50 protein-coding genes and 10 tRNA genes (1 of these 60 only partly in view) are annotated in these 55,872 nt (G+C 71.4%); 40 read left to right on the top strand and 20 right to left on the bottom strand.

Annotated features, from left to right (window positions below; translation table 11 throughout):
• Nucleotides 1-58, bottom strand: partial view of a class I SAM-dependent methyltransferase gene (locus F9C41_RS21510; RefSeq protein ID WP_155388634.1) — the 5' portion only. It extends 704 nt beyond the left edge of the window; 58 of the gene's 762 nt are visible here — the first part of the coding sequence; the start codon lies at nucleotides 56-58; the stop codon falls past the left edge of the window.
• Between the two features lie 45 nt (nucleotides 59-103).
• Nucleotides 104-1,609, bottom strand: a complete 1,506-nt coding sequence (locus tag F9C41_RS21505) for an FAD-binding oxidoreductase (RefSeq protein ID WP_155388633.1) — start codon at nucleotides 1,607-1,609, stop codon at nucleotides 104-106.
• A 530-nt stretch (nucleotides 1,610-2,139) separates the two neighbouring features.
• Here F9C41_RS21505 and F9C41_RS21500 point away from each other — a divergent pair.
• From F9C41_RS21500 to F9C41_RS21450, 11 genes are all read left to right on the top strand, one after another.
• A tRNA-Glu gene (locus F9C41_RS21500) sits at nucleotides 2,140-2,210 on the top strand.
• 17 nt (nucleotides 2,211-2,227) lie between these two features.
• Nucleotides 2,228-2,301: transfer RNA gene (locus tag F9C41_RS21495), tRNA-Gly, on the top strand.
• 32 nt (nucleotides 2,302-2,333) lie between these two features.
• On the top strand, nucleotides 2,334-2,777 hold the full coding sequence (locus F9C41_RS21490; protein WP_155388632.1) for an HNH endonuclease: 444 nt from the start codon (nucleotides 2,334-2,336) through the stop codon (nucleotides 2,775-2,777).
• Nucleotides 2,778-2,841: 64 nt separating this feature from the next.
• Nucleotides 2,842-2,912: transfer RNA gene (locus tag F9C41_RS21485), tRNA-Gln, on the top strand.
• A gap of 10 nt (nucleotides 2,913-2,922) precedes the next feature.
• Nucleotides 2,923-2,995: transfer RNA gene (locus F9C41_RS21480), tRNA-Ala, on the top strand.
• 11 nt (nucleotides 2,996-3,006) lie between these two features.
• Nucleotides 3,007-3,080 (top strand) — tRNA-Arg (locus F9C41_RS21475).
• 11 nt (nucleotides 3,081-3,091) lie between these two features.
• A tRNA-Pro gene (locus F9C41_RS21470) sits at nucleotides 3,092-3,168 on the top strand.
• A 10-nt stretch (nucleotides 3,169-3,178) separates the two neighbouring features.
• Nucleotides 3,179-3,252, top strand: a tRNA-Glu gene (locus F9C41_RS21465).
• An 18-nt stretch (nucleotides 3,253-3,270) separates the two neighbouring features.
• Nucleotides 3,271-3,351: transfer RNA gene (locus tag F9C41_RS21460), tRNA-Tyr, on the top strand.
• Nucleotides 3,352-3,359: 8 nt separating this feature from the next.
• Nucleotides 3,360-3,433: transfer RNA gene (locus F9C41_RS21455), tRNA-Cys, on the top strand.
• Between the two features lie 51 nt (nucleotides 3,434-3,484).
• Nucleotides 3,485-4,420, top strand: a complete 936-nt coding sequence (locus tag F9C41_RS21450; RefSeq protein WP_155388631.1) for a threonine/serine dehydratase — start codon at nucleotides 3,485-3,487, stop codon at nucleotides 4,418-4,420.
• A gap of 13 nt (nucleotides 4,421-4,433) precedes the next feature.
• Here F9C41_RS21450 and F9C41_RS21445 read toward each other — a convergent pair whose 3' ends face one another.
• Nucleotides 4,434-5,291 (bottom strand): PIG-L deacetylase family protein, encoded by an 858-nt coding sequence (locus F9C41_RS21445; protein WP_155388630.1) that lies wholly within the window; start codon nucleotides 5,289-5,291, stop codon nucleotides 4,434-4,436.
• Between the two features lie 117 nt (nucleotides 5,292-5,408).
• Nucleotides 5,409-6,695: an MFS transporter gene (locus tag F9C41_RS21440; protein ID WP_196279881.1), complete on the bottom strand. Its 1,287-nt coding sequence runs from the start codon at nucleotides 6,693-6,695 to the stop codon at nucleotides 5,409-5,411.
• A 178-nt stretch (nucleotides 6,696-6,873) separates the two neighbouring features.
• On the opposite strand from F9C41_RS21440, the gene F9C41_RS40760 reads away from it, so the two are divergent.
• The 3 genes from F9C41_RS40760 to F9C41_RS21425 all read left to right on the top strand — a co-directional run bounded on the left by F9C41_RS40760 (nucleotide 6,874) and on the right by F9C41_RS21425 (nucleotide 9,741).
• A complete protein-coding gene (locus tag F9C41_RS40760) occupies nucleotides 6,874-7,398 on the top strand; it encodes a SigE family RNA polymerase sigma factor (RefSeq protein WP_196279898.1) in 525 nt (174 codons plus the stop codon).
• A complete protein-coding gene (locus F9C41_RS21430; RefSeq protein ID WP_155388627.1) occupies nucleotides 7,395-8,543 on the top strand; it encodes a TolB family protein in 1,149 nt (382 codons plus the stop codon). Before F9C41_RS40760 ends, F9C41_RS21430 begins: the two co-directional genes overlap by 4 nt.
• Before the next feature lie 223 nt (nucleotides 8,544-8,766).
• Nucleotides 8,767-9,741 (top strand): hypothetical protein, encoded by a 975-nt coding sequence (locus tag F9C41_RS21425; RefSeq protein WP_155388626.1) that lies wholly within the window; start codon nucleotides 8,767-8,769, stop codon nucleotides 9,739-9,741.
• A 164-nt stretch (nucleotides 9,742-9,905) separates the two neighbouring features.
• Here the strand turns inward: F9C41_RS21425 and F9C41_RS21420 are convergent, their stop codons facing one another.
• On the bottom strand, nucleotides 9,906-10,592 hold the full coding sequence (locus F9C41_RS21420; protein ID WP_155388625.1) for a DsbA family oxidoreductase: 687 nt from the start codon (nucleotides 10,590-10,592) through the stop codon (nucleotides 9,906-9,908).
• A 104-nt stretch (nucleotides 10,593-10,696) separates the two neighbouring features.
• Between F9C41_RS21420 and F9C41_RS21415 the strand changes: the two genes are divergently transcribed.
• Nucleotides 10,697-11,467 (top strand): SGNH/GDSL hydrolase family protein, encoded by a 771-nt coding sequence (locus tag F9C41_RS21415; RefSeq protein ID WP_155388624.1) that lies wholly within the window; start codon nucleotides 10,697-10,699, stop codon nucleotides 11,465-11,467.
• 86 nt (nucleotides 11,468-11,553) lie between these two features.
• Nucleotides 11,554-13,437 carry a hypothetical protein gene (locus F9C41_RS21410; RefSeq protein ID WP_230689842.1) on the top strand — a complete coding sequence of 628 codons (1,884 nt, stop codon included), beginning with the start codon at nucleotides 11,554-11,556 and terminating at the stop codon, nucleotides 13,435-13,437.
• A 51-nt stretch (nucleotides 13,438-13,488) separates the two neighbouring features.
• Here F9C41_RS21410 and F9C41_RS21405 read toward each other — a convergent pair whose 3' ends face one another.
• Complete coding sequence (locus tag F9C41_RS21405) at nucleotides 13,489-14,271, bottom strand: maleylpyruvate isomerase family mycothiol-dependent enzyme (protein WP_196279880.1); 783 nt, start codon at nucleotides 14,269-14,271, stop codon at nucleotides 13,489-13,491.
• A 172-nt stretch (nucleotides 14,272-14,443) separates the two neighbouring features.
• On the opposite strand from F9C41_RS21405, the gene F9C41_RS21400 reads away from it, so the two are divergent.
• From F9C41_RS21400 to F9C41_RS21380, 5 genes are all read left to right on the top strand, one after another.
• Nucleotides 14,444-14,965: a SigE family RNA polymerase sigma factor gene (locus F9C41_RS21400; RefSeq protein ID WP_155388803.1), complete on the top strand. Its 522-nt coding sequence runs from the start codon at nucleotides 14,444-14,446 to the stop codon at nucleotides 14,963-14,965.
• 1 nt (nucleotide 14,966) lies between these two features.
• Nucleotides 14,967-15,734: a hypothetical protein gene (locus F9C41_RS21395; protein ID WP_155388621.1), complete on the top strand. Its 768-nt coding sequence runs from the start codon at nucleotides 14,967-14,969 to the stop codon at nucleotides 15,732-15,734.
• A 295-nt stretch (nucleotides 15,735-16,029) separates the two neighbouring features.
• Entirely contained in the window at nucleotides 16,030-18,903 is a 2,874-nt protein-coding gene (locus F9C41_RS21390; protein WP_155388620.1) for a hypothetical protein, read from the top strand.
• A 35-nt stretch (nucleotides 18,904-18,938) separates the two neighbouring features.
• Entirely contained in the window at nucleotides 18,939-19,550 is a 612-nt protein-coding gene (locus tag F9C41_RS21385; protein ID WP_155388619.1) for a TetR/AcrR family transcriptional regulator, read from the top strand.
• Between the two features lie 173 nt (nucleotides 19,551-19,723).
• A complete protein-coding gene (locus tag F9C41_RS21380) occupies nucleotides 19,724-21,061 on the top strand; it encodes an acetyl-CoA carboxylase biotin carboxylase subunit (protein ID WP_155388618.1) in 1,338 nt (445 codons plus the stop codon).
• A gap of 57 nt (nucleotides 21,062-21,118) precedes the next feature.
• On the opposite strand, the gene F9C41_RS21375 is transcribed toward F9C41_RS21380, so the two are convergent.
• Nucleotides 21,119-24,352 carry a S8 family serine peptidase gene (locus tag F9C41_RS21375; RefSeq protein ID WP_155388617.1) on the bottom strand — a complete coding sequence of 1,078 codons (3,234 nt, stop codon included), beginning with the start codon at nucleotides 24,350-24,352 and terminating at the stop codon, nucleotides 21,119-21,121.
• A 190-nt stretch (nucleotides 24,353-24,542) separates the two neighbouring features.
• Between F9C41_RS21375 and F9C41_RS21370 the strand changes: the two genes are divergently transcribed.
• From F9C41_RS21370 to F9C41_RS21355, 4 genes are all read left to right on the top strand, one after another.
• Nucleotides 24,543-25,445, top strand: a complete 903-nt coding sequence (locus F9C41_RS21370; RefSeq protein ID WP_196279893.1) for a hydroxymethylglutaryl-CoA lyase — start codon at nucleotides 24,543-24,545, stop codon at nucleotides 25,443-25,445.
• A 408-nt stretch (nucleotides 25,446-25,853) separates the two neighbouring features.
• Entirely contained in the window at nucleotides 25,854-26,750 is an 897-nt protein-coding gene (locus F9C41_RS21365; protein ID WP_196279879.1) for a chaplin, read from the top strand.
• Between the two features lie 255 nt (nucleotides 26,751-27,005).
• Complete coding sequence (locus F9C41_RS21360; protein ID WP_155388614.1) at nucleotides 27,006-28,526, top strand: acyl-CoA carboxylase subunit beta; 1,521 nt, start codon at nucleotides 27,006-27,008, stop codon at nucleotides 28,524-28,526.
• Nucleotides 28,527-28,537: 11 nt separating this feature from the next.
• A complete protein-coding gene (locus tag F9C41_RS21355; RefSeq protein WP_155388613.1) occupies nucleotides 28,538-29,683 on the top strand; it encodes an acyl-CoA dehydrogenase family protein in 1,146 nt (381 codons plus the stop codon).
• A 99-nt stretch (nucleotides 29,684-29,782) separates the two neighbouring features.
• On the opposite strand, the gene F9C41_RS21350 is transcribed toward F9C41_RS21355, so the two are convergent.
• The 3 genes from F9C41_RS21350 to F9C41_RS21340 all read right to left on the bottom strand — a co-directional run bounded on the left by F9C41_RS21350 (nucleotide 29,783) and on the right by F9C41_RS21340 (nucleotide 32,148).
• A complete protein-coding gene (locus F9C41_RS21350; protein WP_155388612.1) occupies nucleotides 29,783-30,586 on the bottom strand; it encodes a hypothetical protein in 804 nt (267 codons plus the stop codon).
• Between the two features lie 190 nt (nucleotides 30,587-30,776).
• Nucleotides 30,777-31,661 (bottom strand): hypothetical protein, encoded by an 885-nt coding sequence (locus tag F9C41_RS21345; protein ID WP_155388611.1) that lies wholly within the window; start codon nucleotides 31,659-31,661, stop codon nucleotides 30,777-30,779.
• Entirely contained in the window at nucleotides 31,654-32,148 is a 495-nt protein-coding gene (locus F9C41_RS21340; protein ID WP_155388610.1) for an RNA polymerase sigma factor, read from the bottom strand. Before F9C41_RS21340 ends, F9C41_RS21345 begins: the two co-directional genes overlap by 8 nt.
• A gap of 151 nt (nucleotides 32,149-32,299) precedes the next feature.
• On the opposite strand from F9C41_RS21340, the gene F9C41_RS21335 reads away from it, so the two are divergent.
• Nucleotides 32,300-34,753 (top strand): ATP-binding protein, encoded by a 2,454-nt coding sequence (locus F9C41_RS21335; RefSeq protein WP_155388609.1) that lies wholly within the window; start codon nucleotides 32,300-32,302, stop codon nucleotides 34,751-34,753.
• Nucleotides 34,754-35,020: 267 nt separating this feature from the next.
• Here the strand turns inward: F9C41_RS21335 and F9C41_RS21330 are convergent, their stop codons facing one another.
• Nucleotides 35,021-35,458 (bottom strand): MarR family winged helix-turn-helix transcriptional regulator, encoded by a 438-nt coding sequence (locus F9C41_RS21330; RefSeq protein ID WP_230689841.1) that lies wholly within the window; start codon nucleotides 35,456-35,458, stop codon nucleotides 35,021-35,023.
• Nucleotides 35,459-35,648: 190 nt separating this feature from the next.
• Here F9C41_RS21330 and F9C41_RS21325 point away from each other — a divergent pair, with 190 nt between their 5' ends.
• Complete coding sequence (locus F9C41_RS21325) at nucleotides 35,649-37,124, top strand: glutamate--cysteine ligase family protein (protein WP_155388607.1); 1,476 nt, start codon at nucleotides 35,649-35,651, stop codon at nucleotides 37,122-37,124.
• A gap of 52 nt (nucleotides 37,125-37,176) precedes the next feature.
• Nucleotides 37,177-38,418, top strand: a complete 1,242-nt coding sequence (locus F9C41_RS21320; RefSeq protein ID WP_230689840.1) for a CapA family protein — start codon at nucleotides 37,177-37,179, stop codon at nucleotides 38,416-38,418.
• A 16-nt stretch (nucleotides 38,419-38,434) separates the two neighbouring features.
• Here the strand turns inward: F9C41_RS21320 and F9C41_RS21315 are convergent, their stop codons facing one another.
• Entirely contained in the window at nucleotides 38,435-39,697 is a 1,263-nt protein-coding gene (locus tag F9C41_RS21315; protein WP_155388606.1) for a hypothetical protein, read from the bottom strand.
• Between the two features lie 97 nt (nucleotides 39,698-39,794).
• On the opposite strand from F9C41_RS21315, the gene F9C41_RS21310 reads away from it, so the two are divergent.
• Together F9C41_RS21310 and F9C41_RS21305 are read left to right on the top strand one after the other, a co-directional pair.
• The gene (locus F9C41_RS21310; protein WP_155388605.1) at nucleotides 39,795-40,481 is read left to right on the top strand and encodes a PASTA domain-containing protein; all 687 of its coding nucleotides are present in this window, start codon (nucleotides 39,795-39,797) and stop codon (nucleotides 40,479-40,481) included.
• Between the two features lie 75 nt (nucleotides 40,482-40,556).
• On the top strand, nucleotides 40,557-41,507 hold the full coding sequence (locus tag F9C41_RS21305) for a PASTA domain-containing protein (protein ID WP_155388604.1): 951 nt from the start codon (nucleotides 40,557-40,559) through the stop codon (nucleotides 41,505-41,507).
• A gap of 60 nt (nucleotides 41,508-41,567) precedes the next feature.
• Here F9C41_RS21305 and F9C41_RS21300 read toward each other — a convergent pair whose 3' ends face one another.
• Nucleotides 41,568-41,891, bottom strand: coding sequence for a hypothetical protein (locus F9C41_RS21300; protein ID WP_155388603.1), 324 nt, complete (start codon nucleotides 41,889-41,891; stop codon nucleotides 41,568-41,570).
• Between the two features lie 171 nt (nucleotides 41,892-42,062).
• Complete coding sequence (locus tag F9C41_RS21295) at nucleotides 42,063-42,380, bottom strand: hypothetical protein (RefSeq protein ID WP_155388602.1); 318 nt, start codon at nucleotides 42,378-42,380, stop codon at nucleotides 42,063-42,065.
• Nucleotides 42,381-42,764: 384 nt separating this feature from the next.
• Here F9C41_RS21295 and F9C41_RS21290 point away from each other — a divergent pair, with 384 nt between their 5' ends.
• Together F9C41_RS21290 and F9C41_RS21285 are read left to right on the top strand one after the other, a co-directional pair.
• Entirely contained in the window at nucleotides 42,765-43,649 is an 885-nt protein-coding gene (locus F9C41_RS21290; RefSeq protein WP_155388601.1) for a helix-turn-helix domain-containing protein, read from the top strand.
• Nucleotides 43,619-43,837, top strand: a complete 219-nt coding sequence (locus F9C41_RS21285; protein ID WP_120321590.1) for a DUF397 domain-containing protein — start codon at nucleotides 43,619-43,621, stop codon at nucleotides 43,835-43,837. The genes F9C41_RS21290 and F9C41_RS21285 overlap by 31 nt, the downstream gene beginning before the upstream one ends.
• A gap of 100 nt (nucleotides 43,838-43,937) precedes the next feature.
• Here F9C41_RS21285 and F9C41_RS21280 read toward each other — a convergent pair whose 3' ends face one another.
• Nucleotides 43,938-44,711, bottom strand: a complete 774-nt coding sequence (locus tag F9C41_RS21280) for a hypothetical protein (protein WP_155388600.1) — start codon at nucleotides 44,709-44,711, stop codon at nucleotides 43,938-43,940.
• 166 nt (nucleotides 44,712-44,877) lie between these two features.
• On the opposite strand from F9C41_RS21280, the gene F9C41_RS21275 reads away from it, so the two are divergent.
• Complete coding sequence (locus F9C41_RS21275; RefSeq protein WP_196279878.1) at nucleotides 44,878-45,216, top strand: hypothetical protein; 339 nt, start codon at nucleotides 44,878-44,880, stop codon at nucleotides 45,214-45,216.
• 102 nt (nucleotides 45,217-45,318) lie between these two features.
• Here F9C41_RS21275 and F9C41_RS21270 read toward each other — a convergent pair whose 3' ends face one another.
• From F9C41_RS21270 to F9C41_RS21255, 4 genes are all read right to left on the bottom strand, one after another.
• A complete protein-coding gene (locus F9C41_RS21270) occupies nucleotides 45,319-46,137 on the bottom strand; it encodes a WecB/TagA/CpsF family glycosyltransferase (protein ID WP_196279877.1) in 819 nt (272 codons plus the stop codon).
• 29 nt (nucleotides 46,138-46,166) lie between these two features.
• On the bottom strand, nucleotides 46,167-47,231 hold the full coding sequence (locus tag F9C41_RS21265; RefSeq protein ID WP_155388598.1) for an NAD-dependent epimerase/dehydratase family protein: 1,065 nt from the start codon (nucleotides 47,229-47,231) through the stop codon (nucleotides 46,167-46,169).
• A 201-nt stretch (nucleotides 47,232-47,432) separates the two neighbouring features.
• On the bottom strand, nucleotides 47,433-48,653 hold the full coding sequence (locus F9C41_RS21260; protein ID WP_230689839.1) for a sensor histidine kinase: 1,221 nt from the start codon (nucleotides 48,651-48,653) through the stop codon (nucleotides 47,433-47,435).
• On the bottom strand, nucleotides 48,650-49,306 hold the full coding sequence (locus F9C41_RS21255; RefSeq protein ID WP_155388597.1) for a response regulator transcription factor: 657 nt from the start codon (nucleotides 49,304-49,306) through the stop codon (nucleotides 48,650-48,652). Before F9C41_RS21255 ends, F9C41_RS21260 begins: the two co-directional genes overlap by 4 nt.
• A 165-nt stretch (nucleotides 49,307-49,471) precedes the next feature.
• Here F9C41_RS21255 and F9C41_RS21250 point away from each other — a divergent pair, with 165 nt between their 5' ends.
• Genes F9C41_RS21250 through F9C41_RS21235 form a run of 4 tightly spaced genes read left to right on the top strand, consistent with a single transcriptional unit; the run spans nucleotide 49,472 to nucleotide 53,083 of the window.
• On the top strand, nucleotides 49,472-50,011 hold the full coding sequence (locus F9C41_RS21250) for a hypothetical protein (protein WP_155388596.1): 540 nt from the start codon (nucleotides 49,472-49,474) through the stop codon (nucleotides 50,009-50,011).
• The gene (locus tag F9C41_RS21245; protein WP_230689838.1) at nucleotides 50,008-51,132 is read left to right on the top strand and encodes a peptidoglycan-binding domain-containing protein; all 1,125 of its coding nucleotides are present in this window, start codon (nucleotides 50,008-50,010) and stop codon (nucleotides 51,130-51,132) included. The genes F9C41_RS21250 and F9C41_RS21245 overlap by 4 nt, the downstream gene beginning before the upstream one ends.
• Nucleotides 51,129-51,872 carry an ABC transporter ATP-binding protein gene (locus tag F9C41_RS21240; RefSeq protein WP_155388595.1) on the top strand — a complete coding sequence of 248 codons (744 nt, stop codon included), beginning with the start codon at nucleotides 51,129-51,131 and terminating at the stop codon, nucleotides 51,870-51,872. The genes F9C41_RS21245 and F9C41_RS21240 overlap by 4 nt, the downstream gene beginning before the upstream one ends.
• Nucleotides 51,869-53,083 carry an ABC transporter permease gene (locus tag F9C41_RS21235; protein ID WP_230689836.1) on the top strand — a complete coding sequence of 405 codons (1,215 nt, stop codon included), beginning with the start codon at nucleotides 51,869-51,871 and terminating at the stop codon, nucleotides 53,081-53,083. The genes F9C41_RS21240 and F9C41_RS21235 overlap by 4 nt, the downstream gene beginning before the upstream one ends.
• Nucleotides 53,084-53,341: 258 nt before the next feature.
• On the opposite strand, the gene F9C41_RS21230 is transcribed toward F9C41_RS21235, so the two are convergent.
• Nucleotides 53,342-53,427, bottom strand: a tRNA-Leu gene (locus tag F9C41_RS21230).
• 300 nt (nucleotides 53,428-53,727) lie between these two features.
• Here F9C41_RS21230 and F9C41_RS21225 point away from each other — a divergent pair.
• The 3 genes from F9C41_RS21225 to F9C41_RS21215 form a co-directional block, all read left to right on the top strand.
• The gene (locus tag F9C41_RS21225) at nucleotides 53,728-54,477 is read left to right on the top strand and encodes an FhaA domain-containing protein (protein WP_155369308.1); all 750 of its coding nucleotides are present in this window, start codon (nucleotides 53,728-53,730) and stop codon (nucleotides 54,475-54,477) included.
• A 6-nt stretch (nucleotides 54,478-54,483) separates the two neighbouring features.
• Nucleotides 54,484-54,975, top strand: coding sequence for an FHA domain-containing protein FhaB/FipA (locus tag F9C41_RS21220; RefSeq protein ID WP_120317539.1), 492 nt, complete (start codon nucleotides 54,484-54,486; stop codon nucleotides 54,973-54,975).
• On the top strand, nucleotides 54,972-55,872 hold a 901-nt coding region (locus tag F9C41_RS21215; RefSeq protein WP_196279875.1), incomplete at its 3' end, for a PP2C family protein-serine/threonine phosphatase. The genes F9C41_RS21220 and F9C41_RS21215, both read left to right, overlap by 4 nt.

The raw sequence follows: 55,872 nt of genomic DNA, 5'->3' as shown, positions 1-55,872 counted from the left end.
GATTGCCGGTCGTGGTCGCGTACTGGCTGATCGCGTGTGCTGTCGGCGTCGAACTCATCGCTGGAGCCTAAAACCGAGAACGAACTCGTGGGGGAAGCCTGGGTCAGGGCTTGGGGCCATACGTGTCGAAGAGGGTGTTGCGGAAGACCGGATGGGGATCTATCCGGGATTTGGCGGCCATCGCGGCCTCCCAGCCGGGGTAGGCGCGGCGCAGCTGGTCGCCGGTGGCGTGCAGCCGGTATGGCAGGTAGAAGGTCCCGTTGAGCTCCAGCGCCGCGTCCACGAGTTCGCGGGTCAGCGCCCGCATCCGGGTGTCCGCGTCCGCGGTGCGCTCCTGGCGGAAGTTCATGACCAGCCCGAACACGTCCTCGCGGGCGTACGCGAGCGCGCTGCGGGTGTCGTGGCGTACGTCGCGGACGGTCACGTTGAGCAGTTCCTGTCCCGAGCGCTGGATGATCTCGCGGGCGGCGGTGATGAACTTGGCCAGCGTCGCGTGCGGCAGGAAGTACTCGTGGAGGATGTCGCTGGTCTCGGTGGAGTGGTCGGCGAAGACGGCGGCGGGCTCGTTCTGGATGCTGTTGCGGCTGATCGGCCCGGCCAGCCACGGGGCGGCTTCGCGTTCCAGTGTCCAGCGCAGCATCTTGCCGAGGCTGCTGCCGGCGGAGTTGCGGAACACGGCCCGCTGCAGCGACGACGCGTCCGGGGCGGCCAGGGGGAGCACGGCCCCGACGGTGCCGGCCTCGGGCGTGAACCGGACGATGACCGCCTCTTCCAGGAAACTGCGCGGATCGACCGACAGCCGCCCGTACGCCATCTCGGCGGTCGAGTCCGGGGCGAGCACGAGTCGGGTGAACTCCTCGACGTAGTCCAGCGCGGGCACGCTGTCGAAGTGCGGCACGTATCGCGCGTTGGGCCACACCTCGAGGTCGGCTTCGAGGATCACGCCGAACAGGCCGTAGCCGCCCAGCACCATTCCGAACAGCTCGGCGTTCTCGGCCGGCCCGCAGCGGATCACCTCGCCGGCGGCGGTGAGCAGGCGCAGCCCGCGGACGGTGGCGGCGATCGGCGGGTGGTCGGTGTGCCAGCCGTGGCAGTTGACGCTGAGTGAGCCGCCGACGGAGAAGTCGTGGTTCGACTGCATGACCTTGGGGGAGAACCCGGCGGCGTTGAGCACGGGGATCAGTTCGCGCCAGGTGGCGCCCGCGCCGACGCGGACCACCCGGGACGCGCTGTCCAGCGAGATCCGGTTCATCGGCCGGGTGTCGAGCACCCATCCGCCGGCCAGCATGCTCTGCCCGCCCATCGAGTGGCGTACGCCGGCGACGGCCAGGGCCGGGTCCGCCCCGGCGGTGATGCGGCGCAGCAGCGGGCCGACGATGCGCGCGGTGTCGTCGGGGGCCGGGGCCGCGTACAGGACGCCGCGGACGGCCGTCGGGTTGAGCCGGCTGGCGTCGTCGAGCAGCGCGCCCGGCGGCGGTCCCGGCGGGATCACGCCTTCGGCGGCCCAGTCGCTCACCGCGAGGGTGGTCGCGCTGCCCACGGCCAGTGCCCCGGCCGCGGTCACGCCGTGGGTGAGCACCTGCCGCCGGGTCGGACGCCACCGTGCCATGCCGCCACCTCCGGGTGTGGGAACCGGTCTCTTTCTACCGCCGGGAGTCGGCGGCCACAGGCGGTCGAACGGTCAGCAACCGTGCCGCCGCGGGCCGGAATAGGCCATGAACTGCGTTCACCCTGCGCGCGGAAAATGAGGTTGCCTCGCCGATGCGGCGGCCCATACGGTATGCCCACACCAAGAACGACACCGCAGGGAAACGGACCGGAGACAGACATGAGCAGCTTCTCGTACGCGATGCAGCGGCTGACGCCGTGCGTCGAGAACGCCATGCCCGCCGCCGCCCGATGTGGTGAGCGTTATGGCTGGGAACTCGTCCCCGGACGAGGCGGATGGTGCTGACCAAGCGCCATGACAAGCGGCTCACGCCGCCCGCCTCCGGACTCGGAAGCGGGCGGTTTTCTTTTGTCCAGCACCTGTGACCAGTGAAGACAGCACGAACCCCCGGCTCCGGCCGACAGGGTCGCACCTTGAGAACTCCACAGTGGATGACGTATGAGAAAGCGTGTCGCATTTCGCGGCGCAGCGGTCGATTCGGCTATGGGTAGGCCTCCGCGCCCTCGACGCGGGAAAGCGGGTTCGAGTCCCGCATCGACTACGTAATGAAACAAGCTCGCGGTTGTCGCACAACGGCAGTGTGCTGCCTCGCCATGGCAGAGATCCGGGTTCGACTCCCGGCCACCGCTCCATATCCATCACAGCATTCCCAGGAGGTGACCCGATGAACGCAGTACTCGTCCTCAACGCCGATCTCGGCCCACTCCACCGGGTCAGCCTGCGTCACGCCCTGCGCATGCTGTGGCGGCAGGTCGCGGTGGTGCACGAGGCGGAACCCGATCAGGCCATCGGCGTCTGGCCTATGCCCAAGGTGGTGCGCCTGGTCAGCTACGTGGTGACGCGCTGGCGCTACCACGGCGGCCCGGCCTGGTCCCGGCGCGGCGTGCTCGCCCGTGATCAGCACCGGTGCGCCTACTGTGGCGGTCCGGCGTACACCATCGACCACGTCCTGCCCAGCTCCCGGGGCGGACGCAACACCTGGCTCAACACGGTGGCCGCCTGTGGCGGCTGCAATCAGCGCAAGGGTGACCGCACGCCCGCCGAGGCGCGGATGCCGCTGCGGTTCAACCCGTCGACACCGTCCTGGACGGTGCTCGCCAAGCGCTGACACGAGCTGCGGGGCCACGGGGGTCCGCAGCTCCAGGGCTGCGGATGGGGGTCCGCAGCCTTCTTCGCGAGTCGTCCAACGGCAGGACACCTGATTCTGGATCAGGGAATCGAGGTTCGAATCCTTGCTCGCGAGCGTCGTACACGGGCCCATAGCTCATCTGGTAGAGCGCCGCTCTTGCAAAGCGGAGGCGGCCGGTTCAAGTCCGGCTGGGTCCACGGTTCCACCCGCCCTGATGGCGCAACTGGACAGCGCACCGGTCTACGAAGCCGGGGGTTGCAGGTTCGAATCCTGCTCAGGGCACGCAGTGACTACGGGATGTGGCGCAGCTTGGTAGCGCGCTGCACTGGGGGTGCAGAGGTCGTCGGTTCGAGTCCGGCCATCCCGACCAGCAAGTCCACGGCGCGGTGGACGAACGGAAGAGTCACCCGCCTTTCAAGCGGGAGTGTTGCGGGTTCGAATCCCGTCCGCGCTGCTTTGACGGCAAGACCACGCGGATGCGCCGACGTTGGAGAGTCGGGCCTGGCTGTAAACCAGGTGCTCTGCTGAGGGAGTTCGAATCTCCCCGTCCGCACGTTTCCCGGCTTCGTGACGTCCCGGGTGGGGCGCTCCGTCTGCAAAACGGATGACCTCGGGTTCGACTCCCGGCGAGGCCTCTTCTTCACGTCATCCACCGTGGGTTCGCACTGCTCGGTTATGGTGCCCGAATGATCACCAAAGTCGACGTGGCCGACGCGGCCGCGCGCATCGCCGGGCGCTTCCGGCGTACGCCGCTGGCGGCGATCGAGCCGGGCGGGCTGTTCGGCACGACCTGGCTCAAGTGCGAGTACATGCAGCACACCGGCAGTTTCAAGGCGCGCGGTGCGCTGAACCGGGTGCTCGCGGCACAGCAGGCCGGTGAGCTGGACCCGGCGGTGGGCGTCGTGGCCGCGTCGGGCGGCAACGCGGGACTGGCGGTCGCGTACGCGGCCCGTGCCTGCGGGGTGCCTGCGACGATCTTCGTGCCGGCGACGGCTCCGGCGTTCAAGGTCGACAAGCTGCGCGATCTCGGCGCGCGGGTGGAGCAGCACGGCACCGAGTACGCGATGGCGTACGAGGCAGCGGTCAAGCACGCCGCCGACGCGGGCGCGGTCTACTGCCACGCGTACGACCAGGTGGAGATGGTCGCCGGGGCCGGGACCATCGGGCTGGAGCTGCTGGTCGACATCCCCGGCGGCTTCGACACCGTCCTGGTCGCGGTCGGCGGCGGCGGGCTGATGGCCGGGCTCGCCACGGCGCTGGCGGGCCAGGCCCGGGTGGTCGGCGTCGAGCCCGAGCTCGCGCCGAGCCTGCATGCCGCGCTGGCCGCCGGCCGTCCGGTGGACGTCGCGGTGTCCGGCGTCGCCGCGGACTCGCTGGGCGCCCGCCGGGTCGGCGACATCGGGTACGCGGTCGCGGTACGCGACGGGGTGCGCAGTGTGCTGGTGAGCGACGACGACATCGTGGCCGCCCGGCGCGCGCTGTGGGCCGACCGGCGCATCGTGCTGGAACACGGGGCCGCGGCCGCCCTCGCCGCCCTGAGCAGCGGCGCCTACCGCCCCGCCGACGGCGAACGGGTCGTCGTCGTCGCCTGCGGCGCCAACACCGATCCCACCGGCCTCTGACCTGTCGCCCGGGTCAGAAGACCCGGGTGAAGTATTCGCGGCTGAGGATGCGGAAGTAGATCCAGGACGGGAGCTTGTCGTAGGCGGGCTGGACCGCCTGGAGGACGGTGACCTGGCTGACGTGCGCGTCGAGCGCCGCGCGCTTCTCGCTCGCCACGCTGTCGATGGTCATGGCGACCGTGGGCTCGGGCAGGCCCTTCGCGGGGTCGGTCGGGTACATGTCGCGGAAGGTGGGGGACAGCTCCTTCGCCACCGAGATCATCGACTCGGGCAGGGTGGCCTGGTAGAAGTGCTTGACCGGGAAGTCGGGCTCGTGCCGGCGGGTGTTCAGCACGGTCTTGACCCATACCCCGACCTGCGCGTGGTCCGGGTGGCCGTAGAAGCCGACCCGGTCGTCGAAGCTGATCACGACGCTCGGCCGGTACTCGTCGATCAGGGCCGACACGGTCTCCTGCGCCTTGGCGGCGTCGGCCGCGGGCAGCTCGCCGTCCCGGAAGTCGAACAGTTCGACATTGTCGGCCCCGAGCACCTTGCCGGCGTTGTTCGCCTCGACCGTGCGCCGTTCCGCCAGGTCGGCGAGGGACGTCTTGGGCACGTCCGCCGCTTCGCCGCGGGTGAGGTAGGCGATGGTGATCTCGGCGTCGGCCTCCTCGCTCATCCGGCGCAGCGAGCCTGCCACGGTGATCTCGTCGTCGGGGTGCGCGAAGATCGCCAGCAGTCGCTTGGGCGCGCTTTCAGGGAAAAGGCTGTCGGTCAGCGGCACCGAGGTGTCGTTGACATACCGGTTGAGGCCGAAGACCGTGACCGCCGGCAGGACCAGCAGGCATGCCAGCACCGACAGGAGGACCTTGTTTCGCCGGGTGACGCGCATGTGCTGTTCCGTTCCGAGGGGGTGGGCGGAACCGCCGCGCCCGGCGCGGTGACGCCACCACGCCCGGACCAGGCCTGCTCCGGTCGGACCACCTTAATGGGTGTTCAGACTTCCTCGTCAGCGGGCCGGTCCGCGGTAGCGCAGGAACGCGGGCACGGCCAGGGCGAGCACCGTCATGGCGACGATCACGAGCACGCCGCCGCCCGCCACCGCGGCACTCGCGCCGGCCACCGGCACCGCCACGCCGTGCAGCAGGTCTGCCAGCCGGGGGCCGCCCGCCACCACGACGGTGTGCACGCCCTGCATCCGCCCGCGCATCTCGTCGGTCGCCGCGGCCTGCAGGATCGCGCCGCGGAACACCATGGAGACCATGTCGGCGACGCCCGCGATGCCGAGGAACACCACGGCCAGCCACAGGGAACTGCTCAACCCGAAGCCCGCGATCGCCGCGCCCCAGGCGCAGACCGCGATGACCAGCATCAGGCCGTGCCGTCGGATATGCGAGAACGTGCCCGACAGCAGCCCGCCGAGCAGCGCGCCGATCGGCACCGCGGCGTAGAGCATGCCGAGCGCGAAGTCCTCGTTCACGCCGGGGAACGCGGTGTCGGCCAGCTGCGGGAACAGCGCCCGCGGCATGCCGAAGACCATGGCGATGACGTCCGCGGCCATGGACACCATGAGCAGCCGGTGGGTGGCCAGGTAGCGGAAACCCTCCAGGATGTCGGCCAGCCCGGCCCGGCGGGCGACGCCGGACAGCGGGGGCAGCGACGGGAGCCGCCACACGGCGTACAGCGCGGCGCACAGCGCGATGGCGTCGAACAGGTACAGCAGGGGCAGGCCGAGCAGCGGGATCAGGGCGCCGGCCAGCATCGGGCCGATGATCTGCCCACCCTGCATCACGGTCGAGTTCAGCGCCCCGGCCGCGGGCAGCTCCGCGGCGGGCACCAGCCGGGCGACCGAGGCGGTGCGGGCGGGCATGTTCATGCCGAACAGCGCCTGCTGCACGGCGACCAGCACCAGGAGCAGGGGGATGGAGCGCACGTCGAGCGCTGCCTGCAGCCAGAAGACCACGCACAGCAGGGCGATGCCCGAGTTGGTGAACAGCAGCATCCGGCGGCGGTCGACGGTGTCCGCGATCGCGCCGCCCCACAGCGCGAACACGATCAGCGGGACGAGTCCGGAGATGCTGGCGATGCCGACCCAGACCGAGGACCCGGTCATGTCGTAGATCTGCTTGGGCACCGCGACCGCGGTCAGCTGGCTGCCCAGGGCGGTCACGATGGTCGAGGTCCAGAGCCGGCGGTACGGCCGGTGCCGCAGCGGCCCGGTGTCCAGGAAGAACCGGCGACGCGGCGCGGAAACGGCCGTGCCAGGGTCGGCCTGCTTCTCGGCTACCTCGCTCACGCGGGGAACCTTAGCCGAGCAAACGATCTGCGGACCAGGGCTGGTGACCGACGCAACGAGTTCGCGAAGAAGATTTCGGGGACGGCGGCAACCTTCTTCGCGGAGCGCGCATCTTGCAGGTCGTCACTACGGCAGGAACACCTCGCCTGCCGCCACTCCTCAGTCAACGGGGGCATACGTGGTCGACTCGCATGCCGCGGAGTTCGACAGTTTCGTCAGGCACCGCTCACCGGCGCTGCTGCGCGCCGCCTATCTGCTCACCGGAGACCAGCACCTGGCCGAAGACCTGGTGCAGTCCGCGCTCGCCCGGACCCACCGGTCCTGGCGGCGGCTGCACGACAGCGGCAACGCCGAGGCGTACACCCGCAAGGTCATGTATCACCTGCAGGTCGCCTGGTGGCGTCGCGGCAAGGTCGCCGAGGTCCTCCCCGGTGAGCTGCCCGAACGCGGCCGGGGCGGTGACCACTCCGGCTCGTCGGCGCTCAAGCTCAGCCTGCGGGCCGCGCTGCTGAAGCTGTCCGACAAGCAGCGCGCGGTGCTGGTGCTGCGCTTCTTCGAGGACCGCACGGAGGCCGAGGCCGCCGAGGTGCTCGGCGTCGCGGTCGGCACCGTGAAGTCCCAGACCGCCAAGGCGCTCGCCCGGCTGCGTGTGATCGCCCCCGAACTGTCCGACCTCCACGCCGTGAACGGAGCCGCCCGATGAACGCCCCGATGGACAATCTGAGGTCCGGCCTGGCGGACCTCGCCGACGACGTGAACCCGGCGGATCTGCGGGATCGCGCGCTGCGGACCTCGCGCCGGATCGGCCTGCGGCGTACGGCGCTGACCTCCGCGCTGTCGGTGGTCCTGCTGGGCAGTGTCGGCGTCGCCGCGGTCGCGATGACCGGAGGCGGCGGTGGCCAGGTCGTTCCCGGCGCGTCGGCGTCGGTGACCGTCGCCCCGCCGTCACCCTCGGCCCCGCCGGCGCGACCGGCGGTGACGGGCGACCACTACTTCCACCGAGCGGTCGGCACCACGAAACTCGAGCTCTTCGTGCTGCGTGAGAGATACTCCTGCGGCACGCCGGATCCGGGGAAGTGCGACCCGGTCACCAGCACCGAGAACCTTCGGACGATCACCCACCCGGCCGACGACGCCTGCCCGGAGAACTCGGTGACGGTGTCGCCCGACGGTCGTCAGGTCGCCTGGGTGGTCACTGCCGACGATCCGAGCAGCCTCAGTGGCGACCTGATGATCGCCGATGTCCAGGGTGGCGCGGTGCAGAAGCGGGGCACCAACGTGCTGTGCCTTGGGACCCGGTCGCTCGTGTGGACGCCCGATTCCACCCGCCTGTATGTCAGCAAACTCGGCAACGAGGCCACGGTCGGCGCCGTCGATGCGGCGACCGGAAAGTTCAGTCCCATGGAACACGATGCGTGGAAGGAGGCGGAGACGCTGGCCACCGGCCCGTTCCGGGGCACGGTCCACGACGGCCGGCTGACCGTCACGAAGGCGGACGGCACCGCACCTCGGTCCGTCGCCTACCGATCCGAGCACGACACGGATGTGGTGGTGATGGCGGTGTCCCAGGACGGCCGGTTGGCCACGGTGAGCGTGGGCGGCAGTGACCCGACCCGGCAGCTGGACGTCGCCGACGTCATCGACATGACCACCGGCGGGCCGGTGGAGTTCCCGGTCGGCAAGGTCACCCGGCTGTGGTTCCAGGCGGACGGTTCGATGGTCGTGGCGGTGGGCGGGGAGCGGGGCAAGCTCTACCGGCTGGATCCGGACCGTCAGGTCGTCGCCGAGATCACGGTCGACCGGGCCGAACTCAAGAACCGTCTGCCGTTCCAGGTGGTCCTCGGCTGAGCCCGGCGACCCGGGTCTGCCAGGTGGTGAGAGCGGTGCGGGACTGCGGTCCCGCGCCGCTCTCGTGTGTGCCGCGCCCCGGTCGGCAACCGCATGAGATTTCTTCGCCGAGGCGGCAACCTTCTCGTGGAAGCAGACATCTTGCATGTCGCAGTACGCCACGACACGAATTCCACCCGGCGGAACACCGGCCGGCACCGCTTCTCGATCCATGGGGGACCAGATGAGCTCGACCACCTTCGGCACGCCGATCCGCCGCCGCGCGATCCTGCACGCAGCGCTGCTGGCCTGCGCGGCCACGGCCCTGCTCACAGCTTGCGACCCGCAGTCGTCTTCCACCGCCCCGACCACGGCTCCGTCAGTCCCGATCACGCCGTTCGCCGCCGTGCCGGGGACCTTCTACTTCCTGAAGGAGGCGGGCGGCGGTCAGGCCGTGCTCCGCCTCCGGGGCGGCGTCGCCGAGCAGGCGTGGACGACCGACGGCGGAACCTGCCCCCGCGACTCGGTCGTCGTGTCGCCGGACGGCAAGCACCTGGCGTGGGTGAAGGATGCGGGCGACACCACCGGCTCCACCGGCACGCTGATGATCGCCGACGGCTCGGGCCGGGCGCGCGAGACGGTGAAGCAGGTCTCCTGCCTTGGCAGCAACTCGATCCGGTGGGCCGCCGACTCCGCCACGCTCTACGTCACGCTGCTGGCCGACCGCAAGGAGACCCCCGGCCGAGTCGCCGTCGCGACCGGGCGCTTCGCCGCGATGAAGACCGCCGACTGGACGACCGCATCCCGGCCGGCAGCTCCCTTCCAGGGCGTGATCACGGGCGGGAAGCTCACCGTGACCAAGGTCGACGGCACGGCGCCGCGCTCGGTGGACTACCGGGACCCGAACGGCATGGACGCGATCGTGCTCGGCGTCTCATACGACGGTCGGCTGGCGGCGGCCAGTGTCGGCACCGGTGACCCTGGCCGCCGGCTTGGCGTCGCCACGGTCGTCGACATGACCACCGGCAAGCCGGTCGAGTTCGCGGTCGGCAAGGTCGACCGGGTCTACTTCCAGCCGGACGGCACCATGATCGTGCAGGTCGGCGGCGCACAGCCGGTGCTGTACCACCTCGCCGCCGACGGCCGGGTGATCGCGGAGGCGCCGCTGTCCGATGCCGAGCTGGCCGGGGCGATGTTGTTCCAGGCGGTCGTCGGCTGAGCGGTGGCTCGGGAACGGCCTGGCAGGGCGGTGCCGGACCCCGCGAACGAGGATGACAAAGAGCTGTTCTGGATCGGCGTTCAACGATCTTGTTTCACGTGAAACATCGACAAATCGGACGCAAAAAGGCCCCCATCAGGGGGCCTTTTTGCTGGTGTACGGGGTCAGGTGGCGCAGGAGTCGTCGTCGCACGCCTCGCCACGCGGGGTCGGCAGGACGGTCAGCGGCGAGCCGCCCTCGCGACGTCGTACCTCGTCGAGCACCTCACGCAGCGTCGACGGGTCCTGTGCGCCGCTGATGGCGTACTTGCCGGCGAAGACGAACATCGGCACGCCGGTGATGTTCAGTTCACGGCCCATGGCCAGCTCGCCCTGCACCTCCGCGACGCCCTCGGTCGAGTCGAGCAGGGTGCGCAGCTCCTGCTCGTCGTGGCCGAGACCGGCCGCGACAGTCGCCAGCGTGGCGCGGTCACCGAGGTCGAGGCCGTCGGTGAAGTGGGCCCGGTGCAGCGCCTCGACCATCGGGCGCTGATCGCCGTGCCGGCCGGCCCACCAGATCAGCCGGTGCGCGTCGAAGGTGTTCGCGTTGATCGCGCGGTCGAAGTTCATGGTGAGACCCTCACCCCGGCCGACCTCGGTCACCTGGGCGAACATCCGCCGGGCGTTGTCCTCGCCGCCGTAGCGGCGGCCCAGCCACTGCACCAGCGGCGCGGACTCGGCCGACGGGTCGAGCTGGAAGGCGCGCCAGGTGAGCGTCACCGGCTCGTCGAAGCCGTCGAGGGCGGTCAGCAGGCGCTGCTCGCCGATCCAGCACCAGGGGCATACGACGTCGGAGTAGATCTCGATCTGCACGTGCTCATCCAACACGGCGGCGGAAGGTTCTGTTCCCCGCCCCGCGCCCGGGTGTGCGCAAGGGCACTACCCGCCGGTACACCCGGCGGTGGCAAGATGTCGCGGTGAGTTGGAGCAGGTATGTGGCGCTGGGGGACAGCTTCACGGAGGGCATGGACGACCCGTACGCCGATGGGGTGTTCCGGGGCTGGGCGGATCTGGTCGCCGGACGGCTCAGCCAGGTGAGTGGGCCCGGGTTCGGCTACGCGAACCTCGCCATCCGCGGGCGGCTGTTCGACGGCATCGTCGGCGAGCAGCTCGAACCGGCGCTGGCCATGAAACCCGATCTGATCAGCTTCGCGGCCGGCGCCAACGACGTGCTGCGCCGCAAGTGCGATCCGCCGACCCTGATGGCGCGTTTCGACGCGACCGTGGCCCGGCTCCGCGACACCGGGGCCGACGTGCTGCTGTTCCGGTTCGCCGACGTGATGTCGCGGCTGCCCGGCAACAACCTGGTCGCCCCGCGCATCCGCTACCTCAACCAGGCCGTCGGCGAGGTCGCCGACCGCAACGGCGCCCGCCTGGTCGACCTGTGGCACGACGACGAGTACGCCAACCCGGCGCTGTGGAGCATCGACCGGCTGCACCTGTCGGCGGCCGGGCACCGGCGCACCGCCGCCCACGTGCTCGCGGCGCTCGGCGTGCCGACCGACCCGGTCTGGTGGGACGTGCCGGCCCGGCCGGCTGTGAAGTCCTGGCCCGCCGCCCGCGCCGACGACCTGGCCTGGGCAGGGCGTTACCTCGCCCCCTGGATCAAACGCCGCCTCACCGGCCGCTCGTCCGGCGACGCCGTCACCGCCAAACGTCCCGACCTGGGCCCGATCGAGCCGAAATAGGGATCTCCCAGTCGAGCCTGCGCCACCTATCCTCTGATCCGTCCGGCGCACCGCGCGCCGGGCGGGAAACGGGGAGGACATCCACCGTGCGTGGATCCATCAGAAGACGCGGGCTCGTGTCCGCGCTCTCGATGACGCTCGGCGCGGCCGGGCTCATCGCGCTCACACCGGGTGCCGCGGCGGCCCACTACGGCACCGCGATCCAGGTCCAGTCGGGCTACACCGACGCGGCCGCGCCGAAGGACGCCTTCGACGCGCCGTCCGGTACGGACCTGCCGCTGGGCGCCTGGCGGGACGAGGACGGCGGCGAGCACACCTCACGGGTGTACGCGACGTTCGACCTTGCCGCGTACCGCACCAAACAGATCTCGACCGGCACCGTCACGCTGCGGGAGACCCGGGTCGCGGACTGCGCGAAGCGCGCCATCGAGCTGTGGCGCACCGACGTGGTCAAGAAGACGCCGTCCTGGCACAAGGCACCCCGCGAGCAGGCGCTGCTCGGGACGAAGAACGCGACCACGTTCTGCACCGGATACCTGCAGTTCGACGTCACCGAGGCGGTCAAGGATGCGCTGACCGCGAAGAAGCCGAAGATCACCTTCGAGGTACGGGTGCCGGCGGCCTACGAGAACGACCCGTCCTACGGGCGGTGGCTGCACTACTCGATCGGCGTCGGCTTCTCGGTCGACTACAACACTGTGCCGGTGTTGCAGGAGCAGCACATGTACACCGGCAGCGACGGGTGCGCCACCGCGGCGCCCTACCCGGCGCTGCGCGGCGGGGCCCGGCTGCAGGCCCTGGCCACCGACGTGGACGAGGCCGACGCGAGCTCGCTGGAACACGACTTCGCGCTGTGGCCGCTGACCGACCCGGCGGCCCGCACCGAGCTGTCCGCTCGGCAGCACTTCGCGGACAAGATCGCGACCGCGATCGTGCCCGAGGGCACGCTGCGCGACGGGCAGACCTACGGCTGGCAATTCCGCACCACCGATAGCGCCGTCACCACGAACTGGTCGCGGACCTGCTACTTCGTGTACGACGAGAGCCGCCCGCCGGCCCCGCAGGTGAACTCCGCGAACTACCCGCGCAGGGACGAGGGCCAGACGCCGCTCGGCGAGCCAGGCGTGTTCACCTTCTCCGGCGGGGGCGACCCGGACATCGTCGGCTTCCAGTTCGGCTGGGAGTACCTCGGCGTCTCGACCTGCAGCAACACCGGTGCCGTCGGCCAGTTCGTGTGTGCCGACGTGTACTCGCTGCCCGGCTACGTCCGGGCCGACGTGGCGGGCGGCACCGCGACCGTGCAGATCAACCCGGCGCGCATCGGGCCGGGGACGCTGAAGGTCCGGGCGCTCGACGCCGCCCGCAACACCTCGGACGAGGTGTCGTACGAGATCATGGCGCCGTGGGGTGGCCAGCCCCGGGTGACCGTGGTGGGCGACGGGCCGGAGTGGAACAAGCCGGTCACACTGAAGTTCACGCCCGGCGCGGACATCGCCGGCACGGTCCGCTACGAGTACCAGCTCGACAACGCGGACTGGCAGTCGGTCGCGGCGGTCGCGGACGGCACGGCGACGATCCAGTTCGTCGCGAGCAACGAGTGGGGCCACCGGCTCACCGTGCGCAGCCACAGCGCGAACGGCTGGGCGTCGACGACCACCAACTGGCAGGTCGACTTCGGCCCCTGGCCGGGGGTCTCCTCCGCGGTCTACCCGCTCGGCTACGAGCCGGTCGGCGGGGTCGGCGTGCCGGGCACGTTCACCTTCTCGCCACCGCCGGGCTGGACCGAGGTGAGCGGCTACCTGTACTCGTTCGGCGAGGAGCACGTGTTCATCGCGGCCGGGGCGGACGGGCGGGCCTTGATCACCTGGACCCCCGACGTGAGCGGACCGGCCTACCTGGACGTGTACGCGGTGCGCCCGGACGGCACGTGGAGCGACTACTCCAACTACCACTACTTCAACGTCGCCTGACGGCTGAACAGCGGTGGGGCGGTCACGTACGGGTGGCCGCCCCACCGCCGTTCACGGGGCGACGTTGAGGTGGTCGAGAACCCGCTCGGCCAGGCCGGTGTCGCCGGTGACCCACACCTGCTGCCGGTCCCGGGTGCTGCGGCCTGCGGCGAGCAGTGCGTACGCCTCCCAGCTCAGCGTGGCGTGCGCGGTGGACCGGTGGGTGTCGCTGGGCACCACCGAGGCGCGGCCGTGCTCGTCGACGTACACGGCGAAGTCCTGGGGCAGCTCGCCCAACGTGGTGAAACGCACCGCCGTGCCGGGCACGGCGCCGGCCTTCTTGACCACGATGCGCGGCAGCGCCTGCAGGACCAGGTCCCGGGCGACCTGCGCACCGGCCGAGCCCAGGTTGCCGGGGCGGTGCAGGGCACGGCGCACGTCCTGCTCGTGCACCCACAGGTCGAACGCCCGCGCCGACAGCTGCACCGCGAACGGGACCGCCGTGTTCGCCCACACCCACCAGCCGGGCGCATCAGCGGCCTGCAGCTCGTCGGTGAGTTGACGCTCGCGTACCGGCAGCAGCGTGTGCAGGGCGTCCAGCACCGAGGCACGCGGGGCGCCGCGCCACCGGTCGACTCCGGAGTCGATCAACTGCTGCGGCGGCCCTTCCGGAGCCGCGCCGCCGTCGGCCATCCACTGCTCCAGGCTCACCACGTGGGCGTACACGTCGCCCACGGTCCAGCCGGGACAGTCGGTCGGGGCGGCCCACTGCTCGTCGGTGAGCTGGTCACCGATCTTGACGAGGGCGTGCAGGCTGTGACGGCAGGCCGCGGCGGCGCGGTCGTGTGCGGACATGGCCGCAGCTTTGCGCGTATGCACCTGCGGCGCAAGGCTCCCGGCCGGGACGGTTCGCGACCGCCGCCGCCCGCCGTGGATCGAAGTGCAACCGACACAGGAGATCGCGCGTGTTGGTGCCATCCACCGGATCAGCCCGGTGGCTTCGGGGAGGAAGGACCGTGTGACCACGATGGCCACGCATCACGGGGAGGTCTGGGTCGCGGAGTCGGCGGCATCCGCCGCGTCACGCGACTTCGACGAGTTCTACGCGGCGGCGTTCACGCCGCTGAGCCTTCAGCTGTACGCCTACCTGGGTGACCTCGGCGAGGCGCAGGACCTGGTACAGGAGGCGTTCTGCCGGGCGTACGCCCGCTGGAGCCGGATCAGCAGATACGACGAGCCGGTGGCGTGGGTCCGCCGGGTCGCCTGGAATCTGGCCACGAGCACCTTCCGGCGGCGGCGTACCGCGCTTAACTTCCTGCGCCGCCAGCGCGAGGAGCACGCCGCGGGCCCCGATCCGGACCGGGTCGCCCTCACCCGCGCGCTCGCCCTGATCCCGGCGCAGCAGCGGCGGGCGGTGGTCCTGCACTACATGGCGCAGCTGCCGGTCGCCGAGATCGCCGCGCAGGAGGGCGTCGCGGAGGGCACCGTCAAATCCTGGCTCAGCCGCGGCCGCGCCGCGCTGGCCGCCCAGCTCAAGAAGGAGAACTGAGATGACCGACTTCGACGACGACCTGATCAACGACGCCTTCGCGGGCTTCACCGCGGCCGCCGCACCGTCGGTACGCGCCACCGGCACGGGCGCGGTGCGGCACACCGTCAAGCGCCGCCGGGCCCGTACCACCGCCGCGTTCAGCGTGTTGGGGGTGCTGCTGCTGGCCGCACCGGCGCTGGCATACGCCTCCATGGACCGCGGCAACCAGGGCCCGCCGGAAGTCCCCGCAACTCAGGGGGTCACGATCACGCCAAGCGGTTCGCCCGTTCCCTCCGTGACGCCGTCCGCCTCTGTGACGCCGTCTTCTGCGGGGACCCCGGGGAAACTCGTGCTCGGCCCGTACGGCTACGGCGACCTCCTCCTCGGGCAGCGTCATGCTGAAGCCCTGGCGACAGGACTGGTCGTCACACGCGAGAAGATCAACCATCAGGGCTGCGACACCAGTGCCTTCCTCAAGGGAACACCGGAAGCGCAGGACGATCGGGACATCGACGGCCAGCTGTTCTTCTCCGAGCGGCTCGGTCTGGCCGCGATCTACGCCTTCCCGGGTGTCGAGACCGCGGAAGGCGCCCGGCTGGGGATGAGCTACGAGGAACTGATCGCCATCTACCCCAGCTGGAAGTCGGTCGTGGAGCCGGGGCAACCATTCGGGCGCGGCTACGTGCAGGTCGCCGGCAATGCCGATGCCCGCTACCGGATCGAGCTGGACGGGTCCGGAGTGATCCAGATCAGCCTGCAGCTCCGGATGCAGGACTGTTACGAGTAAGCACGTGCTGTGGACCGTCGACGAGCGGCACCCCTCGGGGGGTCGCTCGTTCGTCGTGCCGCGCGCGCACGTCCGGGTACGGGTACGGTGTCCGGCGTGGACCACTCGTTTCAGGTCGAGCCACGGGGCACCGTCGACCTGTTGAGCCTGCGCCGCCTCGCCGCCGCGCGAGCCGTGCCGTCGTGTCCACAACTGGTCGCCGGTGAGCGCGACCCTTTGGCGCTGCCTACCGCGTCTCTACCTGAGCCGGACCCACGGAGCCGGTCGTGAGCACCGACGAGGAGAACCGCGCTCCATGACCACCCCCAACCCCGACCGGATCCGCGCGCTGATCGAGCAGTGCTGGGACGCGCCCCATGGCGCGGGTCAGGTGGCGCTGGCCGAGGAGGCGATCGCCCAGGCGGACGCGCTGGGCGACGAGCAGCTGCGGTTCCACGCCCGGATGGCGGCGACGGAGGCGTATCAGCGCGGCGGCCTGCCGGCCAAGGGGTTCGTGACGTTCACCTGGTGCCTGGCCCGCTTCGACTCGTATCCCGAACGCCATGGGGACCAGGAGTACCTGCTGCTCTGGCACTACAAGTACATGGTCAACGCACTGACCCGGTTCCCGGACGTGCCGCTGGCGCGGACCTATGCGGTGCTCGACGACATGCAGCGCCGCTATGCGGAGGGCGGGCACAGCCTGCAGGCCGTGCACAAGCACCGCTGGCTGGTGGCCGCCCACCTCGGCGACGGTGCCGCGGCCGACCTGCACTACGCGCACTGGCAGGCCGCCCCGCGCGACGGCAACTCGGACTGCGTCGGCTGCGACCCGACCGACCAGGTGCGGCACCTGACCGACCGTGGCCGCGACGCGGAGGCCATCGAGCTCGTCGGCCCGGTGCTCGCCGGGCAGCTGACCTGCGTCGAGCAGCCGCAGGAGATCCTCACCGCGCTGCTGCTGCCGTACCTGCGCACGGGGCGGTTCGACGAGGCGCGCAAGGCGCACCACCAGGCCTACCGCACGGTCCGGGCCGATCGGGGCCAGCTCGGCACGATCGCCGACCACGTGTACTTCCTCGCGGTGAGCGGCAACTCCGGCAGGGGGCTGGAACTGGTCGAGCGGCACCTGCCGTGGCTGGCCGAGGCGTCCTCGCCGCTGGTCGAGATGGAGTTCGCCGCCGCGTCGTCGCTGGTGCTGGGGCTGCTGGCCGCCGCCGGACACGGGGCGCAGCCGGTGCGCGGCGCCGAGCACAACGTCGCGGAGCTGGCCGAGCAGCTCGCGGCGCGCGCCGTCGCGCTGGCGAAGCGCTTCGACGTCCGCAACGGCACCGCCGCGCAGAGCGAGCGGGTGGCCGCGACGCTGGCGGCCGAGCCGCTGGTGGAGCGGCTGCCGCTGAGCCTGACCGCCAGGGTCGGCGCGGCGATGGGGCGTACGCCAACGGTGTCGCCGCCGGCTGCCGCCCCGGTCGTGGCCGACCTGCCGGACGTGCCCGCGGACGCCGGCCTCGACCTGCTCCTCGATCTGATCGAGGAGGCGCTGCGGCGCGACGACGAGCCCCGCTCGGAGGCGCTGTGGCAGCTCATCGAGCCGTTCACCGGCATGGGCGGGCTGACCTCGCTGCAGCTGGGCCGGCTGGCCGACCTGCGCGGCATGCGGCTGCACGGGGAGACGGCCGAGCAGACCGAGCAGGCCTGGACCGAGGCGCTGGAGCGCTACACGCAGGCCGGGGACGAGGTGCGCGGCCAGCGCATCCGGGGCCGGCTGGGGCTGCATCGCAGCCGGCACGGCCAGCCGGAGGAGGGCCTGGCGCAGGTCCGCGCCTCCTCGGATTACCTGCTGGCCCACGGCGAGCCGAAGGATCAGGCCGGGGCGCTGCGCCGGCTCGCGGTCGCGCTGCTGCACGCCCAGCAGCCGGGCGACGCGCTGCGGGAGTTGGACCGCGTCGCCGCGGTCGGCGAGCCCGATCCGGGGGCGCGGGTGCGGCTGCAGGTGATGCTGCTGCGGGCGCAGGCGCTGGGTGCGGACGGCCGGGTGCAGGAGTCCGCCGACGCGGCGCGGGAGCTGATCGCGCGAGCCGTGGCCGAGGGCCAGGACGAGATGATCGGGCTGGGTGAGTTCTTCCTCGGCCAGGGTCTGAGCATGCTCGACGACAACGCGGGCGCGGCGGCCGCCTTCGACCGGGCGCTGGCGCGCGTGCTGCCCGAGCCGCTGGAGCGCGAGGTGCGGGAGCGGCGCGCGGTGCTGCTGGCCGGCACGCCGCGGGCGCGGGAGGCGGTCGACGACCTGGCCGCCATGGTCGCCCGGCTCGGCGGCGAGCCGGAGGCCGGGCAGGAGCACGACGACGACGCCGAGCACGCCCGGTTCCACCTGGCCGTGGCCCTGTTCAACACGGGTCGGGTGGAGGAGGCCGCCGAGGTCGCCGAGGAGGCCGTGTACGGAGCGGACCGGTCCGGCAACCAGAATCTCGCCGACCAGGTGCGTCACCTGCTGGCCGCCGTCTACCAGCGGTTGGGGGAGACCGACCAGTCGCTGTCGTACCTCGATGAGCTCGCGGCGAACCTGGACGGGTTCGACAACGCCGCGGGGCGGGCCCGGGTCCTGGAGCAGGCCGGTGAGCTGCTGTTCGACCTCGACCGCGATGCGCTGGCGGCGACCCGGCTGGGTTCGGCCGCCGCGGCGTACCGGGTGGCGCGACTGCCGCTGGACGAGATGCGCGCCCGCCGCCGCCAGGCCGTGGCCGCGATGTACGCCGACGACCCGGAGCGGGCCCGGCAGGCCGTGGAGCTGGCCGACGCCGCCGCCGCCGAGCTGCCGCCGGGGCTGGCCAAGGAGCCCGAGGCGCAGTATGAGCTGGCCTGGCTCGCCCTGGACGGGGCGCGGGCCATGGTCGGCGTCGGTGATCCGGAGGCGGCGCTGATCCGGGTGCGCGGGGCGGCGGAGCGCTTCCGCGGGCTGGAGGCGTTCGGGGAGGCGTTCCTCGCGGACCTGACCATGGGCGAGGTCCTGCTGACCCTGGGCCGGGCCGAGGCGGCGGAGTCGATCCTGCGCGAGGTGCTCAACGGCCTGCCCCGGGATTCGGCGACGCTGCCGCGGGCGGCGTACGCGCTCGCGCACACGCTGATGCAGTGTGACCAGGAGGAGGAAGCCCGCCGCCTGGCCCGGGAATATGGGTTCGAACTGGACTAAACGGACGTTAAGCTGCGGCTTGACCGGCGAGTAGCATGTCTCGGGTGACGGCAGTGGAGCAGCAGGTAGACACCCCCCCGACCAAGCCGGCGCGCAGGTCGCGACGGGAAGAGATCCTCGAGATCGCCGTCGGTCTGTTCGCCGCGCGCGGCTATCACGGCGTGTCCATGGACGACATCGGCACCGCCGCCGGCGTCACCGGGCCCGCCCTCTACCACCACTTCGCCGGCAAGGAGGCGATGCTCGTCGCCGCGCTGATGCCGGTGAGCGAGGGTCTGCTGGCGGGCGGCCGCGGCCGGGTGTCCGAGCACCCCGCCGACCCGCGGGCCGCGGTCGAGGCCCTGGTCGACTTCCACGTCGAGTTCGCCCTGGCCAACCCGGCCGTGATCGCACTGCACCTGCACGAGCTGGACCGCCTGCCGGAGGAGCCGCGCCGCGAGATCCGCCGGCTGCAGCGCCAGTACGTCGAGGAGTGGGTGACCGTGCTGACGGCCGTGCGCGCCGACGTCACCGGCGGCGAGGCCAGGGTGCTGGCCCACGCGGCCTTCGGCCTGATGAACTCCACCCCCTTCCTCGGTGGCGAGGTCGAACGCCAGCGCCGCGCCACCCTCCTGCGCGCCGCCGCCCTCGCCGCCCTCCTGGGCTGACGCCCCCGTTCACCGCTCGCAGTTTCGGGGAAACTGCGGGTTCGGCGTGCGCGGAAGCCGCCGTTTCCCCGAAAACTGCTGGTCCCGGCCGCACCGCGGCCCCGCACGGCGGGCGGAACTGAACGTGCGTTTAGGCTCGGTGTGGTTGTCTGAAGCGCAGGAGGGGACGCCGCATGATCGAGTCATTGCTGGTCGCGAACCGGGGAGAGATCGCCCGGCGCATCATCCGCACCGCCAGAGAGCTGGGGATCCGCACCATCGCGGTGTACTCCGAGGCCGATGCCGAGCTGCCGTTCGTGCGCGAGGCGGACGAGGCGGTGTGCGTCGGCCCGGCCAACCCGGCCGAGTCGTACCGCAACACCGAGGCGATCCTGGCCGCCGCGAAGCAGACCGGCGCGCAGGCGATCCATCCCGGCTACGGCTTCCTCTCCGAGAACGCCGACTTCGCGCGTACCGTCACCGCGAGCGGCCTGATCTGGGTCGGCCCCGGCGCCGACGCCATCACCGCGATGGGCGACAAGATCAACGCTCGCAACCTGATGGCCGCCGCCGGCGTTCCGGTGGCCCCCGGCACCGCCGACCCGGCCGCCACCGTCGACGACGCGCTGGCCGCCGCCGAGGAGATCGGCTACCCGGTCATGGTCAAGGCCGCGGCCGGCGGCGGCGGCATGGGCATGGCCGTCGCCACCGACGCCGCGAAGCTGACCGAGCAGTACGAGACCGTGCGCGGCTTCGCCGAGCGCATGTTCGGCGACGGCTCCGTGCTGATCGAGCGCTACTTCCCCCGGGTGCGCCACGTCGAGGTGCAGATCCTCGGCCTCGCCGACGGCACCGTGCTGGCCCTGGGCGAGCGCGAGTGCTCGGTGCAGCGGCGCAACCAGAAGCTGGTCGAGGAGTCGCCGTCCCCGGCGCTCACCCCCGGGCAGCGGGAGAAGCTGCTGGCTGCCGCGGTCCGCGCGGGCGAGGCGGTCGGCTACCGCAACGCCGGCACCGTCGAGTGCCTGTTCGACCCGGCCACCGGTGACTTCTACTTCCTGGAGATGAACACCCGGCTGCAGGTCGAGCACCCGGTGACCGAGGCCGTGTTCGGCATCGACCTGGTCGAGGCGCAGCTGCGCGTGGCGGCCGGGCTGCCGGTGCAGTTCGACCCGGCCGCGCTGGTCTCCCGGGGCCACGCCATCGAGCTGCGGATCAACGCCGAGGACCCGAAGCGCTTCCTGCCCGGCCCCGGCGCGATCAAGACCTGGGTCGAGCCGGCCGGCGAGGGTGTGCGGGTGGACTCCGGCTACGCCGAGGGCAACGTCGTCACCCCGAGCTACGACTCGCTGATGGCCAAGGTCATCGTGTACGGCGCCGACCGCGCCGAGGCGATCGCCCGGGCCAAGGCGGCCGTCGCCGCGTTCGAGCTGATCGGGCCGAAGAACAACCTGCCCTTCTTCGCCGAGCTGCTGGACAACGCCGAGTTCGTCTCGGGCGACTACGACACCGCCCTGGTCTCGCGGATGCGCTGACCGGGCAGGGAAAGGGCCCGGCGACCACGGTCGCCGGGCCCTTTCGCGTTGCGGTGATCAGCGGATCTCGTACGCCCGGATGACGGTCTGGTCGAAGGTGTTGCCCTTCGAATCCGCACCCGACGCCTGCAGCGACACGAAGCCGCCCGCCTTCGGGTGCACCACCATGACCAGCCACTGCCCGGCCAGGTGCAGCACCGGAACCTTGACCCAGGTCTTGCCGTCGTCGTACGACGCCTTCACCGACAGCTTGACCACGCGGCCGGAGCCCTCGGTCTGGGTGAAGGTCGCCGGGTAGACGCCCAGGCCGCCGGCCTTGCCCACGTTCTGGATGTCCAGGCTCGGCGCGAAGCTGACCGCGGTCAGCGGCAGCGACGCCGCCTCGGCCACGTGGCCCGAACGGAACGTCCAGCTCACCGACATCTTCGTGCTGAGCCGGGAGTCGCGCTCCAGGCTGCCGTCGAAGCGGAACGAGGCGCCGGCCGGGTCCACGTCCTCGGTGTAGACGTACGGTCCGTCCGTGGCCTCGGCGACCAGCTCACCGTTGCGGTAGAGGGCACCCCTGCCGCTGGTGATCTGACCGAAGCCCGCCCGGCCCTGGCCGTCGCCGAGCAGCGCCGGGCCGACGTACATGACGTCACCCATGCGCTGCGCCGGCTTCTCGCCCGGGAAGAACGGGGCCACGCTGGGTCCGAACGCGCCCTTGTTCCACTCCTCCTGGTAGGTCTTGCCGGCCCGGTAGTCCGCACCGGCGCTGTTGTCGGAGACCGTCTCGGGCCAGTCCTCGCCCTCGGCCGGCTTCTCCGCCATGAGCTCGACCTGCCACGGCACGTTGCTCGCGTAGTAGTCGGTGCGGGTGAACGGCAGCGGGACCGGCCAGCCGGTGGCCCAGCCGCCTCCGCCGTCCGGCGGCGCGAGGAAGCTGAGCCGCACGCCGTTGGTTCCCTTGTCGAGCACCGCGTGGGTCGCCTTCACCGTGGCGAGGTCGCTCCAGCGCAGGTGCTTGACCAGCCCGGGCAGCATGCCGTCGGCCTTGTGCCAGCCGAGGTTGTAGACGTGCGGCGCGAGCGCCGGGTTGCCCTCCTCGTCCGTCTCGGCCAGCGTTCCGGTGAGCGCCGAGCTGAGCCCGGCCACCTTCTTCGGGCCGAGCTGCTTGGCGTAGATGTTGGCGAACGCGTCGCCCAGCGCGCTGATGCTGATGCCGGCATTCTCGAACTCCATGCTGACGTCGTACGCGGCAAGCACCACGTCGGCCTTGGGATCGGGCACGGTGACGTCGAAGGCGCTCGCGCCGCGCGCGTCCATCGACAGCGACTCCGCACCGTCGACCTTGAACACCGGGTAGACCACCTGCGTGGTCGAGTACACGCCGTCGTTGTCCTCGTCGATCCAGCTGAACGCGAAGTACTCGCCCGGCGGCAGGCGCAGGTCGCCGCTCGCCCCGGACACGATGTGGTCCCGGAACCGGACGGGGTCGAACAGCACGGTGAACGCGTTCTCCGCCGGGTCGCCGTCGCGCTCGGTGGCGGTGATGTGCACCGCGTGCCTGAGCTCCTCCCGGACCACGCCGAACGGCGTCTGCACGGAGACCCCGGCCGCGGTGGCGGTGAGCTGACCGCCGATGCCGCCGGTGAGGTCCCCGCCCTGGCGGGTGTCGGCGGTGATGGTCACCGATGCGTCGCCGCCCGCCGGCACCGTGACGGTGGCGGCGCTGAGCGAGAACACGCCGGCCGGAGCCCCGGTCAGCGCGAGCTGCAGGGTCACCGCCGCGCTGCCCCCGTTGTGGTAGGTGACCGTGCTGGTGCGCACCTCGTCGTCCTCGTGCGGCCACTCCTGCAGGCCGAACGTGACCGACGCGGGATTGGTGGTCACCTGCTGGGTGATCGCCCGCGCGACGTCGACCCGGCCCGCGCCCTGCGCGAACACGCCGACCCCGGCGGACGGCTTCGCGGAGGCCATCAGCGCGGACTTGCGCTGCGCCGCGGTCCACTGGGGGTGCACCTGGGTCAGCAGCGCGGCCGCACCCGCGACGTGCGGGGTGGCCATGGACGTGCCGTCCAGCGGCATGTACAGCTGGCCGGGCTCACCGAGGAAGCCGTCCTTGCTGCGCGCGGCCACGATCTCCTGGCCCGGCGCGGCGATCTCCGGCTTGACCGCCCAGCCGTCGGCACTGGGGCCCCGGCTGGAGAACTCGGCGAGCTCGTCGGTCTTGGTGAACGCCCCGACGGCCAGCGCCGCCTCGGCGGTCGCCGGGGAGCCGACGGTCTCGTCCGCGCCGGAGTTGCCCGCCGCGATGACGAACAGCGTGCCGTACTGCGCGGTCAGGTCGTTGACGGCCTGCTCGAGCGGGTCGATCTCGGGGGTGTTGTCGCCGCCGAGGCTCATGTTCGCCACGTCGGCGCCGGACTCGGCAGCCCACTGCATGCCGGCCAGGATCCAGGACTCGGCGCAGCCGTACTCGACGCAGACCTTGCCGTCGAGCAGCGACGCACCGGGTGCGACACCCTTGTACTTGCCGCCGGAGCCGGCCCCGCTGCCCGCGATGGTCGAGGCGACGTGCGTGCCGTGGCCGACCCGGTCGAGGTCGTCCTCCTCACCCTCGGTGAAGTTCTGCCGAGCGCTGATCTTGCCGGCCAGGTCGGGGTGGGTGATGTCGACGCCCGTGTCGAGCACGGCGACGGTGACGCCGGTGCCGTCGTACCCGGCGGACCAGGCCGCGGGCGCGCCGATCAGTGGGACGCTCTGGTCGAGCGCCGGCTTGCGTACCGCGTCGAGCCAGATCTTGCCGGTGCTCGCCTTGCGGGTCGCCAGCCACTGCGTGGCCAGGGACTCCTCCGGCACCTCGGCCGCGAAGCCCTTGACGGCCGGGAGCCTGCGCTCGGCGGTCAGGCCGGGCGAGGAGCCGGCGCCGGAGACGATGAGCGGCAGCGTCGCCTTGCGCGCGGCCTTGACCGCGAGCAGCTCGGTGACGTCGAACAGCCGCTTGTCGAGGCGGTTCGCCGCGAGCAGCGGCACCGCGTCGGAGGGAATGACGTACTGGTGGTCCTTGACCCGGTAGCTGCGGTACGTCACGCCGTCCCGCGGGGTCAGGCTGATCCGGTTGTCGCCGTGCACCGACACCCGGTCGCCGGTGATCAGTGCCACGGTCTGCGTCTTCGTGTTACCGAGCGCGGGTCGGGCGGCCTGTGGTGAGGCGGCCTGTTCCGCGCCCGCGGTGCCGGGCGCGGCCATCAGCAGCGTGGCGGCGATCCCCCCGGCCAGCAATGCCCTCGTTCCTCTGCTGGATCGCATGTTCCTCCCCGTCCGTTCGATCAGTCCGCCTTGGACTGTCGTTCGTAGAGACGCCCCGAACGGCCGACGCGTTGTGCAGCGACATGAATGAATACCTCAAATCCTTGTGAAGGATCGGCGAACAGTGAGGTCAGGGGAGGGGTGGGCAGGTGAGGTTAACGAGGGTTAAGGTGGCGGCATGGGTGCTGTGCTGCCGGACCGGGTGTCGATTCGTGAGGTGGGTCCGCGTGACGGGCTGCAGAACGAGGACCCCGTGCCCACCGCCGACAAGGTCAGGCTGATCGACGCGCTGAGCGCCACCGGCGTCGGGCGCGTCGAAGCCGTCTCGTACGTGCACCCCAAGGCCATTCCGCAGATGGCCGACGCCGACGAGGTGTGGAGCGCCGTCGCCCGGAACCCGCAGGTGCGCTACAGCGCCCTCGTGCCCAACCTGCGCGGCGCCCAGCGGGCCCTGGCCGGCGGGTTCACCGAGGTCGAGGTGGTGGTGTCGGCCTCCGACACGCACAACCGGCGCAACATCAACCGCGCCACCGAGGAGTCGCTGGACGAGATCGCCCAGCTCATTCCGGCACTGCACGATGGCGGGTCCACCGCCGAGGTGATCATCGCGACGAGCTTCGGCTGCCCATACGAGGGGGACGTGGACCCCAAGCGGGTGGCCGCGATCGTGGACCGGGTGGTGGCCGACGGCGCGGACCGGGTGGCGTTCGGCGACACCACCGGCATGGGCACCCCGCGCCGGGTACGCGAGCTGCTGTCGATCGTGCGCGAGCGGCACCCCGACGTGCCGATGCTGCTGCACTTCCACAACACCCGCGGCACCGGCCTGGCCAACATCCTCACCGCGCTGGAGTTCGGCATCACCGAGTACGACGCCAGCGTCGGCGGCCTGGGCGGGTGCCCCTACGCGCCGGGCGCGTCGGGCAACGTCGCCACCGAGGAGGTCGTGCACATGCTGCACGACATGGGCATCGACACCGGGATCGACCTGGAGAAGCTGATCGACGCGGCCCGGCTGGCCGAGCAGATCGTGGGCCGCGAGCTGCCCTCCGGCGTGCTGCGGGCCGGCCCGCGCAGCCGCACCGTGAGCTGACCTGGCGGACACCGGGGCCACCACGGCCTGCTGAATCCAGGTGGCAGCAACATTGACAGGGAGTGACCAGTGGTCACTCCCTGTCGGCTATTTGACCGTTCTTGCCTTTTCAATCTAGAGCAATTCGGACATAAGCCGTAATTCGTGCAAGGAATGGCATTTGCCGCCACGGGTGATCGGTTCGGTGATCCGTGTCCGAGGAATGGCAGGCTCGTTGACCCTTGCGATGTCATAAATGCCCTATTTGTACGAGCCGAATCAGGTGACTACGGGCGCACGTCGACAGTCGGAGCAACCGCGCTCCGGCGCGCTCATCGTGCACACAGGACGCTCCGCAAAGTGGCCGTGACATGGCAAGACACTGCATCTCCCCGTGGCAATTCCAGATCGAAAGGCACTGCGATTCACATGACTGCGACTTCGCTGGGCACGTGGACCAAGACGTCCGTGAAGGTCGGCGTCCTGTCCGCCGGCGTGCTGCTCGTCGGCGGTACGGGCGCGCACGCGGCTGACAACTGGAACACCTCCTTCAACAGCGGTATCGGCAGCGGCAACCAGATCAAGCTGCCGGTGCAGGCCCCGATCAACATCTGCGGGATCGCCATCGGCATCCTGGGCAACGCCAACGCCAGCTGCACCGGCGGCAGCGAGGCCAACTACGGCGAGGACGCTCTCGCCACCGACTGGAGCACCTTCGGCAACTCGGGCATCCTGAGCGGCAACCAGGTGCTGGCCCCGATCCAGGTCCCGATCGACGCCTGCGGCGTGGGCGTCGGGGTGCTCGGCAACGCCAACGCGTGGTGCGTGGGCGGCTCCGAGGCCAACCTGCCCGGCGCGGAGCCCGGCGACGTCGACGAGGACCCGTACCCGCAGCCCTACGGCGAGCCGAGCTGGCACCAGCACAAGGGCAAGAACAAGAAGAAGGACGTCGTGTCCACGGCGGCCCCGATCGAGAGCACCGTGGCCGAGAGCTCCCCGCTCGACGTCATCACCGGCCTGCTGCCGATCAACGGGCTGACCAGTGGCCTGACCGGCGCGGTCGGCAACACCAGCGCCAGCGTCGGCATCGGCGCCAAGCAGCAGCAGATGCAGCAGCGGCTGAACCAGCGCAAGAAGTGGCAGCACGCCGCGCCGAGCACCTGCGACCTCAACTGGAACACCTTCGGCAACTCGGGGATCCTGAGCGGCAACCAGGTGTTCGTGCCGGTCCAGGCGCCGATCGACGTCTCCGGCGTGGCCGTGGGTGCGCTGCTGGGCAACGCCAACGCCTCCAGCGTCGGCGGCTCCACCGCGAACTTCTGCTGAACAATCCTCCCCACCGAAAGGGCCGGCGCGGACGCGCGCCGGCCCTTTCCCATACCCCCACGCCCTGCCCACCCCACCCCCCACCTGCCGCAACTCTTGAAGAGTCGCGGCATCAGGGGCGGCCTGAGGCCGCAAGTCCCCAAGAGTTGCGCCGGGGGTGGGGCGGGGTCGCACCTGGCGGGGGAGGCGGGGTGTCTCACCTGGTGGTAACTTAACTATCGTTCAGGTTGAGCCGGTGGGAGGAGAGGGTGCGACATGCACGAGGGGCTGGATGAGCTGAGGGAGCGCATCGGGGCCGGCGGGTCGCCCAAGTACCACCAGGCCAACGAGGCGAAGGGCAAGCTGTTCGCCCGGGAGCGCATCGCTCGGCTGGTGGACAAGGGCTCCTTCGTCGAGGACGGGATGTTCGCCAACGCGCTGGCGCACGGGCTGCCCGCCGACGGCGTGATCACGGGCCAGGCCACCATCGACGGCCGCCCGGTGTGCCTGATGGCGAACGACTCCACGGTCAAGGCCGGCAGCTGGGGCGCGCGCACCGTCGAGAAGATCATCAGGATCATCGAGCGGGCGTACGGCCAGGGCGTGCCCATGGTCTACCTGGTCGACTCGGCCGGTGCGCGGATCACCGACCAGGTCGACCTGTTCCCCGGCCGCCGGGGCGCGGGCAACATCTTCTACCAGCAGGTGAAGTCCTCGGGCAGCATCCCGCAGGTGTGCGCCCTGTTCGGGCCCAGCGCCGCGGGCGGCGCGTACATCCCCGCCTTCTGCGACGTGGTCGCCATGGTCGACGGCAACGCCTCGATGTACCTGGGCTCCGACCGCATGGTCGAGATGGTCACCGGCGAGAAGACCACGCTGGAGGCGATGGGCGGCGCGAAGGTGCACACCGAGCAGTCCGGCGTCGGCCACTTCCTGTGCAAGGACGAGGACGAGGCGCTCGGCGTGGTCCGGCGCTACCTGTCCTTCCTGCCCTCGAACTGGACGGAGCAGCCGCCTGCGCTGGAGCCGATGCCAGCACCGGAGACGGACCTGGCCGCGATCGTGCCGGAGAGCGAGCGCCGGGCGTTCGACATGCGCAAGCTGGTCAAGGGCCTGCTCGACGGCGGCGAGTTCTTCGAGATCCAGGCGCGCTGGGCCAAGGAGCTGACGGTCGGCTTCGGCCGGCTCGACGGCCAGGTCGTAGGCGTGGTGGCCAACAACTCGTTGCACAAGGGTGGGGTCCTCTTCGTCGACTCGGCCGACAAGGCGAGCCGGTTCGTGCAGCTGTGCGACGCGTTCAACGTGCCGCTGCTGTTCCTGTGCGACGTGCCGGGCTTCATGGTCGGCAGCGTGGTCGAGCGGCAGGGCATCATCCGCCACGGCGCGAAGATGGTCACCGCGATCAGCGAGGCCACCGTGCCGAAGATCTGCGTGGTGGTGCGCAAGGCGTACGGCGCCGGCCTCTACGCCATGGCCGGACCCGGCTTCATGCCCGAGGCCACCATCGCGCTGCCCACCGCGAAGATCGCGGTCATGGGCGCCGAGGCCGCGGTGAACGCCGTCTACGCCAACAAGATCGCTGCGATCGAGGACGAGGCGGAGCGGGAGGCGTTCATCGCCGCCAAGCGCGCCGAGTACGAGACCGACATCGACCTGGTCCGGCTCGCCAGCGAGCTGGTAATCGACACGATCGTGGAGCCCGATCGGCTCCGCGACGAGCTCATCCAGCGGTACCGCGCCGCACACGGCAAGGACCGTCACTTCTCACGCCGCCGACACGGCGTGACTCCGGTTTAAGAGAGGCCGTGATGACCGACTTCGGGCTGTCCGAGGAGCACCGCGAGCTGCGCGACACCGTACGCCGCTTTGCCCAGGACAAGGTGGCGCCGGTGATCGGCGACCTGTACGAGCGGCACGAGTTCCCGTACGACCTGGTCCGCCAGATGGGCGAGATGGGCCTGTTCGGGCTGCCCTTCCCCAGCGAGTTCGGCGGCATGGACGGCGACTACCTCGCCCTGTGCATCGTGCTGGAGGAGCTGGCCCGGGTCGACTCGTCGCTGTCCATCACGCTGGAGGCGGCGATCTCGCTCGGCGCGATGCCGATCTACCGGTTCGGCTCCGAGGAGCAGAAGCAGCGCTGGCTGCCCGCCCTGATCAAGGGTGAGGCGCTGGCCGGGTTCGGCCTCACCGAACCGGGCGCGGGCTCCGACGCGGGCGGCACGCGTACCACGGCGCGGCTGTCCGAGGACGGCACCGAGTGGATCATCAACGGCAGCAAGGCCTTCATCACCAACTCCGGCACCACGATGACCAGCCTGGTCACGGTCACCGCGCGGACCGGCGAGAACGAGATCTCCTCGATCATCGTGCCGTCGGGCACGCCCGGCTTCACGGTCGCGCCCGGCTACTCCAAGGTGGGCTGGTGCAGCTCGGACACCCACGAGCTGACCTTCGTCGACTGCCGGGTGCCGGTGGAGAACCTGCTCGGTGAGCGGGGCCGCGGCTTCGCGCAGTTCCTGCAGATCCTCGACGAGGGCCGGATCGCCATCGCCGCGCTGTCCACGGGCCTGGCCCAGGGCTGCGTCGACGAGTCGCTCAAGTACGCCTCGCAGCGTGAGGCGTTCGGGCACACCATCGGGTCGTACCAGGCCATCCAGTTCATGATCGCGGACATGGAGACGCGCGCCCACACCGCGCGGCTGGCCTGGCGTGACGCGGCCCAGCGGCTGGTCGCGGGCGAGGAGTTCAAGCGCCAGGCGGCCATCGCCAAGCTGCACGCCAGCACGGTCGCGGTGGACAACGCCCGGGACGCCACGCAGATCCACGGCGGCTACGGCTTCATGAACGAGTTCCCGGTGGCCCGCATGTGGCGCGACAGCAAGATCCTGGAGATCGGCGAGGGCACCTCCGAGATCCAGCGCATGGTCATCGCCCGCGACCTCGGCCTGCGCTGACCCCGACTTCCTTGCTGCAACTCTTGAAGAGTCGCGCCTTCCGGATGGCCGGGTGGGCGCGACTCTTCAAGAGTTGCGGCGGCACGCGCGCGGGTCGGGTCAGGGGGTGGGGAGGAGGCGGGCGGCCTGGGTGAAGACGTCGGTGATGGCGGGGTCTCGGGTGGGGGTGCCTTCCCAGCCGTGGTCGAATACGACTGCGACGTGGTCGCCGCGGCGGATCACCGCGATCAGGTATCGCGCCTCGCGTGGCGAGGCCTCCTGCGGTTGCAGGAAGCGCCGGTGCAGGGCCAGCCGCAGCGACTCGTCACCCAGTTTCGGGGCGGTGACCAGGGAGTAGTCGTAGCGGGCGCCGTCGCGGGAGTACGCCCCGCAGCGGTTCACCGCCGCACGCAGGTCGGCCAGGTAGGCCCGGGCTCCGTTGCCCGAATAGCGGGTGACCGTGTGGTCGTACACCTCGGTCGAGTACTCACCCGGGGTGCTGCTGCTGTTCCACAGCCTGCGGCCGCCGCGCCGGTCGGCGACCAGCGCCTCGCTGGGCAGTGTGCCGGTCGCGCAGACCCGCGGCAGATGATCCTCCTCCGGCCATTCCTCCTCGCCGGGCCGGGCAGGCCGGACGTGGTAGCAGAGGTCGGCCTTCTCCTCGCCGAACGTGCCCGGCAGGAACGCCGCGTCGGCGATGGCGCCCGGATACGTGTCCAGGCAGCGGTCGTCCGGCGTCGGCTCGGGTGACGGCTGCGGGGAGGGCGCGCTGCTCGGCGACGCGGACGCCGTCGGCGTTACGCTCGCCGGTGCGGACGCCGAAGGGGGCCCCGGCCGGTCGCAGCCGCCGGCGGACGCCGCGGCCAGCGCCGCCACCAGCGCCAGCGCGGCAGTCCCGCGCCGGGTGAGGTTCGGTGCGGTCATGAGCGCTCCTTCCACCGGCGACCGCGGCACGACCGAGGTCCCCGTCGGTTGACCGGACCGCCCCGTGACGGCCCGGTAACTGAAGACACTCGATGTGTAGGGGTCCGGTTGCGCCCTGTCGGCAGCCGGACAGCGCCCCGCCCATCGGGATCCGGGCGACGGAGCCCGCGTCGCCCGGATCCCGATGGGTTCAGAGCGTGGACAGCCTCGCCGCAGCCTGCGTCGGCACCGGGTCCAGCTCGGCGTCCGGCGTGGGGTCCCCCTCCCAGCCGTGGTCGGTCACCACGGAGACGTATGCGCCGACCCGTACCACCGAGATCCGGAACGTGGCCAGCTCCGGCGTGCCCTCCGCGGGTGGGTCGACCTTGACCGACATGGCCAGGGTGAGGGACTCGTCGCCCAGTGCCGGCCCGTCGGTGACGGCGTAGTCGTACCGGAGGCTGCCGACCCGGTACTCGCCGCAGGCCGCCACGGCGGCGCGCAGCCCCGCCAGGTAGGCGGCCGCCGCCTCGGGAGCCGTGTACTCGGTGACCGTGTGGAAGTAGGTGTTCGGGGTGTAGCCCTCCTGCACGGGCTTGAGGTAGGCGAGGATCCCGCGACGGCCGAGGATCGAGGTGTCACCGGCGTCGGACTGGTCCGGGCACACCTTGGGCAGCGCCTTCTTGGCATCGCCGGTCGCGGGCTTCCCGCAGTGGTATTCCAGCGGGATGTCCGGGACGTCGCGGTTGGTGCCGGAGACCAGCACCTTGGCGGGGATCGTCTTGGTGAACTTCCCGCCGGGGCATCCCGCGGTCGGCGGCGGTGCCGAGGACGGTGCCGACGTGGACGGCTGTGGTGCCGACGTCTGCACCGCCGTACCGGACGGGAAGGCGACCTGGTCCGGTGCCTCGCGCCCCAGCAGCGGCAGCAGCACGGTGGCACTCGCCGCGAGCACCGCGGCGACGGCCAGCGTGCCCACCGCGGCCCGCCGCCGGGCCCGCCGGTCGCTGCGGTCGCGCAGCTGCGCCGCCAACGGCAGCCCCTGGCGCTCGGCCTCGACCACCACCCGGGCGAACGCATTCTCGATCTCACTCATCACGGTCACCGTCCTTCGCCTGCAGCGCGGCCGCCAGGCCGGCACGTCCACGAGAGAGCCAGCTCTTCACCGTGCCCACCGGCACCCCCGCGTCGAGGGCGATCTGGGCCACGGGCATGTCGAACAGGTAGTGCATGGCCAGCGCCTGGCGCTGGACCCTGGGCAGGCCGCGCAGCGCCTGCTGCAGCAGCACCGCGGACTCGTCGGCGGGTGCGGCGTCACCGCCCGTGCCCAGCAGGCGCATCGCTGCACGCCAGCGTTGTAGACGCCGCCACACGTCGGTGGCCAGGCGCGATACGACCAGCCGCAGCCAGGACTCGACGTCGTCATACTCGGACAGCCGCCCCCATTGCCGCCAGGCCCGCATGTACGTCTCCTGGACCAGGTCCTGGGCTTGCGCCCAGTTCCCGGTGAGCGCGTACGCGTAACCGAGCAGGCGGTGGGAGGTCGCCCGGTAGCACTCGTCGAAGCTCTCCGTGTCCCGCACCGCTCACCTCATTTCTCCATCGACAGGTGAGAGAAGACACGAACAGCTCATGGAGAAGGTTGCGCTGTGACACCGGTCATGTCCCGTGGGTGCGCCAAAAAGTAGACGCTCGACTCCCACGTTCGGCTTCGGGTGCGTAGTCTTTGCGGCCATGGCCCCAGGTCACCCGGTTCCCGCAGAGGCCGCCGACGCGTCGGCGGCCTCCTTCAGCGCGCTCCTTCGCGCGCACCGGGACGCCGCGCGGCTGACCCAGTCGGAACTCGCCGCCCGGGCCGGAATCGGCGTGCGTACGGTCCGGGACCTGGAGCACGGACGAGCGGCCCGGCCGCAGCGCAGCACGGTGGAACTGCTGGTCGGTGCGCTGTCGCTGACCGGGGACGCGGCCGCCGAGTTCTACCTCGCCGCCCGCGGCCAGGTGTCCCCGCCGCCCGCCCGGCCCGCGTTCACCCTGCCCGCGCCGCCGGAGCTGTACGGGCGCGCCGAGGAGTCCGCGGCCCTGGTCGAGCACCTCACCGCCCAGCCCGGCCTCACCACGTTGGTGGGCCTGGCCGGGGTGGGCAAGAGCGCGCTCGCGATCACCGTGGCGAATCAGGCGCAGCAGCGGTTCCCGGCGGGTGTGCGCGCGATCAGCGTCGCCGCAGGGGACACCGCCACCGACATCCGTGACGTGATCTGCGCAGTGCTGGAAGTGAGCCGTCCGGCCGACCTGCCGTCCCGGCTGGAGCAGCCGGTGCTGCTCATGCTGGACGCAGTCGACCGCTCGCCGGACGCCTCCCGGACCGTGCTGGCCGAACTGTTCACCGTCGCGCCCACGTTGCGGGTGCTCGCCTCGGCACGGGCTCCGCTGGGCCCGGTGGGCGAGCAGGTGTGGCCGCTGGGACCGCTGTCGCTGCCGCCCGCCGGGACGCGGTCGCTGGCCGAGGCCGAGCGGCATCCGGCGAGCGCGCTGTTCCTGGCCAGGTGGCGGCAGGTGCGTCGGTCGCCCGCCGATGTCGAGGTGGAGGCGCTGGTCACGCTGGTACGCCGGCTGGGCGGGCTGCCACTGGCCATCGAGCTGGCCGCGGCGCGGGGCCGGGTGCTCGACCCGGCCGAGATGCTTGCCCGATACGGCAACCGGCTGCTGGAGCTGGGCAGCGCCGACGTCGCCGCCTCCCCGCCGGTGGTGACCCTGCGCGATGTCGTGACGGCCAGCTACCGCCTGCTGGAGCCCGCGCAGCGGGAGGCGCTGCGGCGGCTGGCCGTGTTCGGCTACCGCTGGTCCGTCGAGCTGGCCGAGGACCTGCTCGGCCCGCAGGTCGACGTGGTGCCGGTGCTGGAGCGCCTGGTGGAGCTGGGACTGGTGCAGGTGCGCGGCTCCGGCGCGTTCCGGTTCGTGCTGCTGGACGTCGTGAAGGAGTACGCCACCGAGCAGGCCGCGGTGGCCGGTGAGCTGGTCGAGGCGCGGCGGCAGCACGGCGTGGTCTTCGCCCGGTTCGCGGCCCGCACCGCCCCGACGATGGTGGGGCCCACGCTGGCCGCGGCGGTGGCCCGGCTCGACGACGTGGCCAGCGACCTGTGGGCGGCGCTGGCCCACGCCGCCGAGCATGACCCGCACACCGCGCTGTGCCTGGCCTCCAAGCTGCCCCGCTGGTGGCGTTTCCGCGGCCGGGACCAGCAGGGCAGGCAGTGGCTGCTGCGGCTGCTCGACGATCCGCGCACCGCCGACGCCGACCCGGTCGTGCGCGCCTGGGCGAACCTGGGCGTGGTGCAGCTCGCGGCCGAACACGGGGCGGGCCGGGCGGAGCTCGCCCGGGGCGAGACCGCGCTGGCGGCGTTCCTGCTGGTGGGCGACGTGACCGGGGAGCTCGCAGCGCGTGGCGTGCTGCAGGTCGTGTACCAGAGCGCGGGGGAGTACGACGACGCCCGCCGCCACGGTGAGGCGACCCTGGCGCTGGCCACCCGCACCGGCCGGGTCGACGACATGGCGGTGGCCCAGCACAACCTGATCTGGCACGACCTGCGCGAAGCCGATCTCGCCGCGGCACAGCGGCGGCTGGCCGCGGTGGACCGGCTGTCGGCGCGGTCCGGCGAGCACAAGCTCCGCGCGCTGGCGCGGGCCAACCTCGCCGAGGTGCTACGCCTGGACGGCCGCTACGACGAGGCGGTGCGGGTCGGCCTGCAGGCCGCGGAGATGCTGGCCGAGGTCGGCAACCCGGGCGAGCGGCGGCGGCTGGTGGGCGTGGTGGGACTGGCGTACGCGCAGGGCGGGCGGCTGGAGGAGGCGGAGAAGACGCTGTCCGACATCCGCGCGGTGCTGCTGGAGGAGCCCGGTCCGGGGCCGGACGTGCCCGACGCGGCCGAGCCCGAGGAGGACTGGCACTGCGCGATGATCGAGGCGACGGTGGCCTGGCAGCGGGGTCACCGCACCCTGGCGGCCTCGTGGTTCGCGGCGGCGGCGCGGCTGACCAGCGGCCTCAACGACCGTCGGGACATGATGGAGGCGCTGGTCGGGCTGGCGGCGACCAGCGACGAACCGGCGGAGGTGGTGACCCGGCTCTACGAGCTGCGGGACAGCACGGGCATCTCGCTGACGCCGCACGCGCTGGGACTGCTCAGCCACCTGTGAGCGCCGGGCGCTGGGTTCGGCGCGGGCGGCCCCCCGACGGATGATGTCCCTCCGCGGCCCGCCGTGGCGAACCGCGCCCCCCGCCGTCTCCGCCCGCGCCGATGCAGCCCCCGTGAAAAGGCCGGTCGGACCGTCCTTCCACAGGGCCATGACGCTAGCAGCCCGGTTCACCCGATTCGGGGCTTTAACCGTCCTTTCTGGCACGTCCCTGGCAGTTCTGCCGCCGGTTCTGCCGCAGCGGCAGCAGTGCCGCGCCGTTGCGGATCGTCACTGGTCATGAATGCCCGCGGTCGCCTCCGGGCGGACCGCGTCACGCACCACGCGCAGGCCGACGAGCAGGCCCTGCAGTTGGCGCTGGGTCAGCGGGCCGACGAGCCATTCGTCAAGCAGTTCCAAGTGGCCGGGGATGGTCTCCTGCAGGCGGGCCAGGCCTTTGCTGGTGAGGGCGGCGTACGAGCTGCGCCGGTCGATGTCGCAGGGCACCCGGCAGACCAGGGCCTCCCGCTCGAGCCTGTCGATCATGCGGGTCACCCCGCTCGTGCTCATCGACGTCTGTCGGGAAAGGTCGGTCATGCGCAGTCGCAGTGCAGGCGAGCGGGCCAGCCGCAGCAGCACTTCGAACTCGACAGGCGCCAGGCCGTGCGCGGCGAGCTGCTCCGCGCAGAGGGTGTTGAGGCTGGTGTACGCCTCTGTCAAAAGGCCCATGGCGGTGAGCCTCGAATCCTCGAGTAGCTCCATTTCCGCATCGTATATGGAGAGATAGCACATTTGTTGCCCTTCGTTTCCCGCAGAGTGGGACAACGGGCGTGCCAATCGGGACGACCACCCGATACGACTGTCGCCCGCGAAACGTACTCTGAGGGTTCGTTTGGTGACCGTGCGTCGGGGAGGGCTCATGGGCAAGGACGTTTCGCTGCAGACGTTCAGCCGCCAGGAACGGGAGCACTACCGCCAGAAGGTCAGGCGCTGCCTGGACGTGTTCGCGTTGATGCTCAACGACTTCAGCTTCGATGCCGACCACCCGACCACCGGGCTGGAGATCGAGCTGAACCTGGTCGACGCCGAGCACCTGCCGACGATGGTGAACGAAGAGGTCCTGCGCGACCTGGCCGATCCCCAGTTCCAGACCGAACTCGGACGGTTCAATCTGGAGCTGAACGTCCCACCGCGGCTCATCTCGGGGGACGGGCTGGTCCAGTACGAGCAGCAGATCATCGAGAGTCTGCGCCGCGCGGACACGCACGCCCGCAAGCACGACGCGGCGCTGCTGACCATCGGCATCCTGCCGACGCTCACCACCGACCACACGGTCACCGAGAACCTGTCCGTGAACGGGCGCTACCGCTCGCTCAACGAGGAGATCCTGGCCGCCCGCGGCGAGCAGATCGGCGTCGACATCAGGGGAGCGGACCGGCTGCGCATCCGCACCGACTCCATCGCGCCCGAGGCCGCCTGCACCAGCCTGCAGTTCCACCTGCAGGTGTCGCCCGCGGAGTTCGCCGCGTACTGGAACGCCTCGCAGGTCATCGCCGGGGTGCAGGTCGCGGTCGGCGCCAACTCCCCCTACCTGTTCGGCCATCAGCTGTGGGCGGAGACCCGGATCGCGCTGTTCGAGCAGGCCACCGACACCCGCCCGGACGAGCTCAAGGCCCAGGGCGTACGCCCCCGGGTCTGGTTCGGCGAGCGCTGGGTCACCTCGATCTTCGACCTGTTCGAGGAGAACGTCCGCTACTTCCCGCCGCTGCTGCCGATCGCCGAGGAGGAGGATCCGCTGACGGTGCTCCGCGACGGCGGGGTGCCCCGGCTGGGCGAGCTGCGGCTGCACAACGGCACCATCTACCGCTGGAACCGGCCGGTCTACGACATCATGGGCGGTCGCCCGCACCTGCGGGTGGAGAACCGGGTGCTGCCGGCCGGGCCGACCGTGGTCGACATGCTGGCCAACGGCGCGCTCTACTTCGGACTGGTGCGGGCGCTGGTCGAGGAGGACCGTCCGCTCTGGACGCAGCTGCCGTTCAGCGTGGCGCAGGACAACTTCCACGCCGCCGCCCGGCGGGGCATCGTCGCGCCGGTCTGGTGGCCGCGGCTCGGCGAGATCCGGGTGACCGACCTGGTGCTGGAGATGCTGCTGCCGAAGGCGGCGGAAGGGCTCGACCGCTTCGGCGTCGACCCGGCGCACCGGGACCGGCTGCTCGGCATCATCGAGCAGCGCTGCCTCACCGGACAGAACGGCTCGACCTGGCAGGTGGCCACGGTGCGGGCGCTCGAGTCGGCCGGCGCGACCCGGCCCGCGGCGTTGCGTGCCATGGTCGGCCGGTACGCCGAGCACCAGCGCACCAACGAACCGGTGCACACCTGGCCCGTGGGCTGACTCGGCCTGACAGCGGATGGCGTGATCGAAGACCTCGGGGGAGGGTGCAGCCGTGACCGGTGACCATAGAGACGTCAGGCCCTGGGCGCTGCCGGCGACCCTGGCCGTGCTGCTGGCCGCGGTCGCCTCGGCGACGCTGCCACCGTGGCTGCCCGGTCAGGCGCCACGGCCGTCGTCGACGCAGCTCCTGCCGACCGCGAGCGCGCCCGTGCCGCAGCCCGCGCCGAGCCGGTCACCCTCGCCGAGCCCGGCGGCCGTGTCACCGACTCCTGCGGGCGGCGAGTTCGTGCCGCGCACGTTCACCGTGGTCGGCAGCGGCGACGTGCTGCTGCACGGTGGGCTCTGGCGGCAGGCGCAGCGGGACGCGGGCGGCCAGGGCTACGACTTCGCGCCGCTGCTGAAGGGCGTGCGCCCGGTGATCGAGGCGGCCGACCTCGCCATCTGCCACCTGGAGACGCCGCTGGGCGGCCCGCAGGGCCCGTTCACCGGATACCCGATCTTCAAGGTGCCGCCGCAGATCGTGCCCGCCCTGCGGCAGACCGGCTACGACGCCTGCTCCACCGCGTCCAACCACTCCCTGGACGGCGGCGAGGCAGGCGTGCGCCGCACCCTGGCCGCGCTGGATGCGGCCGGGATCGCCCACGCGGGCATGGCCCGCAGCCGCGCCGAGCAGGACCAGCCCACGATCGTCACGGTGCGCGGGGTCAAGGTGGCGCTGCTGTCGTACACCTTCTCCTTCAACGGACTGACCCGGCCCAAGGGCAAGGAGTGGCTGGTCAACTCGCTCGATCCGGAGCGCGTCCGGCAGGCGGCGGGCGGGGCCCGGCGGGCCGGGGCCGAGGTCGTCATCGTGTCGATCCACTGGGGCACCGAGTACCAGCAGCGCCCGAACGAGCAGCAGGTGTCCGTCGCCCGGCAGCTGCTGCGCGACGGCGCGGTGGATCTGATCCTCGGCCACCACGCGCACGTGGTGCAGCCGTTCGAACGGATCGAGGGGCGCTGGGTCGCCTACGGCATGGGCAACCACGTCTCGAACCAGAGCTTCTCGGACGTCACCCGGGACGGGGTGATCAGCCGGTTCACCTTCCTGGAGACGGCGCCCGGCCGGTTCACCGTGTCGGAGGTCGCCGCGCTGCCGACGTACATGCAGCTCAACGGCGGGCCGGCCCGGGTGCTGCTGGTGACCGCATGCCCTGCGGCCAGCCGTGCCGCCTGCCGGGCCAGCGGCGAACGCTCCGCCCGGGTGCTGCGCTCGCGCGGTGCGGGCAGCGTCGGCATGGTCGTGGTGCGCTGACGCGCGCCGGACCGGTTCAGCGCTTCTTGCGCGGCTGCCGCGGGCCCGGCGGGTCCGCGGCGGGGGATACCCCGCTCGGGCCGGTCGGCGGGGTGGCGCCGGACGCGGCCGCGTCGGGCTCGCCCGCCGGCTTCTGCGCGGCGGCATCGTCCGAGGCGGTCTTGGCGACCGTGGCCCTGCCGGTGGCCCTGCCCGATGCGGGCTTGTCGGACGAGGCCTTGTCGGAAGCGGCCTTGTCAGAGGTGTCCCCGGCTGAGCCGTTCTTGTCGGAGGCGTGCTTGCCCGAGCCGGTCTTGTCCGGGACGGCCTGCGCGGGGACGGCCGGAGCAGGCGCGGCGTCTGAACCGGTGTACTGCGGCGGGACCGGCGCGGCCGGCGCGGTGACCGGCCGCGGGCGGCGCGGGCTGCAGAGCACGAGTGCCAGCACCGAGCCGATCAGACCGGTGACCACCGCGTACGGGGCCACCAGGTGGGCCGAGAGCTGCTCGGGCAGGGCACCGGTCAGCCTCGGCGCGGCCAGCAGGTAGGCCACGGCGACCAGGGCCGGGCCGGCGGCGCCCGAGAGCGCCACGCCCGCCTGGCCGTCGCGGCGGCGCGCGGCGGGCAGCGCGGCGAGGAAGCCGATGACCACGGCGGCGACCGCGGCGATGGCCGCGCCGGGCAGGTAGACGTCGCGGAACCAGGGCCCGTCCGTGGTCACCGGCCAGGAGCCGAGCTGCGCCACGACGGGGTCCCGCCCGGCCGCGATGCCGTCGGCCGCCGCGGTGACCGCGAGCAGCCACAGCCAACCGCCGGTGGCCAGCACGTTCGCGGCGAGCGAGCGGGCGGCCAGGGCGGCCACCGAGATGAACAGGCCGAGCAGCACCCCGGCGATGGCATAGCCGCCGACGATCAGGTGCGGAGCGAACGTGTCGGCGCGCTCGGCCACCCGGGCGGGCACCGCGGTCAGCGCCACGACGACCAGGCCGCCCAGCGCGGCGGCGATCGACAGCGCGGCGCGGCGCAGCGCGCGGACCGCTGTCGACGACTGGACAGTCGGTTGGCCGACGCGATCGGCCACTACGGCACCGAGCACCACCGACAGGGCGGAAATCCACACCGTCCAGGCCAGACTCGCCAACCACGCGGCCTCATCGCCGCCGTGCACGGTGGGCACCCAGGAGAAGACTCCCAGGCCGTAACCGACGCCCAACTGTGCTGCTCCCGCAGCGGCGGCAACTCCCGCAGCGACGGCGACCGAGCTCAGTCCCAGCCGCGTACCCGGGCCCTGAAGTGACATGACGCGAGCGTATAGCAATGCGAGGGAGGTTCGTGTGAACGGTTTACTCTCGTTGCGGCGTAGCGTTCGCCGGGCGTACCCGAAAGAGGAGACCATCATGACCGACCCGTGGGCACAGACGGCGCCGCTGACGCCGCAGCGACCACGCGGGTTCAGCCCCGGCACCGTCGCCGTGCTGGCGACGGCCACCGTGCTGCTGGCCGTCGCGGGACTCGCGATCGGATGGTTCGCGGCCGGCGACGGCGACCCGAAGGCCCAGACGAGCGCCAGCCCGACCGCTGTGATCTCGCCGACGCCGGACGCGTCCCCGAGCGCGCTGCCCTCGCCGACCCCGACGGTCGCGCCGAGCACCGCCTCGCCCGCGCCCGGCGGCCAGGTGATGCCCGACGTGAGCACCCAGGACTTCCGCGAGGCTCGCACGCAGGTCATCAAGGATCTGCGGGTCAGCGTGACCGTCAAGTTCGTGGAGGAACCCGGCACGCAGTACACCGTGCTGCGCACCGAGCCCGCAGCGGGCATGCCGGCGCCGCGCGGCACCCATGTGCGCCTCATCGTGGTGGGTCCGGTGTTCGAATTCGACATGCCGAACGTCGTGGACAAGTCGTGCGATGCGGCGAAGACCGAACTCCTCGCGGCCGGCCTGCAGATCGGCAAGTACGTGAGCGGTCGTGAGGGCACCGTGCGCGAGACCTCGATCCCGGCGGGCACCAAGGTCAAGTGGGACGCTGCGGTCGACCTGACCTGCTCGGTCGCGACCGAGCCTTCTCCTGCCGCGGCGGGCTGACGATGCGCGGGGTGCACTGCACGCCACGTCCCCTGGTGAGGCTTAACCGGCCCGGCGACGTGGTAGGACCTCAGCATGTCCGATGAGCAGCGGCACGACGACAGCGATCCGGCGGCGGGCGGGAGCGGCCCGGGGCCGTCTCCCGACGAGACCGCCCCCATGCCTGCTCACCGGTGGGACGAGGGGTCCGAGCCCGGCGACGAGCCGACGACCGTGCTGCCCGCGGGTGGGTCGGCCGGTGACGAGGCCACGACCGTCCTCCCGGCGGATGGGCATACCCCCGACGAGGCCACGACCGTGCTGCCCGGGAGCGGCCGAACCGGCGACGACGCGACGACCGTGCTGCCGGCGGGCGGGCCCGTGGCCGGGCCTCCAGGAGGCGAGCCGACCTCGGTGCTGCCGCCCGTCGGCGGCCGCCCGGTCCCGCCGGACGAGCGCACCTCGGTGCTGCCGCCCCAGGACGTCTGGACCGGTCGCGCGGGCGTGCCCGCCCGGGAGTCCGGGCCGATGCGCGGCGCCACCCCGCCGCCCGCCATCGAGTACGGGGAGGACCGGCGCACCTGGCGTGCACCGCTGGTCATCATCGGGATCGCGCTGCTGCTGCTGGCGTTGTTCGCGGTGGCCGCGTGGCTCGCGCTGCGCGGCGGCGGGCCGACGCCGGCGCCGAGCACTTCGCCGACCCCCGCGCTGACCTCGGCCGCGCCCAGCAGCGCCGCGCCGAGCCCGTCGGTGTCCGAGTCGCCGTCACCGGCGGCGTCGACGGTCGCCGTGCCGTCGAACCTGGTGGGCCTGTCGCAGCAGGAGGCCATCGACGCGCTGAACGCGGCAGGCCTGAACCCGCGGATCACCCTGCGCGCCACCGATGAGGCCGATCCGGGCACCGTGATCGAGGTGGATCCGGAAGGCGGCACGGTCGTGAAGGCAGGGCAGACGGTGACCATCGTGGTGGCCTCGGCGCCGGCCAGCCCGTCCCCCGAGCCGAGCCCGAGCGCGGAGGCGAGCCCCAGCCCGGACGAGGAGAACTGACCGCGTCACACGAATCGCGCCCATGCCGAGCACGGCATGGGCGCGTTCTGTTCCGGCGTGTCACCACTGGCGGCGCCGGTGCGTCACGATCACGATCCCGCCCAGCGCGAGACCGATGCCGATCATGCCGGTGGAGATGAGCGAACGTGCCATCAGCTCGGGTGGCACGGAGCGGGCACTGACCACGGCGGGCGCCGGTGCCTGCCGCACGGTGGATGCGTCCGCGACCGTCGCGGCCCGCACCTCGGTCGTCCCGGCGGTGGCCGGCACCGGCGTGAAGAACGCCGCTGCCAGCGCCGCACCGCACAGTGCGGCCAGCCGGTGGGACCGATGTGGAATGGTCGCCCCGGGCTCGCGTCCGGAAGCGATCGTTCGGATGTCCATGGCGCCGTCCCCCGGGTGAGCGGGTGCCGTGCCACGCGAGGGCAGACGGTAGAAATCGTCGCGGCTGCCTGCGGACCGCAGCCGGCCGGGCGAGTCGCCACCGTCGTTCAACTAGGGTTATTCGAGCGTAGATCCGGTATGGCCGGGCCGGAGGCCGATCGCGAGAAATCCTCAGCGAGCGCCCGCGGTTGCGGGACGCAGGTGCGGCGTGCGGCTGAGCGGGGGGCGCTGGCCGACGCGGCTGGGCGCCGTGCGGGCACGGGCCGAGGCGCTGTTGTCGGGCACGATGCGCAGGCCGGCGCGCTGTACGAAGATCGAGCGGCGTTCCACCGCGTCACCGGCGGCGTTGAGCTGGTAACCGTCGAGCCAGACCCAGCCCTCGTACGTCGGCCAGTCGTGCACGCGGATCACCCGGAACATCATCGGGCGGAGGAACTGGACGCTGGCTTCGCGAGTGACGTGGAGGATGTCGCCGGCTTGGGGAGTCACCTTTTCTCCTTGCTCTCTCGTACCGGTGCGAATGGACAACACGTAATCGGGAGTCGCTCGTTGAACGCTAGAGGTGAAGCTCCGCCCACCGTGCGTGATCATGAAAACGGAAGATCAGCACAGCGGGGGCCATAACAGACACTGTGCCGGAAGACTTTGCCGAATGCAAGTTGCAAAGTGCGTATGCGCCCTGGTGTCCTTCGTCCGGTATGTGACAAGCTGGTGTCGGTCTCCCCGGTGATGCCGAGTCGCACCCTCTGTGCGTTCGGCCGGTTGAAGATTCGCCGATCGTCGGGGCAGACTCGCAACACGACATATGCAAGTTCCATCGGGCGGGGGCATCGACTTTCGTGCCTCCGCCGACGTGCGTCGCGGAGGTGCGCCGTGACAACCCGACAGAGCCCGACCGTGCGCCGACGAAGACTCGGTGCCGAACTGCGCAAGCGGCGCGAACATGCCGGCATCACGCTGGAGTTCGTGGCCGAGAGGATGGAGTGCTCACAGTCCAAGATCTCGCGGATCGAGACCGGGCACAGCTCGGTGACCAGTCGCGACGTCCGAGAGATGCTGACGATCTACAACACGCCGCCCGGTGAGGTCGACGTGCTGGTGGAGATCGCCAAGGAGGCCCGGCAGAAGGGCTGGTGGCATCCCTACAGCAGCGTGCTCGTGGGCGCTTATGTCGGGCTGGAGGCCGCGGCCAGCTCCATCCGCGCGTACGAACAGCAGGTTGTCCCCGGCCTGCTGCAGTCAGCAGATTATGCCGAGGCGATGATTCGCGGCGCCTGGCCGGACTGGGACGAAGAAGCGATCATGAATCGTGTCCGTGTCCGGATGGGCCGTCAATCGTTGCTCACGCGACAAGACGATGCGATCAGGTTTCAGGTGGTGCTCGATGAGTCGGTGGTGAGCCGGCCCGTGGGCGGCGACGAAGTCATGCGAGAACAGCTTCGACTACTGGCCGAAGCAGCCTCGTGGCCTAACGTGACCTTGCAGGTGTTGCCGTTCGAGGCAGGTCCACACGCCGGTATGGACGGTACTTTCGCCATCCTGGAGTTTCCCGAACCGGGTGACTCAGATGTCGTTTACGCGGAAAATGCGACCGGGGGACTCTTCCTGGAGAAAAACGACGAGCTGGGGAAGTACACCAAGATCTTCGAGAACATCCGGAGGGCTGCGTTGAGCCCCGAGGAGTCCGCCGAGCTGATCGCACAACTGGCGGAGGAGCCACTATGGAAATCGAGACCAAGGGGTTTCGAGTCGATCTGAGCGAAGCGCGTTGGTACAAGAGCACGCGGAGTGGGCCGAACTGCGACAACTGTGTTGAAGTCGCGTTCGTTGGTGGTGCGATCGCGTTGCGCGACTCCAAGAATCCCACCGGGCCGGCACTGATCTTCACGCCGGACGAGTGGGACGCCTTTGTGGAGGGTGCCAAAGACGGGGAGTTCGATCTCTAGGTTGCACCCGCGCCCGGGTGACAGCTCTGGATCACGCTTGCGGGGGACCCCCTTCCGCGCCACCCTCAAGGGTGCCGAAGGGGGTCCTTTGCCGTGCCGGTCAGAGCAGCAACCGGTGCAGGTTGGCCCGCCGCCGCTCGACCATCGTCTCCCGGGCGTGCTGCAGCCACTCCCGGCGCGTGCCGGGCTCCGGCGGGTAGTCCAGCCCGAACTTGAACCAGGCGGGCGGCTGTGCCATCCGGGCGTACCGGTCGATCAGGTCGTCGAGCACCCGGGTCAGCTCCACCCGCGCGTTGCGCCCGGCCTCCAGCGTGGCGCGGTGCGCCGTGAGGTAGTCGGCCCGCCGGTTGGCGACGGCGCGCAGCCGTCCCCGGATCTCCTCGATCCGCCCCCGCTGGATCGCGGTGAGCACCGCGGCGGACCGGTCCTCGCGCAGGTGCCGGGCGAGCGCGGCGCGGTGGTGGGGCCGTAGCCACGACGACGGCTGGGCGAGCGCGGTGATGGTCGCGTGGATGCGCGACTGGACCTTCTGCTCGGCCTCGTACGCCTCCTGGCAGCGCTGCTCGGCGAGCGCGACCTGGCGCGGGTCCGGGCCGGGCGGCGCGGCCGCGGCGACGCGCTCGGCCTCCTCGACCAGGCGCCACAGCCAGCGCTCGTCGTCGCCGATCTCGTCCAGCGGGTCGAGCGGGGCGACGTCGTCGTAGGGCTCCCGGGCCGCTGGGACCAATGCCTGGGAGTGGGGGCGTGCGGAGTCGACGCCCTCCTGGCCGCAGTGCGGACAGGGCAGCTGCCGGACGAGTCGGCTGATCTCGCCGATGAGCTGCGCCGGCGTGACCTGAGATGGCAATGGTGTGGACGCCGGTTCAGCGACCATGGTGGTTCCCCCGCACGTGATGCACAACTGGTTAGCTTGCGCTTAGTCACGCAAGCAACACGTGCAGTGACGATCGCGGGTAGACCGTCGCCTGCATTCCGTTGCGGTCGTTGTACCAGACGGCGCCCCACCACACCGCGAAACTCGCCGACCGGGTAGGACGAAGATGACGATGCCTGAACACGTGCCCAGCCAGAACGCCAGCCCCGCCCCGCGCGAGCGCTCCCTGCGCGACTCCGACCGGGTCCAGTTGCCGGGAGACACCCTGCTGGAGCCGGGCTCCGGGCCGCTGCAGGCGCTCGGTCTGGACCGGTTCGGCGAGCAGTCGTTCGCCCCGTCGAGCTGGCTGGACATGCCCGCCGAGTCGACCCTCGTCGACCACCCGCTGCTGCGCGGCCTGCTGCTGGAACTCCCGCCCCGCAACTCGCCGCCCACCGACGAGTGGTTCGACCGCTGGTTCGAAGCCACCCGATCCGTCCTGGGCCTCATCTACCTGCGCAGGTGACGAAGCACGAAGCCCGCCCCGCGCCGCAGGCGCCGGGCGGGCTTCTGGCTGTCCTGGACCACCCGGCGCCCGCGGAGGCGGGCGCCGGCAGCTCAGCTCAACTCAGACGGCGAACGTCGACGGGGAGTCGGTGGCCGGGGTGACCGGGGTGGCGCGCCAGAGGCGGACCTTCTGGGCCCCGAGGCGGGCCAGGTACTTCGGGTTGAGGATCAGGTAGCGACGCCACAGGCGCGTGGGCTCCAGGCCCAGCCGCCAGAGCCACTCCAGGGCGTGCCGCTGCATCCACGCGGGCGGCTTGCGCAGCCCGCCGGCGTGGTAGTCGAACGCCGCGCCTACCGCGAGCAGCGGCATCGCCAGGTACGGGCGCATCGCGTAGACGAACTTCTCCTGCCGCGGGCAGCCGAGGCCGACCAGCACGATCCGCGCGCCCGACTCGCTGACCCGCGCCGCGATCTGCTCGGGCTCGCCGTCCTCGACGCCGCGGAACTTCGACGGCTCACTGCCGGCGATCTTCAGCGCCGGGAACATCGCGGTCAGCGCCGGGATCAGCAGGTCCAGCACGGGCTGGGTGGAGCCGTAGAGGTACACCGGCAGGCCCTGCTCGGCGGCCCGGCCGAGCACCCGCAGGGTCAGCTCCGGGCCGTACACCCGATCGCGCAGCCCGGCGCCGTACAGCAGGTTGAGCGCCCAGCGCACCGGCTGACCGTCCGGGGTGACCAGATCGAAGCTGTTGAGCTGCCCGCCGAGCGTGCCGTCGGCGACGCCCTCCATGACCCCGTGCACCGCGAGCGCGGTGACCGCGTACGGCCGTCCGTCCGTGGCAGCGCGGATTATGCGCTCGGTGGCGCCGGCGTAGTCCGTGGCGTCGACGAGGACGCCGAGCACGTTGCGCTTGCTGCTGGTGTTCAGCGTCGTCGACATCGGGTTCCTTGAAGTTCGCGCAGGTGGGCCTACATCCACTTGTCGACGTTGGCCTCATAGATCTCGTTGAGAATAGCGGGCACGTTGTACGTCATCTGCCAGTCCGGGTAGTGCGCCTGAAACTTGGCCATGTCGCTGACGTACCACTGGTGGTCGCCCATGCGGGCCTGCTCCACGTAGTTGACCTTCGCCTCCCGGCCGGCGATCTTCTCGGCGATGGCGAAGGCCTCGAGGTGCGAGGTGTTGGAGAAGCGGCCGCCGCCCAGGTTGTAGACCTCGCCGGAGCGCGGGTTGCGGAAGAACGCCTCGAACGCGGTGAGCACGTCGTGCGAGTGGATGGCGTCGCGCACCATCTTGCCCTTGTAACCGAACAGGTTGTAGGTGCGGCCCTCCATCACGCAGCGCATCAGGTACGCCAGGAAGCCGTGCAGCTCGGCGGCGCTGTGCGCGGGGCCGGTCAGGGTGCCGCCGCGGAAGGAGGCCGTCTTCATGCCGAAGTAGCGGCCGTACTCCTGCACCGCCACGTCCGCGGCGACCTTGGAGACGCCGAAGATCGAGTGCATGCTGTTGTCGATCGTCATGTCTTCGGTGATGCCGCCGGCGAACTGGTGGTTCGCGTCGATCTCGTACCGGGTCTCCTGCTCGACCAGCGGGAGGCGGTTCGGGGTGTCGCCGTAGACCTTGTTCGTCGAGCAGAAGATGAACGCGGCGTCGGGGCAGTGCTGGCGGGTGTACTCCAGCACGTTCAGCGTGCCGACGGCGTTGACGTCGAAGTCGGTGAACGGCTCCTTGGCCGCCCAGTCGTGGCTGGGCTGGGCCGCGGTGTGGATCACGAGCGAGATGTCCCTGCCGTACCGCTCGAAGATCTTGTTGAGCACGTCACGGTCGCGGATGTCGACGTCGTAGTGGGTGTACGAGTCGCCGAGCTTGCTGGTGAGGTTCACCAGGCTCCAGGCGGTCGAACCGTCCTCGCCGAAGAAGTACTTGCGCATGTCGTTGTCGAGGCCGACGACGTGCATGCCCAGGCCGGCGAAGTGGCGGGCTGCCTCGGAACCGATCAGACCGGCCGAACCGGTAACCAACGCAACGCTCACCAGACACTCCCTGTAACCCAATCGACGATCGCGACCAGCGGAGAGCTTACCTGGCCGTATACGGTCCTGCGCCTTCCCGTCAGCCGGAGCGCGAGGCCGCTCCGCCGGAAAGGGACGAAGGCACCCGCCCGGACGTAATGACCCGATCGGATGTGTTCGTCTCATACCCCTGGCCAGGAGATCTTGAACCAAGGGATGGTCCTAGCGTGGCAGCGAGACCGTCACCACGAGCCCGCCGCCCTCGTGCGGCCGGGCCGTGACCGTGCCGCCGTGCGCCCGGGCGATCGCGCGCACGATCGACAGGCCGAGCCCCACGCCCTGGTCGGAGCGGGTGCGCTCGCTGCCCCGGCGGAACGGCTCGAACAACCCCTCCACCTCGTACGCCGCCACCACCGGCCCGCTGTTGGACACCTCCAGCTCCACCCGGCCGCCCCGGGTGGCGGTCGCGGCCCGCACCCAGCCGCCCGTGACGTTGTGCCGGATCCCGTTGCCGATGAGATTCTGCGCCACCCGCTCCAGTAGCACCGGATCGCCGGTGGTCTCGGCGGGGGCGGCCTCGACGGCGACCGACACGTCGGCCTCGGCCGCCGCGCCCGCGCTCTGCAGCCCGACATGGTCGGCGATGTCGGCGAGGTCCACCGGCCGCCGCTCCACCACCTCGTTCTCCGAGCGCGCCAGCAGCAGCAGCCCCTCGATCAGGCGCTCGTGCCGGCCGTTGATGTCGAGCAGCGTCTCGCCGAGCCGTTTGACGTCGTCGGACGCGGTCCTGCGGTGCATGGCCAGCTCCACCAGCGACCGGTTCAGCGTCAGCGGCGTACGCAGCTCGTGGGAGGCGTTCGCGACGAAGCGGCGCTGCCCGTCGAAGGCCTGGTCCAGCCGGGCCAGCATGGCGTCGAACGTGTCGGCCAGCTCCTGGATCTCGTCGTTGGGGCCGCGCAGCGCGATGCGCTCGTGCAGCCCGCGGTCGGCGGCGGGGGCGGTGCTGATCCGGCGGGCGGTGTCGGTGATCCGGTGCAGCGGCGACAGCAGCCGCCCGGCGAGCAGCCAGCCCAGGGCGATGGCGACCGCGCCCACCACCAGCAGCGCGATCGCGCCCTGCTGGAGCAGCGCGACCATGGTCGCGTGGCGCAGCGACTCGGCCTGCTTGTCCATGTAGTAGACGAGGTCGGGGTTGTTGTCGATGAGCACCCGCACCCGCGCGCCGCCCGGTCCGGCCAGCCCTCCGCCGACCCCCGGGGGGTTGCCGATCTCGGGTAGCGGGGCGTGGAAGGTGAACTTCTGCAGCAGCGACTGGTCCACCAGGAAGTAGGTCACCACCAGCAGAGCGAGCCCGGCGAGGAAGAACAGCCCGCCGTAGACCAGGGTGAGCCGCGCCCGGATGGTCAGGCGGTACGACGGCGGTCTCCAGGAATGCAGTCTCACGGGATCCGATACCCCACTCCGGCGACGGTGGTGATGACGGGCGGGTCGCCCAGCTTGCGGCGCAGCTTGAGGATGGTCAGCCGGACCGCGGAGGTGAACGGGTCGGCGTGCTCGTCCCACACCTTCTCCAGCAGGCTCTCCGCGGAGACCACCGCACCCTCGGCCCGCAGCAGCTCGGCCAGCACGCCGAACTCCTTGCGCGACAGCGGCACGTAGTGGCCGTCCCGGAAGACCTCCCGGCGGGCCTGGTCGAGCCGGATCCCGCCGCGCACCAGGGTCGGCGCGCTGGCCGGGCGGGCGCGTCGGCCGAGCGCGTGCACCCGCGCGGCGAGCTCGGCGAACGCGAACGGCTTGGACAGGTAGTCGTCGGCGCCCAGGGTCAGCCCCGCCACCCGGTCGCCCACCTCGGCGGCCGCGGTGAGCATCAGCACGCGGGCACTGGACTCCGAGCCGACCAGCGAGCGGCACACGTCGTCACCGTGCACCAGCGGCAGGTCCCGGTCCAGCAGCACCACGTCGTAGTCGTGCACGGCCAGCCGCTCCAGCGCCGCGTCGCCGTCGTACACCACGTCGACGGCGTGAGCGTCGTCACGCAGCCACTCGGCGATGGCGTCGGCGAGCAGCGCCTCGTCTTCGACCACGAGTACCCGCATGTCGCACTCCGCCTCCCCGCCGGTCCTTCCGGCCTGCCAATAGTTACCCGACGTGATGTTTCCTCGCCGTTATCGCGAGCGGAAACGGCCGCGAAACGGCTCCCCGCGTGAACTGGGCCCCGTGCCGCCGGCGACCGGCCGGCGGCCCGACGAAGGAGACACGCGATGAAGCGAGGGCTGCTGGGGGCGGCGTTGGCGTTGCCCCTGATGGCGGCGCTGGCGCTGACCGGCTGCGCGCAGCAGGGCGGCGACGACGGCATCGCCTCGGCCGGCACCGGGACCGCCGCGGCGACGCCGAGCGCCGGGCCGAGCCTGAGCCAGGAGGAGAAGGGCCTCAAGTTCGCGCAATGCATGCGGGAGAACGGCGTCGACATGCCCGACCCCGATCCCAATGGCGGGCCGGTCCGGGTGCGCATCAGCGGCGGTCCGGTCGATCGGGACAAATTCGAGAAGGCGCAGGAGGCGTGCAAGCAGTACTCGCCGTTCGCCGAGGGCGGGCAGGCGTTCGCCGATCCGCAGATGGCGGAGAACATGCGCAAGTTCGCCCAGTGCATGCGCGACAACGGAGTGCCGAACTTCCCGGACCCGGACGGCGGCCGCGTGATGATCGACAAGACGATCGGCGACGACCCGGACTTCGAGGCCGCGCAGAAGCTGTGCCAGGAGAAGTTCATGCCGGGCGCGTTCCAGAAGAAGGCGCCGTGACCGAGACCGCGGAGCTTGTCGCACTTCAGACCCCTGACGGCACGGTGCCCGTCCGGCGCCGCCGCCGTCGTGGGGCACGTACCGCGCTGCTGGTGATCGGCGCACTGGCCGCGGGCGGGGCCGCCGCGGCCGCCGCGGTCGGCTTCGGCGGCGGGGACGGCGCCACCCCGGCCGGGAACAACCTGCCGCCGGCCACCGCCCCGGTGACCCGGCAGACCCTGCAGGACGCCCAGACCCTCGACGGCGAGCTGGGCTTCGGCCCGACCTACTCGGCCGTCAACCGGCTCAACGGGACGGTGACCTGGCTGCCGGAGAGCGGCGCGGTGGTCTCCCGCGGCAAGCCCCTCTACAAGATCGACAATACGCCGGCCGTGCTGATGTACGGCAACGTGCCCGCCTACCGCGAGCTCAAGTCGGGCGACGAGGGGGCCGACGTCAAGCAGCTGGAGCAGAACCTCAAGGCGCTCGGCTACAGCGGCTTCACGGTGGACGACGAGTTCACCGCGTCCACCGCTGCGGCGGTGAAGAAGTGGCAGGACAAGCTGGGGATCGAGGAGACGGGCCGGGTCGAGTTCGGCCGCGTCGTCTTCGCCTTGGGACAGGTCCGGGTGGAGAGCCTGGAGGCCACGGTCAGCGCACCGGCGCAGCCCGGATCGGCGGTGCTCAAGTACACCGGCACCGTCCGTGTCGTGGTGGTGCAGTTGGACGTCGCCGACCAGCGGCTGGCCGAGGTGGGCGCGGCCGTGCGGGTCGAGCTGCCCGGGGGCGGCACGGCCGACGGCAAGGTGGCCAAGGCGTACACCGTGATCGAGGCCGGTGGCCAGGGCGAGGAGGCCACCACCAAGATCGAGGCGGTGGTGTCGCTCGCCGACCAGCAGGCGGTCGCCGGCTTCAACCAGGCCGCGGTCGACGTCACCTTCACCGCCGCGGAGCGCCCCGACGTGCTCACCGTCCCGGTGTCCGCGCTGGTCGCGCTGCGCGAGGGCGGGTACGGCGTCGAGGTCGTCGAGGGCGGCGCCAGCCGCTACCTGGCGGTGGAGACGGGCCTGTTCTCCGGCGGCCGGGTCGAGGTCAGCGGTGCGGGCCTGGCCGAGGGCATGACCGTGGGGATCCCGCGATGATCGCCCTGGACGGCGTCACGAAGACCTACCAGGGCGAGGTCACCGCCCTGGCCGGGGTGTCGCTGACCGTGGGCGCGGGGGAGATGGCGGCGATCGTCGGGCCGTCCGGCTCCGGCAAGTCGACCATGCTGCACATCATCGGCACGCTGGACCGGCCCAGCTCCGGGTCGGTGCGCATCGCCGGCTACGACGTGGCGGCCCTGTCGGACCGGCAGCTGTCGGCGCTGCGGGCGGCCCGGGTGGGCTTCGTGTTCCAGCAGTTCCACCTCGCTGCCGGGGTGAGCGCGCTGGACAACGTCGCCGACGGCCTGCTCTACGGGGGGCCCGCCCTGGGCGAGCGCCGCCGACGGGCGGCCGCCGCGCTGGCACGGGTCGGCCTGGCCCACCGGATGGACCATGAGCCGCACGAGCTGTCGGGCGGCGAGCGCCAGCGCGTCGCCATCGCCCGGGCGGTGGTCGGCAACCCGCCGCTGCTGCTGGCCGACGAGCCCACGGGCAACCTGGACTCGGCCTCCGGCGCGGGGATCATGGCACTGCTGCACGAGCTGCATGCCGCGGGCACCACGGTGGTGATCATCACCCACGACCGGGAGATCGCCGCGGGCGTGCCCCGCCAGGTGCAGATGCGCGACGGCAAGGTGGTCGCCGACAACGGCCCACCGGCGCCGGTTGCCGTGCCCGAGACGGAGCCGTCGGCCGGGGACGGCTCGGCGGCGTACGCGGGCGGGAGGGCACGATGACGTCCCCCGCCCTGCCCAGGCTGCACCCGGCCCGGATGCGCCCCCGCGACGTGCTGCGCGTCGGGGGAGTGGGGCTGCGCACCCGGCCGGTGCGGGCGTTCCTGTCGGCACTGGGCATCGCGATCGGCATCGCGGCGATGATCGCCGTGGTCGGCATCTCCTCGTCCTCGCGGGCCGAACTGGACCGCACCCTGGCCGCGCTGGGCACCAACCTGCTCACGGTCACCCCGGGCCGGACCATGTTCGGCGCGGACGCGCAGCTGCCGGTGGAGTCGGTCGCCATGATCTCCCGGATCGCCCCGGTGGAGCAGGTGTCGGCGATCGGCAAGGTCGACGGCGCCAAGGTCTACCGGTCGGACCGCATCCCCGCGGCGCAGACCAACGGACTGGCCGTGTACGCCGCCCGGCTCGACCTGATGGACACGGTCGGGGCGAGGCTGCGGGCCGGGACCTGGCTCAACGAGGCCACCGAGCGCTACCCGGCGGTGGTGATCGGAGCGGACACGGCCGCCCGGCTCGGTATCGGCGCGGTCGGCCCGGACACCCAGATCATGGTCGGCGGCCGGCGCTTCACCGTGGTGGGCGTGCTGGAGCCGGTGCCGCTGGCACCCGAACTGGACGCGTCGGTGCTGGTCGGCTGGCCGGCCGCGGCGGACCGGCTCGCCTTCGACGGGCACCCGACGACCGTCTACACCCGCTCGGTGGAGTCGGCCGTCACTGCGGTGCAGGGGGTGCTGGCGGCGACCGCGAACCCGGAGGCCCCGAACGAGGTCGACGTGTCGCGGCCGTCCGACGCGCTGCAGGCCAAGCAGGCCGCCAACCAGGCGTTCACGGGACTGCTGCTGGGCCTGGGCGCGGTGGCGTTGCTGGTCGGCGGGGTCGGGGTGGCCAACACGATGGTCATCTCGGTGCTGGAGCGGCGGGCCGAGATCGGCCTGCGGCGCTCGCTCGGGGCGACCCGGGGGCAGGTCCGGCTGCAGTTCCTGGCCGAGTCGCTGCTGCTGTCCGCGCTGGGCGGGGTCGGCGGGGTGCTCCTGGGCATCGCGGTCACGTCGGGATACGCGGCCTATCAAAGCTGGCCGACGGTGGTCCCGGCCTGGGCGATGCTCGGCGGTCTGGGTGCGACGCTGGTGATCGGCGGCCTGGCCGGCCTCTACCCGGCCGTCCGCGCGTCCCGGCTCTCCCCGACCGAGGCCCTCGCGACTCCCTGAACGTGAGGAAGGGCACCTTCCCCGGGTGCTCTTCCTCACGTCGGTCCCGCCCTCGATCGTCCGACCTGTCCGGCGAGTCGGAGGATCGGGCGGGCCCGGCCGCCGACATCAGATTGTGATCTTCGGGGCTCGGGTGAGGTGCGGGTGAGGCGATGCTGACCGGAAACAGCGATCTTCCTGTGTAACCGCCGACAGTCGGGCAGCCGTTGCAGAGTCGAGACAAAAAGAAGAGGTCTCCCGGAGGAGACCTCTTCTTGCTGGTGGGGATGGGGGGAGTTGAACCCCCACGTCCTTTCGGACACACGGACCTGAACCGTGCGCGTCTGCCATTCCGCCACATCCCCTTGGGGACGATGATGCTGTCCCGCGGCGTGTGCAGGAACTTTGGTAGTCCCGGCGGCTCGCCCGGGAGTCACCTCCCGTTGCGTGCTGGCACAGCTTACGCTATGCCTGCCCCGCCTCACCAACCGGTTATCCGGTCGGCGTTGCGGGGAGAACATTAACACGACCACCTGGCCGTGGGTGAAATCGGAGGCAAGGATGGTCGTCATGCTGGCGTGGCGTCGGCAACGGCGGACGTATTGGGCGAAGACGCGGGAGTGGAGGGCAGATAACATCATGTCCTCGGAACCCGAGGAGGACCGGTGAGCGTGTTGCAACGCTTCGAGAAACGCCTGGAAGGCCTGGTTGAGGGCGCCTTCGCGAAGGTATTCAAGGGGGTCGTCCACCCTGTGGAGATCCTGAATGCCATGCAGCGTGAGGCAGAAGCTCACAAGGCGATCCTGGTTGGTGGGCGCACGCTCGTGCCGAACCGCTATGTGATCGATCTCTCGCCCTACGACCACAGTCGTCTGGCGCCGTACGCGGCCGCGCTGGCTCAGGAGCTGGCGCAGTCGCAGGCCGAGTTCATCGGCGAGCAGGCCTGGACGGTCTACGGCGACGTGATCGTCGAGATCGAGCGTGGAGACGGGCTGGACACGGGCATGTTCCGGGTCTCGGCCGAGGTCTACACGGCCGACCAGGCGCCACAGGCGAGCTACGAGGCCCCGCCGCAGCAGTACCCGCCGTACGGCGGCCAGCAGGCCGGCCCACCGCCGGGTGGCGGCGGTGCGCGCAACGTGCGCCTCGTCTCCGGTGACGGGCGGACGTTCCCGCTGGCCATCGGGTCGACCACGATCGGTCGTGGGGACCAGGCCAACCTGCGCCTGCCCGACGTCGGCATCTCGCGGCGGCACGCCCGGCTGGACTTCGACGGCGCCCAGGTGGTGCTGACCGATCTCGGGTCGACCAACGGGACGATGGTCAACGGCCAGCGGGTCTCCGCGGTCGCCCTGAACCCTGGCGACATGATCCAGATCGGCACCACGACCCTGACGTTCCGCGTGGACGGCTGATCGGCCTTGCCCGAAATCGTTCTCACCGCCGCCCGGTTCGGCTTCCTCGTGCTGCTGTGGATCTTCGTGTTCACCGTGGTCGGGGTCATCCGACGGGATCTGTTCGCCGGCTCGCGCACGAGCCGGCTGGTCGCCGCACCCCGCGGAGTCGCGGGGGCCGCGCAGGCGGCGGGCAGCGCGCGCCCGGCCAAGGTCAAGAAGGGCCGGGCCGCGCACACCTTGGTGGTCACGGCGGGCTCGCTCGCCGGCACCAAGATCACGCTGGGCGAGGCGCCGATCACCATCGGCCGGGCGGAGGACTCCACACTCGTCATCACCGACGACTACGCCTCCGCCCGCCACGCCCGCCTGGTCCCCCGGGACGGGCAGTGGATGGTGGAGGACCTCGGCTCGACCAATGGCACGTATCTGGACCGCAGCAAGGTGAGCGGACCTACTCCCGTACCCCTCGGCGTGCCGATTCGCATCGGCCGCACGTCCCTCGAATTACGGCCATGACAATCATCCTGCGCTACGCGGCCCGCAGTGACCGCGGCCTCATCCGAGACGGAAACCAGGACTCCGTCTACGCTGGGCCGCGGCTGCTCGCCGTTGCCGACGGCATGGGCGGCATGGCCGCCGGTGACGTCGCCAGCAACATCGTCATCGGCGCCATGGCCCCGCTCGACGAGGACGTCCCCGGTGACGCCATCGTCGACGCCCTCCGGTCGGCCGTCAATCTCGCCAACCAGCAGCTTCGCGACACCGTGGATGCCAACCCCCACCTGGAGGGTATGGGCACCACCCTGACCGCGATGCTCTTCACCGGCTCCAAACTGGGCATGGCCCACATCGGCGACTCGCGGGCCTACCTCCTGCGCGACGGCGAGTTCAACCAGATCACCAAGGACGACACGTACGTCCAGATGCTGGTGGACGAGGGTCGCATCAGCGCGGAGGAGGCCAGCAGCCATCCCCAGCGCTCGCTGCTCACCCGCGCGATGGACGGGCGCGACATCGAGCCGGACTACTCGGTCCGGCCGGTGCACCCCGGTGACCGCTACCTGATCTGCTCCGACGGCCTGTCGGGCGTGGTCAGCGCGGACACCATCGGGCAGACCATGCGCGAGTACGTCGACCCGACGGCCTGCGTGGAGCGCCTGATCGCGCTCGCGCTGCGGGGCGGCGGTCCGGACAACATCACCGTGATCATCGCGGACGCCACCGACGAGGACATCGTCGAGCAGGCACCCGTGGTGGGCGGCGCTGCGGCCCGCGATCGCGGGAACACCAGCGAGGCGCAGGTCGAGTCGACCCCGGCGGCCCGCGCCTCGGCGCTGACCGCCACGCCGCGGCCCGCCGCGGCCGAGCCGCCGGCCCCGCCGGCGGAACCCACGGCCCGGCGCGCCCGGCACC

The sequence above is a fragment of the Catellatospora paridis genome (genome assembly GCF_009720365.1).
Lineage (GTDB): Bacteria > Actinomycetota > Actinomycetes > Mycobacteriales > Micromonosporaceae > Catellatospora > Catellatospora paridis.
Note: the sequence above shows the minus strand (reverse complement) of the source record. Positions and strands in the feature narration are given on the sequence as shown.

What these genes read in the sequence shown, in the direction of transcription:
- F9C41_RS21505 (WP_155388633.1), bottom strand. Translation starts at nt 1,609, where the DNA reads ATGGCACGGTGGCGTCCGACCCGGCGGCAGGTGCTCACCCACGGCGTG.
- F9C41_RS21490 (WP_155388632.1), top strand. Translation starts at nt 2,334, where the DNA reads ATGAACGCAGTACTCGTCCTCAACGCCGATCTCGGCCCACTCCACCGG.
- F9C41_RS21450 (WP_155388631.1), top strand. Translation starts at nt 3,485, where the DNA reads ATGATCACCAAAGTCGACGTGGCCGACGCGGCCGCGCGCATCGCCGGG.
- F9C41_RS21445 (WP_155388630.1), bottom strand. Translation starts at nt 5,291, where the DNA reads ATGCGCGTCACCCGGCGAAACAAGGTCCTCCTGTCGGTGCTGGCATGC.
- F9C41_RS21430 (WP_155388627.1), top strand. Translation starts at nt 7,395, where the DNA reads ATGAACGCCCCGATGGACAATCTGAGGTCCGGCCTGGCGGACCTCGCC.
- F9C41_RS21425 (WP_155388626.1), top strand. Translation starts at nt 8,767, where the DNA reads ATGAGCTCGACCACCTTCGGCACGCCGATCCGCCGCCGCGCGATCCTG.
- F9C41_RS21405 (WP_196279880.1), bottom strand. Translation starts at nt 14,271, where the DNA reads ATGTCCGCACACGACCGCGCCGCCGCGGCCTGCCGTCACAGCCTGCAC.
- F9C41_RS21400 (WP_155388803.1), top strand. Translation starts at nt 14,444, where the DNA reads ATGGCCACGCATCACGGGGAGGTCTGGGTCGCGGAGTCGGCGGCATCC.
- F9C41_RS21395 (WP_155388621.1), top strand. Translation starts at nt 14,967, where the DNA reads ATGACCGACTTCGACGACGACCTGATCAACGACGCCTTCGCGGGCTTC.
- F9C41_RS21390 (WP_155388620.1), top strand. Translation starts at nt 16,030, where the DNA reads ATGACCACCCCCAACCCCGACCGGATCCGCGCGCTGATCGAGCAGTGC.
- F9C41_RS21385 (WP_155388619.1), top strand. Translation starts at nt 18,939, where the DNA reads ATGTCTCGGGTGACGGCAGTGGAGCAGCAGGTAGACACCCCCCCGACC.
- F9C41_RS21380 (WP_155388618.1), top strand. Translation starts at nt 19,724, where the DNA reads ATGATCGAGTCATTGCTGGTCGCGAACCGGGGAGAGATCGCCCGGCGC.
- F9C41_RS21375 (WP_155388617.1), bottom strand. Translation starts at nt 24,352, where the DNA reads ATGCGATCCAGCAGAGGAACGAGGGCATTGCTGGCCGGGGGGATCGCC.
- F9C41_RS21365 (WP_196279879.1), top strand. Translation starts at nt 25,854, where the DNA reads ATGACTGCGACTTCGCTGGGCACGTGGACCAAGACGTCCGTGAAGGTC.
- F9C41_RS21360 (WP_155388614.1), top strand. Translation starts at nt 27,006, where the DNA reads ATGCACGAGGGGCTGGATGAGCTGAGGGAGCGCATCGGGGCCGGCGGG.
- F9C41_RS21355 (WP_155388613.1), top strand. Translation starts at nt 28,538, where the DNA reads ATGACCGACTTCGGGCTGTCCGAGGAGCACCGCGAGCTGCGCGACACC.
- F9C41_RS21350 (WP_155388612.1), bottom strand. Translation starts at nt 30,586, where the DNA reads ATGACCGCACCGAACCTCACCCGGCGCGGGACTGCCGCGCTGGCGCTG.
- F9C41_RS21345 (WP_155388611.1), bottom strand. Translation starts at nt 31,661, where the DNA reads ATGAGTGAGATCGAGAATGCGTTCGCCCGGGTGGTGGTCGAGGCCGAG.
- F9C41_RS21335 (WP_155388609.1), top strand. Translation starts at nt 32,300, where the DNA reads ATGGCCCCAGGTCACCCGGTTCCCGCAGAGGCCGCCGACGCGTCGGCG.
- F9C41_RS21330 (WP_230689841.1), bottom strand. Translation starts at nt 35,458, where the DNA reads ATGGGCCTTTTGACAGAGGCGTACACCAGCCTCAACACCCTCTGCGCG.
- F9C41_RS21325 (WP_155388607.1), top strand. Translation starts at nt 35,649, where the DNA reads ATGGGCAAGGACGTTTCGCTGCAGACGTTCAGCCGCCAGGAACGGGAG.
- F9C41_RS21315 (WP_155388606.1), bottom strand. Translation starts at nt 39,697, where the DNA reads ATGTCACTTCAGGGCCCGGGTACGCGGCTGGGACTGAGCTCGGTCGCC.
- F9C41_RS21310 (WP_155388605.1), top strand. Translation starts at nt 39,795, where the DNA reads ATGACCGACCCGTGGGCACAGACGGCGCCGCTGACGCCGCAGCGACCA.
- F9C41_RS21305 (WP_155388604.1), top strand. Translation starts at nt 40,557, where the DNA reads ATGTCCGATGAGCAGCGGCACGACGACAGCGATCCGGCGGCGGGCGGG.
- F9C41_RS21300 (WP_155388603.1), bottom strand. Translation starts at nt 41,891, where the DNA reads ATGGACATCCGAACGATCGCTTCCGGACGCGAGCCCGGGGCGACCATT.
- F9C41_RS21280 (WP_155388600.1), bottom strand. Translation starts at nt 44,711, where the DNA reads ATGGTCGCTGAACCGGCGTCCACACCATTGCCATCTCAGGTCACGCCG.
- F9C41_RS21275 (WP_196279878.1), top strand. Translation starts at nt 44,878, where the DNA reads ATGACGATGCCTGAACACGTGCCCAGCCAGAACGCCAGCCCCGCCCCG.
- F9C41_RS21270 (WP_196279877.1), bottom strand. Translation starts at nt 46,137, where the DNA reads ATGTCGACGACGCTGAACACCAGCAGCAAGCGCAACGTGCTCGGCGTC.
- F9C41_RS21255 (WP_155388597.1), bottom strand. Translation starts at nt 49,306, where the DNA reads ATGCGGGTACTCGTGGTCGAAGACGAGGCGCTGCTCGCCGACGCCATC.
- F9C41_RS21250 (WP_155388596.1), top strand. Translation starts at nt 49,472, where the DNA reads ATGAAGCGAGGGCTGCTGGGGGCGGCGTTGGCGTTGCCCCTGATGGCG.
- F9C41_RS21240 (WP_155388595.1), top strand. Translation starts at nt 51,129, where the DNA reads ATGATCGCCCTGGACGGCGTCACGAAGACCTACCAGGGCGAGGTCACC.
- F9C41_RS21235 (WP_230689836.1), top strand. Translation starts at nt 51,869, where the DNA reads ATGACGTCCCCCGCCCTGCCCAGGCTGCACCCGGCCCGGATGCGCCCC.